Origin of the sequence: Bacteroides sp. FSHCM14E1 (genome assembly GCF_019633785.1) — a bacterium.
GTDB classification, from domain to species: Bacteria; Bacteroidota; Bacteroidia; order Bacteroidales; family Bacteroidaceae; genus Bacteroides; species Bacteroides hominis.
In genome coordinates this window covers 173,015-230,685 of sequence record NZ_JADKYL010000007.1, presented here as the reverse complement: position 1 = coordinate 230,685, position 57,671 = coordinate 173,015, and the positions used below count along the sequence as shown (strand labels likewise).

Annotated in this window: 44 protein-coding genes (2 of these 44 running past the window's edge); 33 read left to right on the top strand and 11 right to left on the bottom strand. The window is 44.6% G+C overall.

The features are described 5' to 3' along the window. The 3 genes from ISX59_RS13015 to ISX59_RS13005 form a co-directional block, all read left to right on the top strand. A protein-coding gene (locus ISX59_RS13015; protein ID WP_032541158.1) for a DUF6057 family protein crosses the window boundary here: on the top strand, positions 1 to 1,106 show its 3' portion. Its footprint begins 370 nt before the window's first position; only the last 1,106 of its 1,476 coding nucleotides appear in the window; the start codon falls outside the window, past its left edge; it ends in the stop codon at positions 1,104 to 1,106. Between the two features lie 11 nt (positions 1,107 to 1,117). Then, on the top strand, positions 1,118 to 2,554 hold the full coding sequence (locus ISX59_RS13010) for a PD40 domain-containing protein (protein WP_032541157.1): 1,437 nt from the start codon (positions 1,118 to 1,120) through the stop codon (positions 2,552 to 2,554). 106 nt (positions 2,555 to 2,660) lie between these two features. After that, a complete protein-coding gene (locus ISX59_RS13005) occupies positions 2,661 to 5,312 on the top strand; it encodes a glycoside hydrolase family 3 protein (protein WP_032541156.1) in 2,652 nt (883 codons plus the stop codon). Between the two features lie 58 nt (positions 5,313 to 5,370). Here the strand turns inward: ISX59_RS13005 and ISX59_RS13000 are convergent, their stop codons facing one another. Next, positions 5,371 to 6,267 carry an AraC family transcriptional regulator gene (locus tag ISX59_RS13000; protein ID WP_005775668.1) on the bottom strand — a complete coding sequence of 299 codons (897 nt, stop codon included), beginning with the start codon at positions 6,265 to 6,267 and terminating at the stop codon, positions 5,371 to 5,373. A 137-nt stretch (positions 6,268 to 6,404) separates the two neighbouring features. Between ISX59_RS13000 and ISX59_RS12995 the strand changes: the two genes are divergently transcribed. The 8 genes from ISX59_RS12995 to ISX59_RS12960 all read left to right on the top strand — a co-directional run bounded on the left by ISX59_RS12995 (position 6,405) and on the right by ISX59_RS12960 (position 24,405). Further along, positions 6,405 to 7,784, top strand: a complete 1,380-nt coding sequence (locus tag ISX59_RS12995) for a sugar porter family MFS transporter (RefSeq protein ID WP_005810153.1) — start codon at positions 6,405 to 6,407, stop codon at positions 7,782 to 7,784. Between the two features lie 13 nt (positions 7,785 to 7,797). Beyond that, the gene (locus ISX59_RS12990) at positions 7,798 to 11,091 is read left to right on the top strand and encodes a DUF5107 domain-containing protein (RefSeq protein ID WP_032540858.1); all 3,294 of its coding nucleotides are present in this window, start codon (positions 7,798 to 7,800) and stop codon (positions 11,089 to 11,091) included. Positions 11,092 to 11,217: 126 nt separating this feature from the next. Beyond that, a complete protein-coding gene (locus ISX59_RS12985; RefSeq protein ID WP_032540856.1) occupies positions 11,218 to 13,989 on the top strand; it encodes a glycoside hydrolase family 2 protein in 2,772 nt (923 codons plus the stop codon). A gap of 181 nt (positions 13,990 to 14,170) precedes the next feature. Further along, positions 14,171 to 16,438 carry a glycoside hydrolase family 95-like protein gene (locus ISX59_RS12980; RefSeq protein ID WP_220575963.1) on the top strand — a complete coding sequence of 756 codons (2,268 nt, stop codon included), beginning with the start codon at positions 14,171 to 14,173 and terminating at the stop codon, positions 16,436 to 16,438. 1,102 nt (positions 16,439 to 17,540) lie between these two features. Beyond that, entirely contained in the window at positions 17,541 to 18,935 is a 1,395-nt protein-coding gene (locus ISX59_RS12975; RefSeq protein WP_005775661.1) for a Gfo/Idh/MocA family protein, read from the top strand. Positions 18,936 to 19,046: 111 nt separating this feature from the next. Continuing rightward, complete coding sequence (locus ISX59_RS12970) at positions 19,047 to 19,937, top strand: YitT family protein (protein ID WP_032531179.1); 891 nt, start codon at positions 19,047 to 19,049, stop codon at positions 19,935 to 19,937. Between the two features lie 25 nt (positions 19,938 to 19,962). Further along, entirely contained in the window at positions 19,963 to 23,298 is a 3,336-nt protein-coding gene (locus ISX59_RS12965) for a glycoside hydrolase family 2 TIM barrel-domain containing protein (protein ID WP_220575962.1), read from the top strand. A gap of 21 nt (positions 23,299 to 23,319) precedes the next feature. Then, the gene (locus ISX59_RS12960) at positions 23,320 to 24,405 is read left to right on the top strand and encodes a phosphotransferase enzyme family protein (RefSeq protein ID WP_005775657.1); all 1,086 of its coding nucleotides are present in this window, start codon (positions 23,320 to 23,322) and stop codon (positions 24,403 to 24,405) included. On the opposite strand, the gene ISX59_RS12955 is transcribed toward ISX59_RS12960, so the two are convergent. The 5 genes from ISX59_RS12955 to glaB form a co-directional block, all read right to left on the bottom strand. Continuing rightward, positions 24,386 to 25,039 (bottom strand): DUF3256 family protein, encoded by a 654-nt coding sequence (locus ISX59_RS12955; protein ID WP_044300025.1) that lies wholly within the window; start codon positions 25,037 to 25,039, stop codon positions 24,386 to 24,388. The two genes, ISX59_RS12960 and ISX59_RS12955, sit on opposite strands and share 20 nt — an antisense overlap. 27 nt (positions 25,040 to 25,066) lie before the next feature. Then, positions 25,067 to 25,966, bottom strand: a complete 900-nt coding sequence (locus ISX59_RS12950) for a DMT family transporter (protein WP_005775654.1) — start codon at positions 25,964 to 25,966, stop codon at positions 25,067 to 25,069. 23 nt (positions 25,967 to 25,989) lie between these two features. After that, entirely contained in the window at positions 25,990 to 26,748 is a 759-nt protein-coding gene (gene truA / locus ISX59_RS12945; RefSeq protein ID WP_005810175.1) for a tRNA pseudouridine(38-40) synthase TruA, read from the bottom strand. An 80-nt stretch (positions 26,749 to 26,828) separates the two neighbouring features. After that, complete coding sequence (locus ISX59_RS12940) at positions 26,829 to 27,983, bottom strand: DUF4468 domain-containing protein (protein ID WP_220575961.1); 1,155 nt, start codon at positions 27,981 to 27,983, stop codon at positions 26,829 to 26,831. 31 nt (positions 27,984 to 28,014) lie between these two features. After that, on the bottom strand, positions 28,015 to 29,802 hold the full coding sequence (gene glaB / locus ISX59_RS12935; protein ID WP_220575960.1) for an alpha-1,3-galactosidase: 1,788 nt from the start codon (positions 29,800 to 29,802) through the stop codon (positions 28,015 to 28,017). Positions 29,803 to 29,955: 153 nt separating this feature from the next. Between glaB and ISX59_RS12930 the strand changes: the two genes are divergently transcribed. Both ISX59_RS12930 and ISX59_RS12925 read left to right on the top strand, forming a co-directional pair. Further along, entirely contained in the window at positions 29,956 to 30,453 is a 498-nt protein-coding gene (locus ISX59_RS12930) for a hypothetical protein (protein WP_005810180.1), read from the top strand. 23 nt (positions 30,454 to 30,476) lie between these two features. Next, positions 30,477 to 32,114, top strand: a complete 1,638-nt coding sequence (locus ISX59_RS12925) for a flotillin family protein (protein ID WP_005810181.1) — start codon at positions 30,477 to 30,479, stop codon at positions 32,112 to 32,114. Between the two features lie 75 nt (positions 32,115 to 32,189). Here the strand turns inward: ISX59_RS12925 and ISX59_RS12920 are convergent, their stop codons facing one another. Then, positions 32,190 to 32,870 carry a DUF5715 family protein gene (locus tag ISX59_RS12920; RefSeq protein ID WP_220575959.1) on the bottom strand — a complete coding sequence of 227 codons (681 nt, stop codon included), beginning with the start codon at positions 32,868 to 32,870 and terminating at the stop codon, positions 32,190 to 32,192. A 163-nt stretch (positions 32,871 to 33,033) separates the two neighbouring features. Here ISX59_RS12920 and ISX59_RS12915 point away from each other — a divergent pair, with 163 nt between their 5' ends. The 7 genes from ISX59_RS12915 (at position 33,034) to ISX59_RS12885 (ending at position 39,145) form a co-directional block, all read left to right on the top strand. After that, a complete protein-coding gene (locus tag ISX59_RS12915; protein ID WP_005810185.1) occupies positions 33,034 to 34,047 on the top strand; it encodes a PhoH family protein in 1,014 nt (337 codons plus the stop codon). 19 nt (positions 34,048 to 34,066) lie between these two features. Next, positions 34,067 to 35,008: a phosphoribosylaminoimidazolesuccinocarboxamide synthase gene (locus tag ISX59_RS12910; protein ID WP_005818517.1), complete on the top strand. Its 942-nt coding sequence runs from the start codon at positions 34,067 to 34,069 to the stop codon at positions 35,006 to 35,008. Positions 35,009 to 35,130: 122 nt separating this feature from the next. After that, on the top strand, positions 35,131 to 35,868 hold the full coding sequence (gene ubiE / locus ISX59_RS12905) for a bifunctional demethylmenaquinone methyltransferase/2-methoxy-6-polyprenyl-1,4-benzoquinol methylase UbiE (protein WP_005775644.1): 738 nt from the start codon (positions 35,131 to 35,133) through the stop codon (positions 35,866 to 35,868). A gap of 26 nt (positions 35,869 to 35,894) precedes the next feature. Further along, positions 35,895 to 36,638 (top strand): shikimate dehydrogenase, encoded by a 744-nt coding sequence (locus ISX59_RS12900; RefSeq protein ID WP_005775642.1) that lies wholly within the window; start codon positions 35,895 to 35,897, stop codon positions 36,636 to 36,638. Beyond that, entirely contained in the window at positions 36,638 to 37,588 is a 951-nt protein-coding gene (locus tag ISX59_RS12895; RefSeq protein WP_220575958.1) for an alpha/beta hydrolase, read from the top strand. Before ISX59_RS12900 ends, ISX59_RS12895 begins: the two co-directional genes overlap by 1 nt. A gap of 1 nt (position 37,589) precedes the next feature. Beyond that, entirely contained in the window at positions 37,590 to 38,513 is a 924-nt protein-coding gene (locus ISX59_RS12890; RefSeq protein ID WP_022011941.1) for a TPM domain-containing protein, read from the top strand. Positions 38,514 to 38,563: 50 nt separating this feature from the next. Then, positions 38,564 to 39,145, top strand: a complete 582-nt coding sequence (locus ISX59_RS12885; protein ID WP_005775638.1) for a LemA family protein — start codon at positions 38,564 to 38,566, stop codon at positions 39,143 to 39,145. A 334-nt stretch (positions 39,146 to 39,479) separates the two neighbouring features. Here the strand turns inward: ISX59_RS12885 and ISX59_RS12880 are convergent, their stop codons facing one another. Further along, the gene (locus tag ISX59_RS12880; protein WP_032537334.1) at positions 39,480 to 39,794 is read right to left on the bottom strand and encodes a hypothetical protein; all 315 of its coding nucleotides are present in this window, start codon (positions 39,792 to 39,794) and stop codon (positions 39,480 to 39,482) included. On the opposite strand from ISX59_RS12880, the gene ISX59_RS12875 reads away from it, so the two are divergent. From ISX59_RS12875 to ISX59_RS12825, 11 genes are all read left to right on the top strand, one after another. Beyond that, the gene (locus ISX59_RS12875) at positions 39,793 to 40,959 is read left to right on the top strand and encodes an AIR synthase-related protein (RefSeq protein ID WP_005775636.1); all 1,167 of its coding nucleotides are present in this window, start codon (positions 39,793 to 39,795) and stop codon (positions 40,957 to 40,959) included. The genes ISX59_RS12880 and ISX59_RS12875 overlap by 2 nt on opposite strands. A gap of 121 nt (positions 40,960 to 41,080) precedes the next feature. Beyond that, positions 41,081 to 42,193, top strand: a complete 1,113-nt coding sequence (gene prfA / locus ISX59_RS12870) for a peptide chain release factor 1 (RefSeq protein WP_005775635.1) — start codon at positions 41,081 to 41,083, stop codon at positions 42,191 to 42,193. Positions 42,194 to 42,241: 48 nt separating this feature from the next. Then, on the top strand, positions 42,242 to 43,066 hold the full coding sequence (gene pyrF / locus ISX59_RS12865) for an orotidine-5'-phosphate decarboxylase (RefSeq protein WP_220575957.1): 825 nt from the start codon (positions 42,242 to 42,244) through the stop codon (positions 43,064 to 43,066). Further along, on the top strand, positions 43,066 to 44,295 hold the full coding sequence (locus ISX59_RS12860; RefSeq protein ID WP_005775632.1) for an HD domain-containing protein: 1,230 nt from the start codon (positions 43,066 to 43,068) through the stop codon (positions 44,293 to 44,295). The genes pyrF and ISX59_RS12860 overlap by 1 nt, the downstream gene beginning before the upstream one ends. Before the next feature lie 82 nt (positions 44,296 to 44,377). Continuing rightward, positions 44,378 to 45,418, top strand: a complete 1,041-nt coding sequence (lpxD, locus tag ISX59_RS12855) for a UDP-3-O-(3-hydroxymyristoyl)glucosamine N-acyltransferase (RefSeq protein ID WP_005775631.1) — start codon at positions 44,378 to 44,380, stop codon at positions 45,416 to 45,418. Positions 45,419 to 45,421: 3 nt separating this feature from the next. After that, the gene (locus ISX59_RS12850) at positions 45,422 to 46,807 is read left to right on the top strand and encodes a bifunctional UDP-3-O-[3-hydroxymyristoyl] N-acetylglucosamine deacetylase/3-hydroxyacyl-ACP dehydratase (protein ID WP_044300033.1); all 1,386 of its coding nucleotides are present in this window, start codon (positions 45,422 to 45,424) and stop codon (positions 46,805 to 46,807) included. 9 nt (positions 46,808 to 46,816) lie between these two features. Further along, positions 46,817 to 47,584, top strand: coding sequence for an acyl-ACP--UDP-N-acetylglucosamine O-acyltransferase (lpxA, locus tag ISX59_RS12845; RefSeq protein WP_005775629.1), 768 nt, complete (start codon positions 46,817 to 46,819; stop codon positions 47,582 to 47,584). Between the two features lie 134 nt (positions 47,585 to 47,718). Then, positions 47,719 to 48,282, top strand: coding sequence for a hypothetical protein (locus tag ISX59_RS12840; protein WP_005775628.1), 564 nt, complete (start codon positions 47,719 to 47,721; stop codon positions 48,280 to 48,282). Between the two features lie 100 nt (positions 48,283 to 48,382). Further along, positions 48,383 to 49,297: a tRNA (adenosine(37)-N6)-dimethylallyltransferase MiaA gene (gene miaA, locus ISX59_RS12835; RefSeq protein ID WP_044300034.1), complete on the top strand. Its 915-nt coding sequence runs from the start codon at positions 48,383 to 48,385 to the stop codon at positions 49,295 to 49,297. A gap of 131 nt (positions 49,298 to 49,428) precedes the next feature. Further along, complete coding sequence (locus ISX59_RS12830; protein WP_032540845.1) at positions 49,429 to 49,755, top strand: hypothetical protein; 327 nt, start codon at positions 49,429 to 49,431, stop codon at positions 49,753 to 49,755. Further along, entirely contained in the window at positions 49,718 to 50,893 is a 1,176-nt protein-coding gene (locus ISX59_RS12825; protein ID WP_220575956.1) for a 6-bladed beta-propeller, read from the top strand. Before ISX59_RS12830 ends, ISX59_RS12825 begins: the two co-directional genes overlap by 38 nt. A gap of 91 nt (positions 50,894 to 50,984) precedes the next feature. On the opposite strand, the gene ISX59_RS12820 is transcribed toward ISX59_RS12825, so the two are convergent. The 3 genes from ISX59_RS12820 to ISX59_RS12810 all read right to left on the bottom strand — a co-directional run bounded on the left by ISX59_RS12820 (position 50,985) and on the right by ISX59_RS12810 (position 55,216). Continuing rightward, entirely contained in the window at positions 50,985 to 53,027 is a 2,043-nt protein-coding gene (locus ISX59_RS12820) for a sensor histidine kinase (RefSeq protein ID WP_220575955.1), read from the bottom strand. 225 nt (positions 53,028 to 53,252) lie between these two features. Continuing rightward, positions 53,253 to 54,815, bottom strand: coding sequence for a carboxypeptidase-like regulatory domain-containing protein (locus ISX59_RS12815; RefSeq protein WP_220575954.1), 1,563 nt, complete (start codon positions 54,813 to 54,815; stop codon positions 53,253 to 53,255). Positions 54,816 to 54,850: 35 nt separating this feature from the next. Beyond that, positions 54,851 to 55,216: a BlaI/MecI/CopY family transcriptional regulator gene (locus tag ISX59_RS12810; RefSeq protein ID WP_005775621.1), complete on the bottom strand. Its 366-nt coding sequence runs from the start codon at positions 55,214 to 55,216 to the stop codon at positions 54,851 to 54,853. A 401-nt stretch (positions 55,217 to 55,617) separates the two neighbouring features. On the opposite strand from ISX59_RS12810, the gene ISX59_RS12805 reads away from it, so the two are divergent. Beyond that, on the top strand, positions 55,618 to 56,604 hold the full coding sequence (locus tag ISX59_RS12805) for a GSCFA domain-containing protein (RefSeq protein WP_044300038.1): 987 nt from the start codon (positions 55,618 to 55,620) through the stop codon (positions 56,602 to 56,604). A gap of 29 nt (positions 56,605 to 56,633) precedes the next feature. Continuing rightward, positions 56,634 to 57,671 carry the start of a bifunctional UDP-N-acetylmuramoyl-tripeptide:D-alanyl-D-alanine ligase/alanine racemase gene (locus ISX59_RS12800; RefSeq protein ID WP_220575953.1) on the top strand. It continues 1,458 nt past the right edge of the window, so the window shows 1,038 of its 2,496 coding nt (coding positions 1–1,038); the start codon lies at positions 56,634 to 56,636; the stop codon falls past the right edge of the window.

The following is a 57,671-nucleotide window of genomic DNA, read 5'->3' as shown; positions in this document are numbered from 1 at the left end:
TCGTGGGAGTTTTCTTGGGGCTTTTGTTACTTGCCGGAATTAATATCTTCATAACCAAACAATGGAAATGTTTCATCCGCATTCCATGGATTAATGTTCATGGAAATAAAAAGAATATGGCAATTTCCACAATTTCTACAATCATATATGCCATTGCCGCATGTTATATATTCGTACAATCATATAATATGCCGGAACGCATCATGTTGATGGCTGAGAAAAGCGTAAAAGAGAGAAATTGGGAAAACACATTGACACAAACAGAAAAATATATAAATTCAGGGAGAACCAATCAACTGATCTCCTATTTTCACAACCTGGCTTTATATCACACAGGAAAGCTACCTTACCACCTATTTGATTATCCACAAAAATTAGGAGTCAAAAGTCTGTACTTCCCATGGAATAGTGACAGCCGTGAAAGCGAATATGGACATTTCATTTATGAAGACCTGGGATATATCAACGAGGCACAACGGTGGGAGTTCGAATCGATGGTTGTCTGGGGAGAGACCGCTCCGCACCTGATTAACCTGGCACGGTATAACATAGCCAATAAACGTCCCAAAGTGGCACAGAGGTTTATCAACCTGCTTAAACAATCTCTTTTCTACAAGAAAGAGGCCGAAGCATTGGAGAAATGGCTACCGACAGGAAATGTTCCCGGGTTGAAAGTATCACCCGGCAAGACCTCCAACACGCCTGTACGATTCGCGAATGTTATAAATATAGGACCGGAACTGCAATATCTGTGCGAACAAGACTCAACAAACCGGATGGCTTTCGAATATCTGATGGGTAACTTACTGTTGAGCAACAATGTCATACGTTTTGTGAATAACCTGAAGTTCATACATAATTTCGATTACCCTCAAATGCCACCCGCTTACGAAGAGGCACTCTATATCTATAAATTAGGAGTAGGCGAAGAAACTTTTTCAAAATCAGGTTTCACTGTAAGCGAACAAACCGAAAAACGATTCCAACAATATTATGGTTTATATAAAAACAGAGAAATGCAAAGGTTGAAATCCGAGTTTGGAAACACCTATTGGTACTATCTGAACTTCATCAGTCCCTATGGAGATAAAATCATTAAGAATTAATCTGCACTGATATGAAAACTACCTATATTCTTTTTATGATGGCTCTTGCCTGGATACTACAAGCCTGCACAGAGCAATGTCAAAGGCCGGACTTATATACAGATAGTATTCCCTGTATATACCCGGATTATACAGGAGTCACCTTCCCGGTTAATATTGCTCCGCCAAATTTCATTATCAAGGAAGAAGCTGATGTTTTTCAAACAGAAATTGGTGTAGAAAAAGTGACAGATATTCTATATACCAGCAAGCAACCGGAAGTGATTATCCCATCCAAAGCCTGGAAAAAACTTCTCCAAAAGGCAGCCGGAAAGGAAATCTTTATTCGAATCACCCTCCTGAAAGATGGAAAATGGACACGCTTCGCAGATATTACAGATACCGTTTCTAATGAAATGATAGATCCATACCTCGCCTACCGGCTACTCTACCCGGGATATGAACTCTGGAACGAGATGGGAATCTATCAACGAAACCTGACTAATTATGAGGAAACTCCCATAGCGGAGAATAAAGCATTTGAAAAACAATGCATAAATTGCCATACGTTCAACCGGAACTCGCCCGAAACCATGATGATACATGTACGTGGAAAATCGGGAGGAACACTGATATCAAAGAATGGAAAAGTAGAAAAAGTCAATACAAAACCGGAAGGAGCCAAGAATGGAGGAACCTATGCAGCATGGCATCCTACAGGGCGATATATTGCTTTCTCTATGAATGAGATACAACAGTTCTTCCATTCATCGGGACAAAAACCCATCGAGGTGTCAGACCTGGCCGCCGACTTGATGGTATATGACACGCAAAAGAAAACGTTCCTCACGGACTCCCTGATTTATGGGGATAAATACATGGAGACATTTCCGAACTGGACACCGGACGGGAAGACGCTATACTTCTGCCGTGGAAACGCTTATAAAGAAAAGATGCCGCTGGACAGTATTCATTATGACCTATGCCGGATTGGATTCGACCCCGAATCAGGTAAGTTCGGGAGCTTGGAGTGTGTATATAAAGCTTCGGAACAGGGGAAGAGCGTGTCTTTTCCAAGAGTTTCTCCGGATGGCAGATACCTGATGTTCACTCTATCTGATTATGGTAACTTTTCTATCTGGCATCCGGAAAGCGAGCTTTGCCTTTTAACGATAGATACCGGAGAGATACGGCTTTTAAACGAGGTGAACAGTGATGACGTGGAAAGCTTCCATACCTGGTCGTCATCCGGAAAGTGGTTCGTATTCAGCAGCAAACGACTGGACGGACTTTGGGCACGACCATTCTTCGCCAGTTTCAATCCGGAAACAGGAAAAGCGGGAAAACCGTTTTTATTGCCACAGAAAGATCCGCGTTTCTATGATACGTTTACTAAAACGTATAATTTACCGGAGCTGATTAAAGAACCGGTGCGTAACGGAAATGAACTGATAAAAGCTATACATTAATTTAACACACTTTACCCCGAAAGAGAGGGCTTTCCATTTTGCAGTAAGCCCTCTTTTTTAGAACTTTGCGACATCACTCAATAAACATTTAATTCAAAGAAAACACATGAAAAACATTTTCCTTACCTTAAGTTTGGCTATCGGATTGCTTTTACCTTGCAATCTGTATGCTCAAAGCCAGTATCCGTTCCAAAACACGACATTATCTACCGAAGAAAGAGTAAATGACCTTATCGGACGTATGACCCTTGAAGAGAAAATAGATTTGCTTGCCGGATACAACGATTTCTATCTGCACCCGTGCGAACGATTGGGAATACCGGCATTCAAACTGGCTGACGGTCCGCTGGGCGTTGCCTCCTGGGGATTGTTCGGACGTGCTACCGCATTTCCATCGGCACTTTCTCTGGCTGCCTCATGGAACAAAAATCTGGCAGAAAAGACAGGAGCCATGTATGCCCAGGAATGGCGTGCGAGAGGTATTCATTTTCTTTTAGCTCCGGGGGTAAACAACTACAGGGCTTCCAAAGGAGCCCGTAATTTCGAGTATTTCGGCGAAGATCCCTATCTGACATCCGAAATGGTAGTCCCTTTTATTAAAGCGGTACAAGACGGAGGAGTAATCGCCACCATAAAACACTTCGCAGCCAACGATCAGGAGTTTGACCGCTATACAGTCAGTACGGAAGTATCCGAACGCGCGCTGCAGGAAATTTACCTTCCACCTTTTAAAGCTGCCGTACAAAAAGCAGGTGTCAAAGCCGTCATGACGGGTTACAACTTAGTGAACGGAACACATTGTACTGAAAACAAACATCTGATCGATATTTTAAAGAAGGACTGGGGTTTCAAAGGCATGTTGATGTCAGACTGGGCATGTACCTATTCCGCTGACAATGCCGCAAACTACGGTTTGGATCTTGAAATGGGCAGCAACGACTGGTTCACCCGCAAAGAACTTCTCCCACTTATTAAAGAAGGAAAGGTTACAGAGGAAGTGATCAACGATAAAGTACGCCGTATTTACGGAGCCTGCATCTCAATGGGATTTTTTGATCGGCCTCAGCAAGACACCCATATCCCGACTTTCAACCCACAAGCCAATCAAATGGCATTGAATGCCGCCTGTGAAGGTATCATCCTGTTAAAGAACGAACAAAACACATTACCCATCCGCCAACCTAAAGTAATTGCCGTGATCGGTCCTACAGCCAATCCGGCGATTGTTTCGGACAGAATATACAATGTCAACAGCATTGTGTATGGCGGAGGTGGAAGTTCTAAAGTTCACCCCTGGTATGTCGTTTCAGCATTAGAGGGTATCTGCCAGGAATTTCCGGAAGCAACAGTATATTACACCGAAGGAATATCCAACCAGTTCAAACCCCGGTTGTTCCGTAACAGTAAGTTCCGTACCAAAGATGGTAAACCCGGACTGGAAGCCAGTTATTATGCATTGTCATCTGACAGTTCTGCTATGCTCTCCGACAAAATGATCCAGCAACAGGCAGTAGCTGCCGGAAGAACAGTAAACAGCAATCAACCGAGCAACACAGCATCCGGAAACGGTAAAGATGAAAACGGACTGATCATTCGCCGTATCGACCGCACAGTAAATTACGAATGGTGGGGATACCCTTTCAACGAGAGCAAATTGGGAAGTGACTACCGGATATGTTGGGAAGGATACGTGGATGCCGAGAAGACAGACAGCCTCCGGTTCTTTGTCGATGCACAGGGAGCGTATCGCTTGTGGATAGACGGAACATTGGCATTGGACGCTTCCCGGTCTCAATCGTTCGACGTACGCAATATTGCCGTTTCAGTACGGAAAGGAGATACCAAACACGTTCAACTGGAATTCTGTAACCAACGTAGCACCCCGGCAGAGATCCGGATGGGATATGCTTATCAAAGCGACATTGACTTTTCTGAAGCAAAGCGACTGGCCGAGAAAGCCGATCTCGTGGTGTTCTGTGCCGGATTGGACGGAAGCATCGAACTGGAGGGGCGCGACCGACCGTTCGATTTGCCTTATGGACAAGACCTGCTAATCGAGGAATTGATTAAAGTAAACCCCAAACTGATAGTAGCTATTCATGCCGGAGGCGGAGTAAACATGACCCGGTGGATCAATCAGGTACCCGCTGTAGTACATGCCCTCTATCCCGGGCAGGAGGGTGGACACGCATTAGCCCACATTCTTTCGGGCAAAGTAAATCCGTCAGCCAAACTCCCGTTCACAATCGAAAAAAAATGGGAAGATTCGCCGGCATACGGGCACTATGATGAAACCCGAAAAGAAAAGAAGGTATATTATACAGAAGGAATCTTCACCGGTTACCGGGGATACGACGAAAAAGGTATCGAACCTCTTTTCCCATTTGGATTCGGACTCTCGTATACCACTTTTGATTATACGGACCTCAATATCCGTATTACAGATAAAAAACAGAAGAAAGTCACAGTTTCGTTTACCATAACCAATACCGGGCAGCAAGACGGATACGAAATTGCCCAACTTTATGTACATGATATACAGTCTAAAGAGCCCCGTCCACAGAAAGAATTAAAAGGCTTTGACAAAGTATATCTGAAGGCAGGAGAAAGCAAACAGGTAGAGATCGAACTGGATGAAGACGCATTCCGGTATTTCAATGCCCGACAAAACCGTTGGGTATTTGAGAAAGGAGAGTTTGAAATCCTGGTAGGTGCCTCTTCCAGAGACATCAAACTGACAGGAAAGATCAAGATATAATCTTTATCAGTTGACGGGGAAAAGCGATAACCGGCTTTCCCCGTCAGCCTGATCTCTTCTATCCTTTTTTCACCTTCTTATATTCTCTGGGAGACATACCCATTATCTGGCTAAACAGCCGTGAAAAGTAATAAGCATCTTCAATACCTACCCGATAGCATACCTGATTCACTTTCATATCCGTAAAATCGAGAAACTGACAGGCTTTCTGAATCTTGATCTGATTGAAATAACTCAATGGTGCATAGCCCGTACGTTTCAAAAATAAATTAGAGAAGTACGAAGGCGAATATCCTGTATAATCTGCCAACTCGGCTAAAGTCAGCTTCTTACCCAAATTCTCCTTCATATAATGAATGGCTGCACTAACGGGATCTTCCTCACCCATCAGGCGGTGTTCTGAAAAAGCCTCCCGATACTCCCTGAGATAACGTAAAGAACCCAGATAATGATGAAATACAGAGCTGGCATACGAAAGATTCTCCAGACTGTACCCCATTTTCAGTACCCGAAATATTTCCTCAAACAATTCTGTCCGGTAACTGATTCGCGAATGCATTCCCGGCTTTATTTCCGTGAGCCGGCAAGTTCGGTGCGTACAATAGAGTGAAGCCAGTGTTCCCCCGAAGTGAATCCAATAAATTGTCCATGGTTCTTTTTCATCGGCGCCATAGGCATGAGGGAGTCCTGCCGGAAGTATGAAGTATTGATTGGGAGCTACCGGGTGCTTCTGCCCATCCAGGCTGAACCACCCCCTACCCTCCGTACAATAGATAAATACATATTGGTCAATCGGAACATCCCGTTCCCGAAAATGATTATAAGCCTTTGGATAATAGCCTATATCGGTAATATACAGTACAGAGGTCGCAGGCTCTGTCTTCATGCGTTGTACAATGGCCGGAGGCAATACCAATGCCTGTTCGCCGAGAAAACCGTCTTTTTGTTTTGCCATACTAACAGATTCATAGATTCACGTCACAAATATACATATAAAAAAGAAAGATAGTCCATCTTTTTAGCTGGTTTCTCTATTTATTTTCACCTCCAAACCCGCTTACTTTGCATTAATCATTTAAACCATTTAATAACATGAAACAGACACAAGGCTATTTACTACTAATCTGCATCGTCTCAGCTATGGGCGGGCTGTTGTTCGGCTATGATTGGGTTGTCATCGGTGGAGCTAAAATCTTCTACGAACCTTTCTTCGGAATTGAAAATTCAGCAGTTCTACGCGGCTGGGCCATGAGCAGCGCATTGATAGGCTGCCTGGTAGGGGCTTTGCTATCGGGTGTTTGGAGTGACAAGTACGGACGTAAAAAGATGCTCATCATAGCCTCCTTCCTGTTTGCGCTTTCAGCTTTAGGTACGGGAATAGTCGATAGTTTTTCCTATTTTATCTTCTATCGCATTGTAGGAGGACTGGGTATCGGCATCGCATCCAACGTTTCCCCCGTCTATATCGCAGAAGTTTCCCCTGCCCATGTACGAGGTAAATTCGTATCACTCAACCAGCTTACCATCGTATTAGGCATTTTACTGGCGCAACTGGCAAACTGGCAGATAGGAGAATACTATACACACGGTTCCGACGTACTGAGTGACACCAGTATAGAGTGGGCCTGGCGATGGATGTTCTGGGCAGAACTGATTCCGGCAGGAATCTTCTTTCTATTATCATTCGTCATCCCTGAAAGTCCCCGCTGGCTGGCTACTGTCCATCAACAGGAGAAAGCACGGAAAACACTGATGCGCATCGGAGGAGAAACCTATGCCCGGCAGACCCTGGAAGAACTGACACAAGTAACCCGGGGGCAAGACGGAAAACAAGATTACGAATGGAAAGCTGTCTTTCGCCCGGAAATGCGCAAAGTGCTGATCATCGGCATCGTCCTGGCTATATTCCAACAATGGTGTGGCATCAATGTAATCTTCAATTATGCACATGAAATCTTTTCATCGGCCGGTTATGCCGTTTCCGATGTGTTGATGAACATTGTAGTGACCGGAATCACCAATGTGATATTTACCTTCGTAGCCATCTATACAGTGGATAAATGGGGACGTCGCACCCTGATGCTTATCGGTTCTGCCGGATTGGCACTGATTTACCTGACACTGGGAACTTGCTACTTTCTGGATGTAAGCGGTCTGCCCATGCTCCTGCTGGTAGTGCTTGCCATTGCCTGCTATGCCATGTCACTCGCTCCGGTAGTCTGGGTGGTTTTATCCGAAATTTTCCCCGTGAAAATACGAGGTATGGCCATGGCCCTCTCCACCTTCTTCCTTTGGGTAGCTTGCTTTGTACTGACCTATACCTTCCCCGTTTTGAATGAAAGTATAGGTGCCGAAGGTACTTTCTGGCTGTATGGTGGCATCTGTCTGGCCGGATTCCTGTTCATACGCCGGAAGCTGCCAGAAACCAAAGGGAAAACACTGGAAGAAATAGAAAAAGAATTAATCAAATAATCCATAAAATAAGATGAAAGAGAATGTAAAAGTATGGGAGGAGGACATCCTGCTCCCTACCTATGGCATCGGACGTCCCGAAAAGAACCCGATGTTTCTGGAAAAGCGTGTCTATCAAGGCAGCAGCGGAGTAGTATACCCGTATCCGGTCATCGAGAAGATTGAAGACACTTGTGAAGAGAAAAGCTATCATGCCGTATGGTTGGAAAATGAATACCTCAAAGTCATGATTCTGCCCGAATTAGGAGGACGCATCCAGATGGCTTTCGATAAAATAAAGCAACGGCATTTTATTTATTACAACCACGTGATAAAACCGGCTTTGGTAGGACTGACCGGTCCCTGGATTTCAGGGGGCATTGAGTTCAACTGGCCTCAACACCACCGCCCCAGCACATTCCTGCCGGTAGATTACAGCATTGAACAATGCAAAGACGGAAGTGTCATTGTATGGGTAAGCGAACGGGAACGGATGTTCGGCCAGAAAGGAACAGCCGGATTCACACTCCGCCCCGGCCGGGCTGTACTCGAGATACAGGGAAAAGTTTCTAACCCGACTCCTCTGCCACAGACTTTCCTGTGGTGGGCCAATCCGGCAGTAGCAGTCAACGCAGACTATCAGTCTGTATTCCCCTCGGATGTTAACGCCGTATTCGACCATGGAAAGCGGGATGTATCCCGTTATCCTATCGCTACCGGAACCTACTACAAGATGGACTATTCCGCCGGAGTGGATATTTCAAGATATAAAAACATCCCTGTACCGACTTCCTACATGGCAATCCGGTCCGAATACAACTTTGTGGGCGGATACGAAAACGACACCCAGGCAGGTGTTCTGCATGTTGCCAATCATCACATATCTCCAGGAAAGAAACAATGGACGTGGGGAAACGGAGATTTCGGACAAGCATGGGACCGCAATCTGACGGATGCCGACGGACCGTATATAGAGCTGATGACAGGAGTCTATACGGACAATCAACCGGATTTCAGCTGGCTGCAACCCTATGAAGAGAAGACTTTTACACAATACTTCATGCCCTACCGGGAACTGGGAGTTGTGAAAAACGCCTCCTCGGAACTCCTGATGAATCTGGAGCCCGAAGGAACAGAGAGCAGGTTAAAGCTCTTTGCTACCTCTGCCCAACAGGGATTACACATCGTAGTCCGGAAAGCAGGAAACATCTGTTTTGAACAAACCTGCGACCTCTCTCCGGAACAAGTGTTCGACAGACTGGTCCCCGTCAACGACCTTAGTGAAACAGAAGTCATCATCTACGATACCAACGGACGGGAGAAGCTCAGTTGGAGGGCTGAACCGGAAACTATCAAAGAGGTTCCGGAAGCAGCCCGACCCGCCCTCGCACCGGAAGAAATTAAAACAAATGAGGAACTCTACCTAACCGGACTGCATCTGGAACAATACCGACATGCAACTTATTGTCCGACCGATTATTATTTGGAAGCACTCCGCCGTGACAATGAAGACGCCCGTTGTAACAATGCCATGGGGCTGTGGCTTATACGCAAAGGACAGTTCGCGCAAGCAGAGCCCTACCTGCGGAAAGCGATTTCCCGACTGACCGAGAAGAATCCTAATCCGTATGATGGTGAAGCTTTCTACAACCTTGGGCTTGCGCTGAAATTCCAGGGAAAAAACGATGAAGCATACAATTCATTCTATAAATCGTGCTGGAACGCGGCATGGCAGGATGCAGGCTATTATTCACTGGCTCAAATCTCCGTTTCACGCGGCAACTGGGAAGAAGCTTTCGGAGAAATTGAAAAATCCTTATTACGCAATTGGCACAACCTGCGCGGTCGCCATCTGAAAGCAATGATCCTCCGCCATCTTGAACGTCCGGAGGAAGCTCTTGCCTGGATAGAAGACTCCCTGAAAATCGACGCATTCAACTTTGGCTGCCTGTTCGAAAAATATCTGATAACCCGGGAAGAAACCGTACTGTCCCAACTCCGACACCTGATAAAACGCGGCGCACCCGACTACGAGGCATTAGTGCTCGACTATACCTCTGCAGGACGATTTGAAGAAGCACTGGCCGTTGCCGAGTTGGCTATCGGCCAACCCATCGGCGAACAGACTCTGCTGCACTATTACAAGAGTTGGTGCCTGATTCGTTTAGGAGAAACAGACAAGGCGCGAACAGCCATCAGGCTTGCTGAAAAAGAACCGGCCGACTACTGCTTTCCCAATGCCCTGGAAGCGATAGAAGCTCTTCAGTGTGTGGCCGACTTTATGGGAGAAGCCCCGAAAGCCCTCTATTATTTGGGAAATCTTTGGTATGACAAACGCCAGTATACCCCTGCCATCGCAGCTTGGGAACGTTCTTCGCGTGAGGACGAAACATTTCCTACCGTATGGCGTAACCTGGCTCTGGCCTACTTCAACAAATTGAATCGCCCGGAAGAAGCCGTCCTCTTGCTGGAAAAAGCATTCCGCCTGGATCCGACCGACGCCCGCGTACTGATGGAACTCGATCAGCTGTATAAACGGCTGAACCGCCCGCACACAGAAAGAATGGCTTTTCTGGAACAACATATGGATATCGTAATAACTCGTGACGATTTATATCTGGAATATGTCACCTTGCTGAACCAGACCGGACAATACAGGGAAGCCATCCGCCGGATCGATCAGCGAAAATTCCATCCGTGGGAAGGCGGTGAGGGAAAAGTTCCCGCACAATATCAGATAGCCCGCCTGGAACTGGCAAAGGAACTGATCGCACGTAAAGAATACGATGAGGCACTCATCCGGATAGAAGAGTGCTACGCATACCCACCACATCTGGGTGAAGGCAAACTCCCGGGAGCACAGGAGAATGACTTCAATTATTACAAAGCCTGCATCCTGCAACAACTGGGCAAACAGAAAGAGGCACACGACCTGTTCCTCAAAGCCAGCATGGGAGACAGTCAGCCAGCCGCTGCCATGTATTACAACGACCAAAAACCGGACAAGATCTTCTATCAAGGACTTGCATTCCGAAAACTGGGACAAGAGAAAGAGGCACGCAGCCGCTTCAACAAATTAATCACTTATGGAGAAGAACATCTCTTCGACATATTCCAGATGGATTATTTTGCCGTATCTTTACCCGACCTTCTGATCTGGGAAGACGATATGGATAAGAAGAACCGCATCCACTGTAACTATCTGATGGCTCTGGGACATCTGGGACTGGGAAATACGGCAAAAGCCGAACACTTCTTTGAAGTAGCCGCTTCGATGGATAACAATCATCAGGGGATACAGATTCACCGGAAATTAATGAATACATAAAAGAAATGAGGCCTCACCACAGAATACACAGATTAGTACAGAACATTTAATCTTACCAATCAAAAAGAAATAAACGATTAATCTGTGAAAATCCGTGTAATCTGTGGTGAATAAAACCATACAATCATGAAAAAACCAAATCAAAACACCCGACATCGAGCCATCCTGATCCTGACCGGATGCCTGCTCGCCATGGCCGTTATGGCACAATCGACAAAAAATGATGTCCTCGACCTGTCAGGTATGTGGCGCTTTCAACTGGACCCGATGGGATTCGGCAAGACTCCCGGCTCCGAGCTCTATCTGGACAAACTCTCGGAAACCATCATGCTGCCCGGATCGACGGACCAGGGTGGCAAAGGAATCAAAAACACCGCACGTTATGTAGACCGCCTGAGTCGAAAATTCGAGTATCAGGGGGCTGCCTGGTACCAACGGGAAGTAGTGATCCCCGAGGACTGGTCCGGCCGTGAGATTTACCTGAAGCTGGAGCGTTGTCATTGGGAAACAACTGTCTACGTAGACGATAAGGAAGTAGGTGTCATGGAGCACCTGAGTACTCCAAACACATTCGTACTGACTCCGGTGCTCAGCCCCGGCATCCATACGCTGACCATCTGCGTAAACAATACGCTCAAATATCCAATGGATCAGTGGAACCACGGAACTACCGAATATACACAAACCAACTGGAATGGAATAGTCGGTGACATTTCACTGTATGCCAAAGAAAAAGCGCACATCCGCCGGATTAATGTATATCCCGATGTGACAGCAAAAGAAGTGGAAATAGCAGTACAACCCGCCCCCCTGAAGCACGGGCAAACGGGAACGCTGGAGCTATGTATCCGGGAGAAAGGGGGCAAAGTGATAGTTCGCCAGAGCATGAGTGCAGATAGCCTGCAGGCACATGCCGGCATTCGGCAAACCCTTCCGATGGGTAAACAGGTGAAACTCTGGGATGAATTTACACCTTATTTGTATGAGCTTGAGGCCAGCTGGAACGTAGATGGCAAGACAGACACCCAAACCCGAACTTTCGGCATGCGAAATGTGGAACAAGGCAAGCATCACATCCGTCTGAACGGAAGAGACATTCACTTGCGCGGAGTGCTGGACTGCGCGGTTTTCCCTCTGACCGGCTATCCGTCGACAAACGTCGATGACTGGAAGCGTATCTTCAACACCATCAAGGAATATGGAATGAACCACGTACGTTTCCACTCCTGGTGCCCGCCGGAAGCCGCATTCGAAGCGGGCGACGAAACAGGCATGTACCTCCAGGCCGAACTCCCCATGTGGATCAAAGACGTGGGCAAATATCCTGCCCGACGCGATTTCTTCGAAAAAGAGATGTATGCCATTCTCGACGCTTATGGCAATCATCCCTCTTTCATCCTGATGTGTAACGGAAACGAAAATGAAGGTGATTTTGCCGTATTGGAAGATCTGGTGAAAAAAGCACAGGCTTATGACAACCGACGTCTTTACAGCGCCTCAACCGCCCGCACACACACTCCCTCGGATCAATATTATGTGTCGCACGTCACTTCGAAAGGATGGATCACCGTATACGAAGGGAAACCCTCGACTGACTGGGATCGTTGCAAGGAGTCGGACATCGATGTTCCGGTGATTGCCCACGAAACGGGACAGCGCTGCATGTACCCCAACTTCGAAGAAATAAAGAAATATACAGGCGTAGTCGAAGCACGCAACTTTGAAGTGTTTCGCGAACGACTTGCCAGAAACGGCATGTTGCATCAAGCCGATGATTTCTTCAAAGCAACCGGAGCACACACAGTGCTGCAATATAAAGAGGTGAACGAATCGTTGCTGCGCACTCGCAATTCCGGTGGGTTCCAATTATTGGGACTGGCCGATTTCCCAGGACAGGGCAGCGCTTTTGTCGGTATCCTCGATGCCTTTTGGGAAAGTAAAGGCCTCGTATCCCCCGAAAAGTTCAGAGAATCGTGTGCCCCTACCGTGCTTCTGGCACGCCTGCCCCAACGTACTTTCAAGACCGGAGAGAATCTGAAAGCAAAGATGGAGATTTACCATTACGGCAAGAATGCCCTGAAAGACCGGAAACTGAACTGGACATTGACAGGAGAAGATGGAACCGTGTACCGTAAGGGAAGCCTGAAAGTAAAAGAAATACAACCCGCCACGGTAGATTCGCTTGGGATCATCGAATTATCTCTGAATGGTGTGGAGAGTGCCCGCAAGCTGACACTGAAGGCTGAATTGGGAAGTTGTCGCAATGAATGGGACGTATGGGTATACCCCGAACAGCCAAAAGTTGAAGAGACTAACTTTATCTACACCCGTACCTGGAATGACAAGACCAAACAGTGGCTCGACGAAGGAAAGAGCGTACTGTTGATCCCCGAAAAGTGCCAAGGACGCAAAGCACACTTCGCCAGCCACTTCTGGAATCCGATTATGTTCAACTGGAACCCGATGATCGTAGGTACACTGATCGATAACGAGCACCCTGCTTTCCGCGATTTCCCCACGGGAAGCTATGCTGACTGGCAATGGTGGGATATCCTTAACTATTCGACAGCTCTGGAACTGGACGAACTGAAAGAAATCACTCCACTGATACAAAGCATCGACTCTTATGAAACCAACCAAAAGCTGGGAATCTCGTTTGAGGCGAATGTAGGAAAAGGAAAATTGTTCGTGCTCTGCGCCGATCCTGAAAAGAAAATCGGTGAAAGGCTTGCCATGCAGCAGTTGCTCACCTCTGTCCGGAATTACGTTTCATCCGATCGTTTCAAACCGGAAAGAAGTTTGCCTGTCTATCAGTTGGACGCACTCTTCGCTCCGGCAGCCGAAGAGAAATCCGGAAATAAAGGAAGCAAAGCGATCGAACTGTTGTTGAATAAATAATACCGACCGACAGCCGCCGGTCCGTTTATATCCGGACGAAGGTTCGCCGCATAGCCGGAGCATAGACTAAAATTTATTAAAAGAATAGCAGCCTCCCTATGGTGACTGCTATTCTCTTTGTATTCATTATAATAGCACAAGTCTGAAAGTAAATCATCGTAAACCATTCTTTTTTAATATTATGAAAATCAAACTACTATTGCTACTCTGTTGTGGTCTGTGGGGCAGTTGCAGCTCGTACGACTACTGCCCGGTCACTCCTTCGGAGAGTGACCTTGTATTCACCGGACTTGCCCGATCGTGGGACGAAGCGATGCCTCTGGGCAACGCCACCGTCGGCGCACTGGTATGGCAACGCGACTCCTCCCTGCGTCTGTCACTGGACCGGACCGATCTATGGGACTTGCGCCCAGTAGACAGCCTGTCGGGAGATAACTTCCGCTTCTCCTGGGTAAAAGAGCACATCCGCACAAAAGACTACCTGCCCGTACAGAAAAAGCTGGACTGGCCTTATGACATGAACCCTGCCCCATCCAAAATCCCCGGAGCCGCAATCGAGTTTCCATTGGAAAAGATAGGCGCTCCCACCCAAGTACGACTTTATCTGAATAATGCTCTGTGCGAAGCGAACTGGGCAGACGGCACACAGATGCAGACTTTTGTTCATGCCACCGAACCGGTCGGATGGTTTGTATTCCGTAACCTGAGAACTCCGATAGAGCCGTCTATCCTTACCCCCGTATACAATAAAACGAAACCGGACGGCAGCCTCGATCCGGTTTCGGGACAGGATCTCCACCGGCTGGGCTACCAGCAAGGAGAGACAGTCCGCGAAGGCAACCGGATCACCTATCACCAGAAAGGCTACGGAGACTTCTGGTATGACGTAGTTGTGTGTTGGAAACAGGAAGGAGAAACCCTGTACGGTACTTGGAGCGTCACCTCTTCCCTATCCGGCGAAAAAGCAGCCGAAAAAGCAGAAGCAGCCCTGCAACGTGGATTAAAACAGGATTATCAGGCACATCTGGAATATTGGGACAAGTACTGGGCACAATCATCCGTTACTCTGCCCGACTCCATTTTACAAAAACAATACCAGAACGAGATGTATAAATTCGCCTCTACCACCCGCGAACACTCCTATCCCATCTCCCTGCAAGCCGTATGGACAGCCGACAACGGAAAACTCCCTCCCTGGAAAGGGGACTATCACCACGACCTCAACACACAGCTGAGCTATTGGCCCGCCTATACGGGCAATCACCTGACGGAAGGCATGGGATACCTGAACACCTTATGGAACCAGCGGGATACATACAAGCGCTACACCCGCCAGTATTTCGGAACCGAAGGTATGAACATACCGGGCGTCTGCACCCTGACAGGAGAACCGATGGGGGGATGGATACAGTACTCCATGTCGCAGACAGTGGCTGCCTGGCTGGCACAGCACTTCTATCTGCACTGGAAATATTCGGCAGACCGCACCTTCCTCAAAGAACGTGCTTACCCCTTCCTTAAAGATGTGGCAATCTACCTGGAACAAGTCTCCGAAGTCACCCCCGAAGGAGTACGCAAACTGGAATTCAGTTCAAGTCCCGAAGTATTCGACAACTCCCTGCAAGCATGGTTCAGCGACATGACCAACTACGACCTGGCAATGATGCACTTCCTCTTTAAAGCAGCCGCCGAACTGGCTCACGAACTGAATCTGGCAGACGAGTCATCCCACTGGGCAGCTTTAGAAGCCCAATTGCCGGACTACGATGTGGATGAAGAAGGTTGCCTCACCTTTGCCAAAGGATATCCTTACAATGAATCGCACCGCCACTTCTCCCATGCCATGGCCATTCACCCGATGGGACTGATAGACTGGAGCGACGGAGAAAAGTCACAACACATCATACGGGCCACCCTGAAGCGGCTCGACGAAGTGGGGCCGGACTACTGGACAGGCTATTCGTACAGTTGGCTTGCCAACATGAAAGCCCGGGCATTCGACGGCAAAGGTGCGGCACAGGCCCTGAGAACCTTTGCTGAATGTTTCTGCCTGAAAAACACCTTCCACGCCAACGGTGACCAGACCAAAAGCGGCAAATCCCGTTTCACTTACCGCCCCTTCACGCTCGAGGGTAACTTTGCTTTCGCATCGGGCATCCAGGAGATGCTGTTGCAAAGCCATACGGGCACGATACGCATCTTCCCCGCACTGCCCGAAGAGTGGAAAGATGTATCGTTCGAAGGACTGCGTGCGATGGGTGCATTCCTTGTCTCTGCACAGATGGAAGGCGGAGAAATCACCCGTGTACGCATCTATTCGGAGAAAGGCGGCATGTTGAAAATAGCCCGCCCCGGCACACTGAAACCGGATAAAAACTATACATTGTCCGGTCCGGATATTCTCAACATAGATACTCAGGCAGGCGAATGGATTGAGTTGAAGCCCTGATACATTCTGACAAGAAGGCAGCAATGTATATTTATTATCATTTTGTATTTTCTACCCGGTGTAGCCTGCGCTATATCCGGGTAGTCTTCTTTCCGATGAATAATATCACCCTCTCCGGCGATTACATTTTTTCAGGTTATCACCCTTTCGGCTGATTTCGGATCAGGGCACTATCCCTTCCGGTCCAAACATTACATTATTTCTTGCTATGCCCCCGAACAGGAACATTCTGACACTCTAACGACGGTAGCCTGCACCGGGCTAAAAAATAAAAGGAAAGCCGAATCAGGATAACGATTGCTCTCTTCCTCCCCAATGCCGCCTCGGTTTTAATGAAACGGAGCCTTGGTTTTAAACCAACGCCGCCTTCCTTTATTAGAAACGGAGCCTTAGTTTAAAAGCCTCAATGCATATATATAGAAGAATTCACGCCATCTACGCATACTTTTGCGGTTCATATTCATTTTATATGCAGTTCTGCTCTCCGGTTCAACTATTTCACACCGATTGCAAGTCAACAAAAAACAGGATATACTATCAGAATCATACTATTCAGAACATTCTGCTTTCAAAAGTAAAAAGCGGCTTTAAGGTTTATCATTTATTAAAATATTATAAAATTAAGCTATAACACAGAGGGTCACTCCCCAATGATGTGTATTTATAGCGTATATCAAAAAGTAAATCATTGCTCGAGCAACCAAACGAAAGAAAAGAATCTCATAACAAAGAAACAGAAGAATGAATAAAAGAGTTGCAACCCACAACACACTACACGCTGCATTATATACCCCGGAAAAACATTGCACTACCGGGTTCAAACAACTTGTAAAAGATGACATTACCAGGATTTTGCAGAAAGCAAAACCAGCCTGCTGCAGAGATGGCATCTTCCATTCAACAACGGAAGTGACCGTCTCTGCAGGCTGACAGGATTTATCCTGTTATAATAACAACCGGAATATCTATGAATTAAAGATGTAACAGAGAACGTTTTAATCGTATAAAAGATAAGAGTTGTGAAAAGTATTCTTATCTTTGCACGAGAAATGAAACACTATTATTAACAACAATTTTATTAACTAATCAAATCTTATCAAACATGTTTAAACATCTAAATGCCCTGTTTATCGGACTTGCATTGTTTGCTTGCACTTCGGGTGCAGTAGCACAAACCATCAAGCCTATCGAGACTCCAGTGCCTGTACGTCCCGCCGGACAAAAAGACGTAGTCGGACTGACTGCTCCTAAACTCGACGTGGTACGTGTCGGATTCATTGGCTTGGGTATGCGTGGACCGGGTGCAGTAGAACGCTTCACTCACATCCCCGGAACACAGATCGTAGCCCTTTGCGACCTTATCCCCGAACGCGTAGCCGGTGCACAGAAAATCCTGACCAAGGCAAGCCTGCCTGAAGCAGCTTCTTACTCCGGTAGCGAAGATGCCTGGAAAAAACTTTGCGAACGTAACGATATCGACCTCGTTTACATCGCGACTGACTGGAAACATCACGCACAGATGGCTATCTACGCCATGGAACACGGCAAGCACGTTGCCATCGAAGTTCCTTCGGCAATGACCATGGACGAAATCTGGGCGCTGATCAATACCTCTGAAAAAACTCGTAAACACTGTATGCAGCTTGAAAACTGTGTATATGACTTCTTCGAACTGACTACACTGAACATGGCTCAGCAAGGCGTATTCGGTGAAGTGCTTCACACAGAAGGTGCTTACATCCACAACCTCGAAGACTTCTGGCCATACTACTGGAACAACTGGCGTATGGATTACAATCAGAATCATCGTGGCGATGTATATGCCACTCACGGTATGGGCCCGGCTTGCCAGCTGCTCGACATTCACCGTGGTGACAAAATGAACTACCTCGTATCTATGGATACAAAGGCTGTCAACGGTCCGGCATACATCAAAAAAACAACCGGCAAAGAAGTAAAAGATTTCCAGAACGGTGACCAGACTTCTACACTGATCCGTACGGAAAAAGGTAAAACGATCCTGATTCAGCACAACGTAATGACTCCGCGTCCTTACAGCCGTATGTATCAGGTAGTAGGTGCCGACGGTTATGCAAGCAAATATCCTATCGAAGAATACTGCATGCGTCCGACTCAGATCGCTTCAAACGACGTACCTAACCACGAAAAGCTGAACGCACACGGCTCTGTACCCGCTGACGTTAAAAAAGCCCTGATGGATAAATACAAACACCCGATCCACAAAGAACTGGAAGAAACAGCTAAAAAAGTAGGTGGACACGGTGGTATGGACTACATCATGGATTACCGTCTGGTTTACTGTCTGCGCAACGGTCTTCCTTTGGATATGGACGTTTATGACCTTGCAGAATGGTGCTGCATGGCCGACCTGACCAAGCTTTCTATCGAAAACAGCTCTGCACCGGTAGCTATCCCTGACTTCACTCGTGGAGCATGGAACAAGGTGAAAGGTTACAGACACGCTTTCGCAAAATAATAAAACCTCTTTTTGACACGGGTTTCACGAGTCCTCCGGCAAGTAGTTCGCTACGCAATGCCGGCCGGTTCATGAAATCCGTGTCCGATTATAAGACTACACAACCCATCCATGAAGATGAAAATATCAAAGCCCTCTAAACAGGGAGTAATCAGAGAAACGAAAGACTACTTAATGATTGCCTTGGGAATGATCCTTTACGGCATCGGTTGGACTCTCTTCCTGCTTCCTAACGACATCACCACCGGTGGAGTACCGGGCATTGCCTCTATTGTTTATTTCGCTACCGGATTTCCGGTTCAATACACTTACTTCGCCATCAATGCTGTATTGCTGATGGTATCCCTCAAAGTGCTGGGATTTCGATTCAGTCTCAAAACCATATTCGGTGTATTCACTTTAACCTTCTTCCTGTCTATCATCCAAAAATTAACGGCGAACGTAACCTTACTACACGACCAGCCGTTCATGGCTTGTGTATTGGGTGCCTCTTTTTGCGGAAGTGGCATCGGTATTGCTTTCTCGGCCAACGGAAGTACCGGAGGAACAGATATCATTGCGGCTGTTATCAACAAATACCGCGACATCACTCTGGGAAGAGTCATGCTGATCTGTGACCTGATCATCATCTCCTCCAGCTACTTCGTATTGAAAGACTGGGAAAAGGTAGTTTACGGATATGTGACTCTTTATGTTTGCAGCTTTGTGCTGGACCAGGTGGTGAACAGTGCACGACAATCCGTACAATTCTTCATTATCTCCAACAAGTACGAAGAAATAGGCAAACGCATCAACGAATATCCACACCGGGGAGTAACCGTCATCAATGCAACCGGGTTCTATACCGGCAAAGAGCAGAAGATGATGTTCGTCCTGGCCAAGAAACGGGAATCAACCATTATCTTCCGGTTGATAAAAGACTGTGATCCGACTGCTTTTGTTTCGCAAAGCGCAGTGATCGGTGTATACGGAGAAGGCTTTGATCATATAAAAGTTAAATAAATTATCATTCTAATACCCTCGAAACATGAAATTAAGACTATCTCATACCTTAAATAGCCTTATGCTGGGTGGCCTCCTGATGGCCTCCGCTTTTGCTTCGGCCGGCAATGAACCGAAGAAGCCTTACTGGCAAGACGTACAGGTAGTAGCCGTAAATAAAGAATACCCCCGTTCTTCATTTATGACCTACGAAAACCGTGCAAACGCCTTGACCGGAAAGTTCGAAAAAAGCAAATATTATCAACTTCTGAACGGAACCTGGAAGTTCTACTTTGTAGATTCATACAAGAATCTGCCGGCTAACATCACCGACCCTTCGATGAGCACAGCCGACTGGACAGATATAAAAGTACCGGGCAACTGGGAAGTACAGGGCCATGGCGTGGCTATCTATACCAATCACGGTTATGAATTCCAGCCCCGTAACCCACAACCTCCGACTCTACCGGAGGCCAATCCGGTAGGTGTGTACCGTCGCGACATCGATATCCCCACCGATTGGGACGGACGTGATATTTATCTTCACCTGGCCGGTGCCAAATCGGGTGTATACGTGTACATCAACGGGCAGAAAGTGGGTTATAGCGAAGATTCCAAAAACTCTGCGGAGTTCCTGATCAACAAATTCGTGAAACCCGGCAAAAATGTACTTACTTTAAAGATTTACCGTTGGAGTACCGGGTCTTATCTGGAATGCCAGGACTTCTGGCGTATCAGCGGCATCGAACGTGATGTTTTCCTCTATTCACAACCTAAAGCCGCGTTGAAAGACTTCCGCGTGACATCGACCCTGGACGATACATACAAAGACGGTATCTTCAAACTGGGTGCAGACCTGAGAAATAACGGTTCGGCTGCCAGCAACATGGCTCTGGTATACGAATTGCTCGATGCCAAAGGTAACGTAGTAGCCACCGGAGAAAAAACTGCTGATGTAGCTGCCGGAGAAACCCGCACAGTATCTTTCGACCAGACACTCCCGGGAGTCAAAACCTGGACTTCGGAAGCTCCTAATCTTTACAAACTGGTGATGACCGTGAAAGAAAACGGTAAAGTGAACGAAATCATTCCGTTTAACGTGGGTTTCCGCCGTATCGAAATCAAACCGATCGAGCAACTGGCGGGTAACGGAAAGCCTTATGTATGCCTCTTTATCAATGGCCAGCCGCTGAAACTGAAGGGAGTAAACATCCACGAACACAATCCGGCTACCGGTCACTATATGACCGAAGAGCTGATGCGCAAAGATTTCGAATTGATGAAACAACATAACCTGAATACGGTCCGCCTATGCCATTATCCGCAGGACCGCCGCTTCTATGAGTTATGCGACGAATACGGACTTTATGTATATGATGAAGCAAACATCGAAAGCCACGGTATGTACTACGACCTGAAAAAAGGCGGTACGTTAGGAAACAACCCCGAATGGCTGAAAGCACATATGGACCGCACGATCAACATGTTCGAACGTAACAAGAACTATCCGAGTCTGACTTTCTGGTCACTGGGTAATGAAGCCGGTAACGGTTACAACTTCTATCAGACCTACCTTTGGTTGAAGAATGCAGATAAGAACATCATGGACCGTCCGGTAAACTACGAACGTGCCCAGTGGGAATGGAACTCCGATATGTACGTTCCGCAATATCCGGGAGCACAGTGGCTCGAAGCTATGGGTAAACGCGGCAGCGACCGTCCGATAGCCCCTTCCGAATATTCACACGCAATGGGTAACTCGAACGGTAACCTCTGGGATCAATGGAAAGCAATCTATAAATATCCGAACTTGCAGGGTGGATACATCTGGGATTGGGTGGACCAGGGCATTGACGCAGTAGACGAGAACGGACGTCACTTCTGGACATACGGTGGTGACTATGGTGTAAATACGCCGAACGACGGTAACTTCTGCTGCAATGGTATCGTTAGTCCGGACCGTACACCGCATCCGGCAATGGCTGAAGTGAAGTATGTTCATCAGAACGTAGCTTTCGAACCGGTGGATCCGGCCAATGGAAAATTCCTGGTTAAGAATCGTTTCTACTTCACAAACCTGCAGAAGTATATGATCTCGTATACCATTAAAGCAAACGGAAAAACGGTGAAAGGTGGTAAAATGTCAGTCAATGTAGAGCCACAGGGAAGTAAAGAAATTACTATTCCGGTAAGCGGACTGAAATCGAAACCGGGAACCGAATACTTCATATACTTCAACGTAACTACGACTGAACCGGAGCCGTTAATTCCGGTTGGACACGAAATTGCATACGAACAGTTCCGCCTGCCGGTTGAACCGAGTGAACGTACTTTCGCTACCGGTGGTCCAACTCTGAAAGTATCGGCAGAAGGCAACGAACTGAGTGCTTCCTCTTCAAAGGTAAGCTTCGTATTTGATAAGAAAACCGGCTTGGTTTCTTCATATAAAGTAGGCGGAACCGAATACTTTAAAGATGGTTTCGGACTTCAGCCTAACTTCTGGCGTGCACCGAACGATAACGACTATGGCAACGGTAACCCCAAACGTCTGCAAGTGTGGAAACAATCGAGCAAAAACTTCAATGTAGTAGACGCCAACATAGTAATGGACGGCAAAGATGCCGTATTGACCGCCAACTATCTGCTGGCTGCCGGTAACCTTTACATTGTTACATACCGCATCCATCCTTCGGGTGTAGTAAAGGCTGATTTCACTTTCACTTCTACCGATATGGAAGCTGCCAAAACCGAAGCCTCCGAGGCAACACTGATGGCTACTTTCACTCCGGGAAGCGATGCGGCGCGCAAGGCTGCTTCTAAACTGGAAGTACCCCGTATCGGTGTACGCTTCCGTCTGCCTGCAGAAATGAACCAGGTAGAATACTTCGGACGCGGACCGGAGGAAAACTATGTGGACCGTAATGCCGGTACCCTGATCGACCTCTATAAAACAACCGCCGACAATATGTACTTCCCATACGTACGTCCGCAGGAAAACGGCCATCATACCGACACCCGTTGGCTGACCCTGAATAAAAAAGGCGGTAAGGGACTGACGATCTATGCAGACAAAACAATCGGCTTCAATGCACTGCGCAATTCGGTAGAGGATTTTGACGGAGAAGAAACCGTATCACGTCCGTATCAATGGCTGAACCGTGATGCCGGTGAACTGGTTCACGATGAAAGCAAAGCCAAAGATCAGTTGCCGAGAAAGACACATATCAACGATATCTCACCGAGAAACTTCGTTGAGGTATGTGTGGATATGAAGCAGCAGGGTGTGGCCGGATATAACAGCTGGGGTGCACGTCCCGAACCGGGCTACAACATTCCGGCAAACCAGGAATACAAATGGGGATTTACAATCGTACCAAGATAAACTAACTTAAAAATAGAAACCATGAAAGATTTACTGAACATCGTATCTAAATTCAAAGTACAAGGCACTGTAAGCGAAATCAAACCACTCGGCGCCGGACTGATTAACGACACTTATAAGGTAAACACTACCGAAACAGATGCTCCCGACTATGTGTTGCAACGTATCAACCACGCCATTTTCCAGAATGTGGAAATGCTTCAGGACAACATCGCTGCTGTAACCGGACACATCCGCAAAAAACTGACGGAAGCCGGAGAAACAGATATTGACCGCAAGGTACTGACTTTCCTCCCGACAGAAGAAGGCAAAACATACTGGTTTGACGGTGACAGCTACTGGCGTGTGATGGTATTCATCCCCCGTGCCAAAACTTATGAAACAGTAAACCCGGAATATTCATATTATGCCGGAGCTGCTTTCGGTAACTTCCAGGCAATGCTGGCTGACATCCCGACAACACTGGGTGAGACTATCCCCGATTTCCATAACATGGAATTCCGCCTGAAGCAACTTCGTGAAGCTGTAGCAGCCAATGCAGCCGGACGAGTAGCCGAAGTACAGTATTATCTGGACGAAATAGAGAAGCGTGCAGACGAAATGTGCAAGGCCGAACGCCTGTATCGTGAAGGCAAACTGCCGAAACGCGTATGCCACTGCGATACGAAAGTGAACAACATGATGTTCGACGAAGATGGCAAAGTGCTTTGTGTAATCGACCTCGATACAGTAATGCCAAGCTTTATCTTCTCTGACTACGGTGATTTCCTGCGTACAGGAGCCAATACCGGAGACGAAGACGATAAGAACCTGGATAATGTCAACTTCAACATGGAGATATTCAAAGCATTCACCAAGGGATATCTGGAAGGAGCCGGTTCATTCCTCACTCCGATCGAGATTGAGAATCTGCCTTATGCAGCAGCTCTCTTCCCTTATATGCAATGTGTACGCTTCTTGGCAGACTACATCAACGGAGACACTTACTACAAGATTAAGTATCCCGAACATAACCTGGTTCGTACAAAAGCACAATTCAAGCTATTGCAAAGCGTAGAAGAACATACTCCCGAAATGGAGGCATACATCAAAGAGTGTCTGGGATAAACTTCCCACCTTTCCAGGTGTAAACAATTGAACGGCGGAGAAACGGTTTCAGTTTTTCCGCCGTTTCTTTTTCCATATACTCCGGAGTAGTCAAAGTAAAAGTCAACGTCTCATCCTCTTTAGAAAGCTCCGCCTTCATCAAAGTCATATCGGCTTGCAGACGGGCATCGATAAAATCGTAATCAGTAGAGTCGGAAGAAGTAAAGAAATTATCTATATGAGGCTCTGAAGGCAGAAACCCATCGGCAGGAAGTTCTTTCCAATCGGTGGTATAGAAGCGGATATGACTGTCACATGCCGGAGCACAAACTGTAGAAACAGCACAGACTACTTTTACACTATCGTTCAGCGGTAACAGTTTCATCTGCCAACTGCTCGCATCAGACATTTTAAGAGATATATAATCGGGACTTAATTCCGTCATTTCCGACTTACCCCCGAAACGGTTGGTCACCTGGGCCTTCATCTTACTTTCGATGAAATCGATACAATCTGCACGGTTCACCGATGTCAGCAACGGACACAGTGAGTCAGGTATATTCACGAACACCGTTTTGGCCTCCTGCGCTTTGACAGCAAAGGAAGAAAAAATACCCAGAATAAATATCAGGAGGGTAAGAGTAGAATTTTTCATATCTGATAATCTTGTTTCTTTACGTTCTTATTTAGTTCCCAAATATAGGAATATCATTCCGATTAACACCAGAATAAGGTCAATCGCCTTGCTTTTTAAATTCTTTTCACGGAACATCATAGCACCGAAAAGGAAAGATACGATGACGCTTCCTCTCCGAACCATCGAGACAATCGAAATCATCGAATCTTCGTAACTCAATGCATAGAAGTAAACAAAGTCCGCAGCGCAGAGGAAAATGGAAATAAAGATGATGGCCCAGTCCCAGCGGAAGGGCGTGGACGACTTACGTTTGGGCCACCAGAGCAAGGCAAGGATAGGACACATGATGAACACCTGATAGACATTATACCACGACTGTACCACCATCGGAGGCAACTGCTTCATCAGATACTTATCATACAATCCGCTTACCGCACCTGCTACGGCTGCCAACACAATAAAAAGAATCCACTTGTTATGTTTAAAGTCAATCCCTTCTTTCTTCCCCGAACGGCTTAGCATAAAGAAAGAAACTACGGCCAGCAACACACCGATCCACTGATAGAGATTCAGACGCTCGCCAAAAACCAGCATGGCTCCCACAAGCACCATTACAGGGCGGGTTGCATTAATGGGACCTACAATCGTAATAGGCAAATGTTTCATCCCGAAATAGCCAAGTATCCACGAAGAAAGTACGATAAAAGACTTGATAATGATAAATTTGTGTACTTCCCACCCGACGACGGGAACATCGAACATAGTACCCTCCAGCACTCCGGGGACAAATGCCGACAACAAGATGAAAGGCAGGAATATAAGACTGGAAAAGAGCGTATTGAGAAACAAGACAGGCAGAACCGCATTGTCCTTTAACGACTTCTTTTTAAACACATCATAGAAGCCCAGCAAGGTCGCTGAAAGAAAAGCAAGGAGTAACCACATAACAGAGTTTATTTAAAAAGAACTCATTCAAATATATCTTGAGGATATTCTACATTCACCAGGAAAAGCGCATTGCCGGGAGCAGAGGTTCCGGCTTTACAACGGTCTTGTTGCTCGATTATTCTACGGAAGCCATCTACCGACAACTTACCTCTGCCTACTTCCAATAAAGTACCGACGATGGCACGCACCATGTTGCGCAGGAAACGGTCCGCCTGAATGGTAAACACCCAGGTATATTCATCCTCCTGTGTCCATTCGGCATGCATAATCTTGCAGATGTTGGTCTTTACATCCGTATGCAATTTACTGAAACTGGTAAAATCCGTATAATGAAACAAGGTCAGAGCGGCCTCATTCATCTTCTGAAAGTCGAGCGGATTGTGTATCCGGTAACGATACTGGCGATTAAAAGGATACTTTACGGTAGTGATATAATATTTATAAGTACGGGCTGTCGCATCAAACCGCGCATGTGCGTCCGGCCTTACCCGGCAAACTTTATAGACTGAAATATCCTGAGGTAAAAGACGATTCAACTTCTCGGCTACCTTATCCGTATCCAGCATCTCTCCTTCGTAATCGAAGTGGGCAACCATCAGCGAAGCATGTACCCCGGCATCTGTCCGTCCCGCCCCAATCACTTCCGTATCTCTCCGTAAAAAAGTGGCAAGTGCCTTCATCAGGCATTCCTGTATACTGATACCGTTAGGCTGAATCTGCCATCCATGATAATGGGTGCCATCATAGGCCAAATAAATAAAATATCTTTGCACGCTCATTCCGTTCACTTGGTTTTTGCGTGCAAAGATACTGCTTTAATTGAAAAGTAGGGATTGATACTTATCAATAATTAATTGCTTTACTTGATCCACACATTGATTATCTCACCGATATACATCTTGTGCAAAGGTTTATCCTTCCATTCTCCTTTCAATTCCGGACTATCAAAAGCACCGGAAGCAATCGGCTGGGAGAGCATTTTTTTGCATTCTATAATCATCCATGCTTCCGAGAAAGCTTTACTGCCCGAAGGAGTAGTGAGAGGAGTCAGTCCGGCGCCTTTCACCTTATCAGTATCACCTCCACTATGGCTTCCACAATATTTCAGAGCATCCCGATAAGCTTCCGTATAAAAGCTGATAGTATATGTGTCATTCTTTTCCATCAACTGATAAGTATAACGCGTAGGATAAATGAAACAAAACGAAACCGGTTTATTATAAAGATATCCCAATCCGCCCCAACTTGCCGTCATCATGTTATATTTTTCTTCCGTACCGGCTGTAATCAGCATCCAGTCCTCAGAAAGCATCTTAATGATATTGCCCGGGATCTTATCCGCAGAGATGCGTCTGTAGCCTGCCATGGAACCGTCCGCAGCAACCCCCGGAATTTCCCGGCTAAACTCTCCCGGAACAACTTTCGGTTCTTTGGCTATGAGGGGAACCAGCGCCTCCGTTCCTCCCAACGCCTTCGCTGCCTTTTCTGTCAGGTCATCAAACAGATCGATTGTTTTGATACGGAGTTTTCCATACTTGGCAACCACTTTTGTTTTGGCTTTATTCAGTCCCGCCTCATCTGTTATCCAGTCTTCGGCCTCCATTTCTTTATTGTCACCATGAAAATAAGAAATGTTGTACATCTCCATCTTGCAAGATCCATCCAGACAGTTCATCACCAATCGATATTTGATGGTAGCACGATCCAAAAAGAAACTGTTGGTTGCAGATAGTTGAAGATATTCTTCACCCAGACATGCAATCTGCCCTCTTTCCTTATCAAAATAGGCAACTCTGCCCTTTTGTCCTTTTGAAGGTGCAAAACGTTTCTCGGCCCACTTCAACAAGACATCATAAACTTGTTGTTTTGATAACCCGGGAGCCTGAATATGTTCTGTAAAGATGACCTTTCCATTAACAACCGGCACTGCACCAGCCAAATATTTACTATTGTCTTCCTGTGCCCAAAGGAATATAGGGAAACAGATTAAAAGGGATAATAAAATTCTCTTCATACGTTTATAAGTATTTTACAGAGTCTCGACTTCACTCTGAAATCTTCACGTTTGTCACCCGTTCAAGCAAGAAACGGTTTTTATTCCAGTGGAAAGGCTTAAATTCTGTATTGGTTTTAATCACATTGTTGCGGAATATCAACCCGTCTACTGACTTTGCATAAAGAATCGGTGCATCAAATGTATCGAATTCATTGTCCTCAATCACAATACCTCCGTCTTTACCACCATGAAAATACTTCTGTTGATCTTTCAAATTAGGTATTTCAGGATAAATAGAAATAATTGCATTGGTAAACTGGAACATGTTGGTAAGCGCATTGATAAAACGATTGCGGCGAATGGTAACATCACGACAAGCACCTGTCTCAAACCAGCCATTGCAATCGCCACACAATAAAATAGCCGTACCGGAGGTATGATCAAACAGATTGTCTTCTACCACTGTTTTTTTAGGAGTGCTGAACAGTGTACCGCGAGCACGGTTATTGCGAATCGTATTGCCGGCAAACAGCACTTCAGGAGTCCATGTCAGGTTTTCAATCCCAAAACCACTTTTTTCATTGATAGTCGGATCAATAGGATCTTTAAAAGTAATACTGAACTCACGGGCTCCCGATATTTCATTTTTATCATAAGGACGAATTGCAGTAATCTGGTTTTGATTGCCAATCAGCTCCATCGTTTCAGAACGTACAAACTGAACATCATCCCCCGGACGTCCCCATTCGAAACCCCAGGACTGATCGTGCATATAGCGTCCTATCAACGTATGATCATCTACCCGCTTGATTACTTTCAGATAAGTTCCGTGTACATTAATGGCGTCATCCATCATTCCTTCGTACAAGCCATTCTTCGAAATAATCTTTCCCTTACATCCGGAGAAGTGAGTGGCATCTGCCTGCGTTGTGAAATAACGAGGATCATTATCGCCTTTCAGACAAACCCCGAAACCATCGAGTGTAATATCTTCGCAAAGCTGTGCCAAAAGTCCCATGCCTTCGGCATAATGCACTTTAACATTAAGCAAAGAAGTATTAATGTCATGTGACATGAAAATACCGGGAGTAGGACGTCCCCATCCACGCATGGCCACTACCGTGCCAGGCACCAGACGCGCATCTTTCCATTTCGGAGAACAGATACGGCGGGGAGCCACTTCGAAAGCTCCTTTGGTAGGACAACCGATATCACTGGTGTTGTATACGACATGTTTTGTTTTACCATCGAAAGCAATTCCCCAAGAGTATCGCATTGTCCAGCCTTCACCCAGTCCTTCAAATACAGAATCCTTACTTATACGATAATCCACCCACGATGCAGGTTCAAAAGTGATTCCTTTTTCCGGATCATTCTCTATCACTTGCACCTGAGCAATATGAGGCTGTTCAAAATCAATACTGAAGTTCTTCAGTACGCAATTCTCCGAACGGAGCAAAGAAACCGGAATCATCCTTCCATAAAATACAAACTCGGAACCTTGTCCGTCAATAGTCAGGTTCTTCATATCTTCCAAGGCAATGCCCACCTTTTTGGGATTGTCCTGATCGTGATTGGATATATAATATTCGCGTACATCCGAACCGTTTTCATGGAAATTGTAGCGTCCGGCAGGAAAACGAAGTACCACTTCTTCACCATTACGGCATTCAGCTTTAATCTTAGCTATGGCCTTACGCACAACAGGTGATGCGTTTTTCTTACTATTGGCTTTCAAGCCAAACTGGGAAATGTCGTAAACACGTCCTTGTGCACAAACATCCGACACGGATAAAGAGAGCAGCAGACTCAGAGTAAAGAGTAGGATTGTCTTCATAGTTTTTTCAATTTCTGTTTAATAATTAGGGTACAAATATACATTCATTTTCCGATTCTTCCATTTTTTTGTTAGTTTACCTTTGCATATAAAAACCAAAGATGTATATTTGGGGACTATATCTATAAAATGATCCATTAAACACCTATTGCCATGAGTAGTAATATTTTCCTAACCATTGCTATTGTCACGACAGGCATTTTTGCAGTACAATTCATCCTATCCGTTTTTTTTGGTGATTTCGACGCAGATACGGACATCGACACTGATATCAGCAGTGTAGTTTCCTTTAAAGGATTGACCCACTTCGGTATCGGATTCGGCTGGTATATGTATCTGCAGCACAACACCGAAATACAGACTTACCTGACTGGATTTGTCATCGGACTGATATTTGTATTTGCCGTCTGGTTTTTATATAAGAAAGCCTACCAGCTGCAACAGACCAATCACTCGGAGAAAACAGAACAATTAGTAGGAAGAGAATGTACCATTTACTTCAAACAGAACGAAAAAAAGTATACCGTACAAGTCAGCCGGGATGGGGCCATGAGAGAAATTGATGTTATCACGGAATCAGGTAAACCCTATCAAACCGGAGATAAAGCAACGATCACCTCCTACAAGGACGGAACTTTATATATCCAATAATTAAAAACTCAAAAAAGAGAACTATGACCCAGGAAATGATGATTATGGCTGCCATACTCGTGGCGGTAATCTTAATTACATTTATCGGTATCCTTTCACGCTACCGGAAATGTAAAAGTGACGAAGTATTAGTAGTATATGGTAAAACAGGCGGAGATAAAAAGTCTGCAAAACTATATCACGGTGGTGCCGCTTTCGTATGGCCTATCGTACAGGGATACGAGTTCCTGTCGATGAAACCGATGCAGATAGACTGTAAACTGACAGGAGCACTTTCCGCCCAAAATATTCGTGTGGATGTACCGACTACCATTACAGTAGCTATCAGTACGGATCCCGAAGTCATGCAAAATGCTGCCGAACGTATGCTGGGGCTGACCATGGACGATAAGCAAAATCTGATAACAGATGTGGTTTACGGACAGATGCGTCTGGTTATTGCCGACATGACAATTGAGGAGTTGAACTCCGACCGTGATAAATTCCTCTCTAAAGTAAAAGATAACATTGATACAGAACTCCGCAAATTCGGTTTGTACCTGATGAATATTAACATCAGCGATATTCGCGATGCTGCCAATTATATCGTCAATTTAGGAAAAGAAGCGGAAAGTAAAGCTCAAAACGAGGCACAAGCCAATATTGAAGAACAGGAAAAACTGGGTGCTATCAAGATTGCCAACCAGATTAAAGAACGTGAAACCAAAGTGGCCGAAACTCGTAAAGACCAAGATATCGCCATTGCGGAAACCAAAAAGCTGCAAGAAATCTCCGTAGCCAATGCCGATAAAGACCGTATCTCCCAAGTAGCTATCGCCAATGCGGAAAAAGAATCGCAAGTGGCTAAAGCAGAAGCAGAAAAGAATATCCGGATAGAGCAGGCCAATACCGAAAAGGAAAGCCGCATTGCAGAGTTGAACTCCGACATGGAGATCAAACAAGCTGAAGCACAAAAGAAAGCTGCCATCGGACGAAACGAAGCACAAAAAGAAATCGCGTTGTCTAACTCCGAACTGGCCGTAACCCAAGCTAATGCCGACAAACAAGCCGGTGAAGCTGCGGCCAAATCGGAAGCAGCCGTACAGACAGCTAAAGAAATCGCTCAAAAAGAAGTGGAAGAGGCAAAAGCACGAAAAGTAGAATCATCTCTGAAAGCAGAAAAAATAGTACCGGCAGAAGTTGCCCGCCAAGAAGCTATTCTGCAAGCAGAAGCCGTAGCCGAAAAAATCACCCGTGAAGCAGAAGCCCGTGCCAAAGCAACACTGGCACAGGCAGAGGCAGAGGCAAAAGCGATTCAACTGAAACTCGAAGCAGAAGCAGAAGGTAAAAAACGCTCGTTACTGGCAGAAGCAGAAGGTTTCGAAGCCATGGTGAAAGCTGCCGAATCAAACCCGGCTATTGCTATTCAATACAAGATGGTAGATCAGTGGAAAGAAATAGCAGGCGAACAGGTAAAAGCCTTCGAACATATGAACTTAGGCAATATCACTGTATTCGACGGAGGTAATGGAGGCACAAGCAATTTCTTGAACACATTGGTAAAAACTGTCGCGCCAAGTTTAGGAGTATTGGACAAACTGCCTATCGGAGAAACTGTTAAAAACATTATTCACCCGGAAGAAAAAGACAAGAAGGAGGAAAAAGAAGATAAAAAACAGTAAACAACAATGGACTATAAACGATGAACAGGCTGCGCTAATTCTGCGAGTCTTTGTTCATCGTTTATAGTTTACCGTTTATCTCGTTGTTATATGAAAACATCCTTGTTTCAGTTCATACTTTATATAACATTTATCAGCCTTGCGAACATCACGCAACACTTCAGCCAACACTAACTTTAAGGTATCGGCACTTACATCCTGAAGAGGACGTCCCTCCTCATCTTCTACTTTCTTAAACCGCTTCCAGCTTACATCGAATGTTGTTCCGTAGAAATGACATGAGTTTTTTGACGCATTGCCATTCCGGCGACGTAAACGTTTTACATCATTCTCTGTCCGAAGCACAGATGTAACAATGATCTTATTCGGATTGAGTCCTTTGGCAGTCAATGAATCTAAAAAATTCGCTCCAATCGTATCGAGTAATGCACTGGCACGCGGTACTAAATAAGGAATGGAATGAGTAAGTGAATCCACTGCATAAAATTCATTATCAGTAATGTGAACCAGTTTTCCATCCATATTTTCCGCTTCTTCACGCGAGGCTAACGGAGTAATTCCCCAAGTATGGGCCGCTTTTAGCTGCACATCATTCAAATCCCCGAATGAGCGTTTATAACTTACCACTCCCCTGATGTTACGCGGTTCGTTAAGTTTAAGAGACATATCTTTCTTTTTGCAACCTGCCAGAAAAGCTGGGATAAAACATAAAAATACAGAAATAGTAAATAGATACCTGTAGTTGGATAAATCCATAATTAGCCTTTTTATAAGTTCCGAGGGCACAAATATACTGGAATTGTCTTTCTCAGGAAAGAGCATCGCAAATTAATTCGGCAAGAATCGGCAAAGTATGAGAACGATTCATTAAATTTGCAGTCCATTTCACAGCGTATGCGTGAACCTTTAAATTGATTCAATGATAGAAAAGCTGATAGTTCTTGAGGATATCGATCCAGTTATCTTTTATGGCGTAAACAACGCTAACATACAATTAATAAAAGCTTTGTATCCAAAGCTGCGCATTGTTGCCCGAGGCAATGTCATTAAAGTACTGGGCGACGAGGAAGAAATGTGCGCTTTTGAAGAAAACATCACCAAGCTTGAAAAATATTGCGCCGAATACAATTCACTGAAAGAAGAAGTCATTATCGACATTATAAAAGGGAATGCGCCGCAAGCCGAAAAAGCAGGCAATGTGATTGTATTCAGTGTCACGGGAAAACCCATTATTCCACGCAGCGAAAATCAATTGAAGCTGGTAGAAGGATTTGCCAAGAACGATATGGTATTTGCCATCGGGCCTGCAGGTTCGGGCAAGACCTATACGGCCATAGCCTTAGCGGTTCGTGCACTGAAAAACAAAGAAATAAAGAAGATTATCCTCAGCCGCCCTGCGGTAGAAGCCGGTGAAAAGTTAGGTTTTCTGCCCGGAGATATGAAAGATAAAATAGACCCGTATCTGCAACCCCTTTATGATGCTTTGCAGGACATGATTCCAGCTGCCAAACTAAAGGAATACATGGAACTGAACATCATCCAGATTGCTCCATTAGCCTTTATGCGCGGACGTACGCTAAATGATGCAGTCGTAATCCTGGACGAGGCACAGAATACTACCACGCAGCAAATTAAAATGTTCCTCACCCGTATGGGAATGAATACCAAGATGATCATCACCGGAGATATGACCCAGATAGACCTTCCGGCTTCACAAACATCGGGGTTGGTGCAGGCATTGCGCATTCTAAAAGGAGTCAAAGGAATCAGTTTTGTTGAACTGAATAAAAAAGACATAGTGCGCCATAAGCTGGTAGAACGGATTGTAGACGCTTACGAAAAGTTCGACAAAGAAAAGAAAATCGAACGGGAAAAGTTAAACGGCGAGCGGCTCACCATAAGCAAAGAACGGCAAAACGTTGGTAATTTGTAATTCATAATTATATAGAAGTATGAAAGCATTAACAAAAACAGATTTCAACTTTCCGGGACAGAAAAGCGTGTACCACGGAAAAGTACGTGATGTGTACAACATCAATGGCGAACAACTCGTAATGGTAGCTACCGACCGTATCTCGGCCTTTGATGTAGTATTACCCGAAGGCATCCCTTATAAAGGACAAATGCTGAATCAGATTGCAGCTAAATTTCTGGATGCCACAACAGACATCTGTCCGAACTGGAAAGTCGCAACCCCGGATCCAATGGTTACAGTAGGAGTGCTTTGTGAAGGTTTCCCGGTAGAAATGATCGTGCGCGGTTATCTTTGCGGAAGCGCATGGCGTGCCTACAAAAGCGGTGTACGCGAAATCTGTGGCGTAAAACTTCCTGAAGGTATGAAAGAAAACCAGAAGTTCCCCGAACCCATCGTGACTCCAACCACAAAAGCAGAAATGGGACTGCATGATGAAGACATCTCCAAAGAAGAGATTCTGGCCCAGAGATTGGCTACTCCGGAAGAATATGCTACACTTGAAAAATATACATTGGCCCTGTTCAAACGCGGAACTGAAATTGCAGCAGAACGCGGTTTGATTTTGGTAGACACCAAATATGAATTTGGTAAACACAACGGTACCATCTACCTGATGGACGAAATCCACACTCCGGACTCAAGCCGTTACTTCTATGCCGACGGTTACCAGGAACGTTTCGAAAAAGGTGAAGCCCAAAAGCAACTCTCCAAAGAATTTGTGCGTGAGTGGTTAATGGAAAACGGATTCCAGGGTAAAGAAGGACAGAAAGTTCCTGAAATGACTCCTGCCATCGTAGAAAGTATCAGCGAGCGTTATATTGAATTATTCGAAAACATCACTGGTGAGAAATTCGTTAAAGAAGATACCAGCAACATCGCTGAACGTATCGAGAAGAACGTAATGGCATTTCTAAAATAAGAAGCCCGAATCAGAAACGAATAAGATTCACCACAGGGTATACAGAGTACACAAACATGGTTTTGAAACCCAAAACCGTCCACTTTTGTAAACCCTGTGGTGAATAAAACTCTGAATGAAAAATGAACTACCCACAAGAACAAATCAAACCTTATAGCAATGACGGGAAAAAGAGCGAACAGGTAGAACAGATGTTCGACAACATTGCCCCTGCATACGACCAACTGAATCATACCCTTTCATTAGGGATTGACCGGAGTTGGCGACGCAAGGCAATCAATTGGCTCAAACCTTTCCGCCCGCAACAGATAATGGATGTGGCAACCGGTACCGGTGACTTTGCCATTCTGGCATGCCGCGAACTGCAACCCGACCAGCTGATCGGAACAGACATTTCTGAAGGAATGATGAATGTGGGACGTGAAAAAGTGAAAAAGGAAGGTCTTTCCGAAAAGATATCTTTTGCAAAGGAAGACTGTACCTCCCTCTCGTTTGCCGACAACCGTTTTGACGCTATCACTGTCGCTTTTGGTATCCGCAACTTTGAAGATTTGGATAAAGGGCTTTCCGAAATGTGCCGTGTCCTCAAACCGGGCGGGCATCTGGTAATCCTTGAGCTGACAACTCCGGATCGATTTCCGATGAAACAATTATTTTCCATTTACTCAAAAATAGTCATTCCAACCCTCGGCAAACTATTATCGAAAGACAACAGTGCTTACAGCTACCTGCCTCAAACAATCAAAGCATTTCCCCAAGGAGAGGTTATGAAAAACGTTATCTCGCAGGTTGGCTTCAGCCAGGTACAATTCCGACGGCTGACATTCGGCATCTGTACACTTTATACGGCTACGAAATAAATATTAATTTAACATCCTCCCCCTTTATGCAAAAGTATGGTTTAATTGGCTATCCACTGAAACATTCGTTTTCTATCGGCTTTTTCAATGAAAAGTTTAAGTCTGAAGGCATAGACGCCGAATATGTCAACTTTGAGATTCCTGAAATCAACGATTTTATGGAAGTGATCGAAGAAAACCCCAATCTGTGCGGACTGAACGTAACAATCCCTTATAAAGAGCAAGTCATCCCTTTCCTTGACGAGTTGGATAAAGACACTGCCCAAATAGGTGCAGTCAATGTTATTAAAATTGTTCGTGGTCCTAAAGGAAAAGTAAAACTGACAGGATATAATTCTGACATAATAGGATTCAGCCAGTCCATTCAGCCATTGTTGCAACCTTATCATAAAAAAGCATTAATCCTGGGTACAGGCGGTTCGTCCAAAGCAATCTATCATGGCCTGAAGAATCTGGGAATCGATAGTATATTCGTGTCCCGTACCCAAAAAGAAGGCATGCTGACCTACGAAGAACTGACTCCGGAAATCATGGCAGAACATACAGTGATTGTAAACTGTACACCGGTAGGTATGTATCCGAAAGTAGACTTTTGTCCTGCCATTCCCTACGAATTACTGACACCAAACCATTTATTGTACGATTTGTTATATAATCCAAACACCACTCTTTTCATGAAAAAGGGAGAGGAGCATGGGGCCGTAACCAAAAACGGTCTCGAAATGTTATTGCTGCAGGCATTTGCCGCATGGGAAATATGGAATAAATAATGAAAAAAGGAATCAAGATAAGCGTCGTTATATTATTGCTGCTGCTTACCGGATATACGATAGGCGGAAGTTTCTTCATGCTCAACTATTCGCTCCGCCCGGAAGCGAAGATACGTGCCAAGAATGCCGATTCTTATCCTTTCATGTACGAAAACTATCCGTTTTTACGTCCTTGGGTGGATAGCCTCAATCAGGCTCATGCACTTCGGGACACTTTTGTTTTAAATCCGGAAGGCATCCGCCTGCATGCTTATTACATCGCAGCCCCGCAGCCGACCAAAAAGACAGCGGTCATTGTACATGGCTATACGGACAATGCAATCCGCATGTTCATGATAGGCTATCTATACAATCGCGACCTGCAATACAATGTGCTTTTGCCCGACCTGCAACATCAGGGAGAGAGCGGTGGACCGGCCATTCAAATGGGATGGAAAGACCGTCTGGACGTAATGCAATGGATGCACATCGCCAATGAGCTTTATGGTGACAGTACTCAAATGGTTGTACATGGCATTTCAATGGGAGGGGCCACCACAATGATGGTATCCGGCGAAGTACAGCCCTACTTCGTGAAATGTTTCGTTGAAGATTGTGGTTACACCAGTGTCTGGGATGAATTCTCGCACGAACTGAAAGCAAGTTTCCACCTTCCTTCATACCCATTAATGAATACCACCAGCCTGCTGTGCCAGAAAAAATACGGATGGAACTTCGAAGAGGCTTCATCATTGAACCAGGTTAAAAAAAGCCGCCTGCCGATGTTCTTCATTCATGGGGACAAAGATACGTACGTGCCCACATGGATGGTTTATCCCCTTTATGAAGCCAAACCGGCTCCCAAGCAGCTTTGGATTGTACCGGGAGCCGCACATGCCTTATCTTATAAAGAGAATAAGGAAGAATATACCCGGAAAGTAAAAGAATTCACAGACCGCTACATTCATTGATATGAAACAGATACTCACTTATTTACTTTTCGTGTGGATATTCCTCCCACTGAAAGCACAGGAAAAGATATACACCGTAGAGAATATCCCCAAAGTACATTTGCAGAACAAGATGCAATATGTCTGTAACCCTGCCGGCATCCTGTCACAACAGGCTTGTGACGAAATGGACTCGATGCTGTATGCTCTGGAACAAAAAACAGGTATCGAGACTGTAGTTGCCGTAGTACCTTCCATCGGAGATAAAGACTGCTTTGAGTTCTCCCATCAATTGCTGAACCAATGGGGAGTGGGCAAGAAAGGAAAAGATAACGGACTGGTCATCTTACTGGTCACCGATCAGCGATGTATACAGTTCTATACCGGCTACGGACTGGAAGGTGACCTGCCGGACGCAATCTGCAAACGCATACAAACCAAGGACATGATCCCTTATCTCAAAAAGGGAGACTGGAACCGGGGAATGGTAGCAGGAGTACAAGCAGTATGCCGGCGTCTGGATGGCTCCATGATAAATGATGATAAAGATACCGGAGAAAAGGGGATATCCGCCTCCATGCTTCTCTTTGCTATTTTAGGTTTCATTGTGGTGGCCGGAGTGGTAGGTATACTGGCTGCACGGGCAAGTACCCGTTGCCCTAAATGTGGAAAACATCAACTTCAACGGAGCGGTACGAACTTAATATCGAACCGCAGCGGAGTAAAGACCGAGGATATTATTTATACTTGCCGCAATTGCGGACACACCGTAGTCCGGCGTCAACAATCATACGATGACAATTACAGGGGACGTGGCGGAAGAGGCGGAGGTCCTTTCATCGGAGGCTTCGGAGGGGGAAGTTTCGGAGGCGGCGGAGGCGGCTTCGGTGGTGGAAGCTTCGGAGGAGGTTCGGGCGGAGGCGGAGGTGCCGGCTCACGTTTCTAAGCAACCCAATCATTCTATTAGTCATTAATCAGTAATCAAAAAGAAACAATATGAAAAAGTCAGTTATTATCCTTATTGCCGTAGTGGCAGTTATCGTCATCTGGGCCATCAGTGCCTACAACGGACTGGTATCCATGGACGAGAATGTAAGCAGCCAATGGGCTAACGTAGAGACACAGTATCAACGTCGTGCCGATCTGATTCCTAACCTGGTCAACACTGTCAAGGGATATGCCTCACATGAAAAGGAAACACTTGAAGGCGTAGTGGAAGCCCGCAGCAAAGCGACTCAAATCAAAGTAGACGCTAATGACCTCACTCCGGAAAAGTTAGCCGAGTATCAGAAGGCGCAAGGAGCAGTCACTTCTGCATTGGGCAAGCTGCTTGCCATCACCGAAAACTACCCGGACCTGAAAGCCAACCAAAACTTCCTTGAATTGCAGGCACAACTGGAAGGTACGGAAAACCGCATCAACGTTGCCCGCAAAAATTTTAATGACGCTGCGCAGGCATACAATACCTCTATCCGTCGGTTCCCGAAAAGCATCTTTGCTTCCATATTCGGTTTCGAAAAACGTACTTATTTCGAAGCAGCCGAAGGCACGGAAAAGGCACCGGAAGTAAAATTCTGATAAGTCACGCAAATCCTTTTCACCAGAAAAGATTGTCGATACACAATACCCGATGAATAAAGTGGGAAATAACCCTCAACAGGGTATATTTCCCACTTTATTCATTCATATAATCTGCTCCGCAGTCACCCTCTCTCCGTCCCGCTCTCACCTCCCCCACTCTTTTCTTAAACCTTGTTCCAAAGTACTTCAAATACAAAATGATATTATTCCGTTTAAAGTACTAAAGAACTAAAAGGAAACTCGTTTCAAACAATAATTAAAGTTCATCTCAGGTGCTACGATGTATATCTTAGCGGGCAAGATACATATCTTAGCCGCCAAGATGTCTATCTTAGCAGCTAAGATAAAGAATTTCATATGAAAAAGCTCTTTTTACTAAAGGTCCGGCAAAACTTTCACCAAAACTTTTTCGTGCTTTGGGCTTTAACTTCGCAGCGAGTGTATGTAAGTCCATTTGCCTGATCTGCACTAACAACAGATTGAAGGGCGGATTGCAAAGCACTTTTGAACTTTTCATTTCAAACTTCCAAATTAAAAACGGACTCTCTCCCTGTCGTATTACTCCATCGTTATATCCGCCAATTTGTTGGCTATAAGGAAAAAAAGCAGTACTTTTGCCGTTGTATACAAAATCCAAATAACTCATGAGTAATCAACGATACATGATGCGAGGCGTCAGCGCATCAAAAGAAGATGTGCACAATGCCATCAAGAACATCGACAAAGGAATTTTTCCACAAGCATTCTGTAAAATAATCCCTGATATTCTGGGTGGAGATCCGGAGTATTGCAATATTATGCATGCTGATGGTGCAGGAACCAAATCGAGCCTGGCCTATATGTACTGGAAAGAAACAGGGGACCTCTCCGTGTGGAAAGGGATTGCCCAGGATGCACTGATCATGAACATAGACGACTTGCTTTGTGTGGGCGCAGTCGACAATATTCTGGTATCTTCAACCATCGGACGCAATAAACTTCTTATTCCCGGAGAAGTAATTTCCGCCATCATCAACGGAACAGACGAACTGTTGGCCGAACTCCGTGAAATGGGAGTAGGTGTGTATGCCACCGGTGGTGAAACAGCCGATGTGGGTGATCTCGTCCGTACCATTATCGTAGACAGTACGGTAACCTGCCGTATGAAACGGGCAGACGTTATCAACAATGCCAATATCCGCCCGGGGGATGTTATTGTAGGCCTTGCCTCACACGGACAAGCCACTTATGAAAAAGAATACAATGGCGGTATGGGCAGCAATGGGCTGACTTCTGCCCGCCATGACGTTTTTGCCAAATATCTGGCAGAGAAATATCCCGAAAGCTATGATGCAGCAGTGCCCGAAGAACTGGTTTATTCGGGCGGACTGAAGCTGACAGACGCAGTAGAAGGTTCTCCGATCGACGCGGGAAAACTCGTCCTCTCTCCCACCCGCACTTACGCACCGGTAGTGAAAAAGTTGCTCGATGCGCTACGTCCTGAAATTCACGGAATGGTACACTGCTCGGGTGGTGCACAAACCAAAGTGCTGCATTTCGTAGGCGATGTACGCGTGGTAAAAGACAACCTCTTCCCCGTGCCCCCATTGTTCAGAACCATTCAGGAACAAAGCGGAACCGATTGGGCAGAAATGTATAAGGTATTCAACATGGGCCATCGCCTTGAAGTATACCTTTCACCCGAACACGCGGCCGAAGTTATCAAGATCAGCGAATCTTTCGGTATCCCTGCACAAATCGTGGGACGCATCGAAGAAAGCGATAAGAAAGAACTGATTATCAAGAGTGAGTTCGGAGAATTCACTTATTAAAAAACGAACAAGATCCATCACAGAGGACACAGAGAGCTTGCAGAGGCACTACACGCACTTACGAAAACCTCTGTATCTTCCGTGACGGATAAAATTCGCAGCTCATTTAACTCCTAAATTTATGGCAGACAACAATAGTATATTAGAAAAACTCGACGGTCTTGTTGCCCGTTTCGAAGAGGTGTCTACCCTTATTACCGACCCGGCAGTGATTGCCGACCAGAAACGATACGTAAAATTAACCAAAGAATACAAGGATCTGGACGATTTGATGAAAGCCCGTAAAGAGTACATGCAACTGCTGGCCAACATTGAAGAAGCTAAAGACATTCTCTCAAACGAGTCGGATACCGATATGAGAGAAATGGCCAAAGAGGAAATGGACAACAGCCAGGAACGCCTTCCGGTATTGGAAGAGGAAATCAAGCTGTTGCTGGTACCGGCCGATCCTCAGGACGGTAAAAATGCCATTCTTGAAATTCGCGGAGGTACAGGTGGAGACGAAGCCGCCATCTTTGCAGGCGACCTTTTCCGGATGTACGCCAAATTTTGTGAAACAAAAGGTTGGAAGATGGAAGTATCCAGCGCCAATGAAGGTGCTGCCGGCGGATATAAGGAAATCATTTGCAGTGTTACCGGCGATAATGTATATGGCACATTAAAATACGAATCGGGTGTACACCGTGTTCAACGCGTGCCGGCAACAGAAACCCAGGGACGCGTACATACCTCGGCAGCCTCGGTAGCTGTACTTCCCGAAGCGGAAGAGTTTGATGTAGTGATCAACGAAGGTGAAATCAAATGGGATACTTTCCGTTCGGGAGGTGCCGGCGGACAAAACGTAAACAAGGTTGAATCGGGCGTCCGCTTACGTTACATCTGGAAGAATCCCAATACGGGAGTAGCAGAGGAAATCCTGATCGAATGTACTGAAACCCGCGACCAACCTAAAAATAAAGAACGTGCTTTGGCGCGCCTTCGTACGTTTATCTACGACAAGGAACATCAGAAGTATATCGACGACATCGCATCCAAACGTAAGACAATGGTTTCGACGGGCGACCGTTCGGCTAAAATCCGTACTTATAACTATCCCCAAGGACGTATAACCGACCATCGCATCAATTATACCATCTATAACCTGGCCGCCTTCATGGACGGAGATATTCAGGAATGCATCGATAAGTTGACTGTGGCCGAAAATGCTGAACGTCTGAAAGAGAGTGAATTGTAACGAGAAGGCAACTTCAATCGTAAATCGTAAATTTGTAAATAAAGAAAGATGAACAAGCAACAATTATTTGAAAACATCAAACGCAAAAAATCATTTCTTTGCGTAGGACTCGACACAGATATTAAAAAGATACCCGATCATCTGTTGGATGATCCGGATCCCATCTTCGCTTTCAATAAAGCAATCGTTGATGCAACAGCAGACTATTGCATCGCTTATAAACCTAATCTGGCTTTCTATGAGAGCATGGGCGTAAAAGGATGGATTGCTTTCGAAAAAACTGTAAATTACATCAAAGAAAATTATCCCGACCAGTTTATCATTGCTGACGCCAAACGCGGTGATATCGGCAATACATCGGCAATGTACGCCCGCACCTTCTTCGAAGAACTCGACATCGACTCTGTCACTGTAGCTCCTTATATGGGAGAGGACAGCGTTACTCCGTTCTTATCTTACGAAGGGAAATGGGTAATTCTGCTGGCTCTGACTTCAAACAAAGGCTCACACGACTTCCAACTGACGGAAGATGCCAACGGCAAACGCCTTTTCGAGAAAGTATTAAAAAAATCACAGAAATGGGCCAATGATGAACAGATGATGTACGTTGTGGGCGCTACTCAGGGACGTGCTTTCGAAGACATCCGTAAGATTGTCCCCAATCACTTCCTTCTGGTTCCGGGTATCGGCGCTCAGGGAGGTTCTCTTGAAGAAGTATGCAAATATGGCATGAACAGTACCTGTGGACTCATTGTGAATTCCTCCCGCGGAATTATTTATGTAGATAAGACCGAAAAATTTGCCGCTGCCGCCCGTGCCGCTGCCAAAGAAGTGCAAGAGCAAATGGCAGAACAGCTGAAAGCTATCTTATAATGCCTCACGAACGGAAGATAATCAACGATCCGGTATTCGGGTTCATCAACATACCAAAGGGGTTGCTGTACGACATCGTACGGCATCCCCTTTTGCAGCGTTTAAACCGCATCAAGCAAGTAGGGCTTTCATCCGTAGTCTATCCCGGTGCACAGCACACCCGGTTCCAGCACTCTCTGGGAGCTTTCCACCTGATGAGCGAAGCTATCACGCAACTGGCCTCCAAAGGGAACTTCATATTCGACAGTGAAGCCGAAGCCGTACAGGCAGCCATCCTTCTGCACGACATCGGCCACGGGCCTTTTTCGCATGTTCTTGAAGACACCATTGTCAAAGGAGTATCCCATGAAGAAATCTCCCTGATGCTGATGGAACGGATGAACAAGGAGCTGAACGGACAACTTAGTTTAGCCATTCAGATATTCAAAGACGAATATCCCAAACGCTTCTTGCACCAATTAGTCAGCGGACAACTGGATATGGACCGTCTGGATTACTTGCGCCGTGACAGTTTCTATACCGGAGTTTCGGAAGGCAATATAGGTTCGGCACGCATCATCAAAATGCTCGACGTAGCAGACGACCATCTGGTAGTGGAGTCCAAAGGAATCTATTCCATAGAAAACTTCCTTACAGCACGGCGACTGATGTACTGGCAGGTTTACCTGCACAAAACGTCAGTGGCCTATGAACGGATGCTGATCAGTGCCCTGTTACGTGCCAAGGAACTGGCTTCGCAAGGAGTGGAACTGTTTGCCTCGCCGGCGCTGAAATTCTTCCTGTACAACCACATCGACCCGGAAGTATTTTACAATAACCCTGACTGTCTGGAAAACTTCATTCAGTTGGACGATAATGATATCTGGACGGCTCTTAAAGTATGGAGCACCCATACGGATAAGGTTTTATCAACATTAAGCCTGGGTATGATTAATCGTAACATATTCAAGGTTGAGATATGCGCTGAACCTATCAGTGAAGAGCGAAAAAAAGAATTGACTTTGCAGATCAGCCAACAATTAGGCATCACTCTTTCCGAAGCAGACTATTTTGTCTCTACCCCCAGTATCGAAAAGAACATGTACGATTCGGCAGATGACAGCATTGATATTATTTACAAAGACGGAACAATAAAAAATATTGCAGAAGCATCGGACATGCTAAACATTTCATTGCTTTCTAAAAAGGTAAAGAAATACTATATCTGCTACTTGCGTTGGGATAGATAAGTATAAAATATTCATCAAAGAGTAAGGATATATAAAAAAAAAGTCCGTTATTTGCGTACTAATTAAATTTTAAAGTAAGATTATGGAGTTCTCGGCTAAGCAAATTGCAGCATTTATCCAAGGGGAAATTATAGGTGACGAAAACGCTACTGTACATACATTCGCAAAGATAGAAGAAGGAATACCGGGCGCTATCTCTTTCCTTTCTAATCCGAAATATACACCTTATATATATGAGACCGAAGCTAGCATTGTATTGGTGAACAAAGATTTTACTCCCGAACAAGAAGTAAAAGCAACATTAATCAAAGTAGACAATGCTTACGAGAGCCTTGCCAAACTGCTCAATCTATATGAGATGAGCAAACCCAAAAGAACCGGTATCGACCCACGTGCCTATGTAGCGGAAACCGCTAAAATAGGAAAAGACGTATATATAGCTCCTTTCGCCTGCATAGGCGACCATGCGGAAGTAGGAGATAATACGGTTATTCATCCGCATGCCACTGTAGGCGGTGGTGCCAAAATAGGCAGTAATTGTATCCTATATGCCAATGCAACAGTATATCATGATTGCCGGGTAGGAAACAATTGTATCCTGCACGCAGGATGTGTGATCGGAGCAGACGGCTTCGGTTTCGCTCCTACCCCGCAAGGATACGAAAAAATTCCTCAAATCGGTATCGTCATTCTTGAAGATAATGTAGAAGTCGGAGCCAATACCTGCATAGACCGCGCAACCATGGGAGCGACCGTGATTCATAGCGGAGTGAAATTAGATAATCTGATCCAGATAGCTCACAACGACGAAATAGGTTCGCATACCGTAATGGCTGCCCAAGTGGGTATCGCAGGTTCTACCAAGGTAGGCGAATGGTGTATGTTCGGCGGACAAGTAGGTATTGCCGGACATCTCAAAATAGGCAACCAAGTAAATCTGGGAGCTCAATCGGGTGTACCGGGGAATATAAAATCCGGTAGCCAACTTATCGGAACTCCTCCTATGGAGCTAAAACAATACTTCAAAGCATCCATCGCACAAAAAAGCCTTCCGGAGATGCAGATCGAATTACGCAATCTCCGCAAAGAAATAGAAGAATTAAAACAACAATTAAATAAGTAACCAATGCTGAAACAAAAAACTCTGAAAGATAGCTTTTCACTGAGAGGAAAAGGTCTTCACACTGGACTTGACCTGACTGTTACGTTTAACCCTGCCCCGGATAACCATGGCTACAAAATACAGCGCACGGATCTGGAAGGGCAACCCATTATCGATGCCGTAGCTGATAATGTAGCTGAAACGACAAGAGGAACCGTGCTGTCAAAAAATGGAGTAAAAGTAAGCACAGTTGAACATGGAATGGCAGCCCTCTATGCTTTGGGCATCGACAACTGCCTGATCCAGGTTAACGGACCGGAATTTCCGATTCTGGACGGAAGTGCACAATATTATGTACAAGAAATAGAGAGAGTAGGAACCGAGGAGCAAAATGCTGTTAAGGATTTCTATATCATTAAATCAAAAATAGAGTTTCGTGACGAGGAGACAGGTTCATCCATCATTGTATTACCCGATGAGAATTTCAGCCTGAACGTACTGGTTTCTTACGATTCGACCATCATCCCGAACCAGTTTGCAACACTGGAGGATATGAAGAAATTCAAAGAAGAGATCGCCCCCAGCCGTACCTTTGTATTTGTACGTGAAATCGAACCTCTGTTATCAGCCGGACTTATCAAAGGAGGCGATCTGGACAATGCCATCGTTATTTACGAACGCGAAATGTCGCAAGAGAACTATGATAAGTTAGCCGATATTATGGGTGTTCCCCATATGGATGCCAAACTACTGGGATATATCAACCATAAACCGTTGGTATGGCCCAACGAGTGTGCCCGCCATAAGTTACTGGACGTAATCGGAGACCTTGCTTTGATTGGTAAACCGATTAAAGGAAGAATCATCGCTACACGCCCGGGACATACCATCAATAACAAATTCGCACGTCAGATGCGTAAGGAAATCCGCCTGCATGAGATACAGGCACCGACCTATGACTGTAACCGAGCTCCGATTATGGACGTAAACCGTATCCGTGAGCTACTTCCTCATCGCTATCCGTTCCAGTTGGTGGATAAGGTGATCGAAATTGGTGCCAACTACATCGTAGGTGTTAAAAACGTAACCTCCAACGAGCCCTTCTTTCAGGGACATTTTCCTCAGGAACCGGTAATGCCCGGTGTATTGCAAATAGAAGCAATGGCCCAAATCGGCGGACTACTCGTTTTAAACTCAGTAGACGAACCGGAGCGTTATTCTACTTATTTCATGAAAATCGATGGAGTGAAGTTCCGTCAGAAAGTAGTACCGGGTGACACCCTGATCTTCCGCGTAGAGTTGTTGGCTCCTATCCGCCGGGGAATCTCGACGATGAAAGGCTATGCTTTCGTTGGCGAAAAAGTAGTCTGTGAATGCGAATTCATGGCACAAATAGTAAAAAACAAATAATTTATAAGCATGATAAGTCCCTTAGCGTATATTCATCCCGAAGCAAAAATCGGTGAAAACGTAGAGATTGCTCCGTTTGTTTACATTGATAGAAATGTAGTCATCGGAGATAACAATAAAATTATGGCTAATGCCAACATCCTGTACGGTTCACGTATCGGAAACGGAAATACAATCTTCCCGGGAGCCGTTATCGGAGCAATTCCCCAGGATTTGAAATTCAAGGGTGAAGAGAGCACAGCCGAAATAGGTGATAATAACTTGATTCGTGAAAATGTGACCATCAACCGGGGTACAGCTGCCAAAGGCAGAACCATTGTAGGCAATAATAACCTGCTGATGGAAGGTGTCCATGTAGCTCACGACGCATTGATCGGTAACGGCTGTATCATTGGTAATTCTACCAAAATGGCCGGTGAAATCGTTATTGACGATAATGCCATCATCAGTGCAAATGTATTGATGCACCAGTTTTGCCGGGTAGGCGGATACGTGATGATCCAGGGAGGTTGTCGTTTCAGCAAAGATATTCCCCCATACATCATAGCCGGTCGCGAACCCATCGCTTATAGTGGAATCAACATCATCGGACTCCGTCGTCGTGGTTTTTCAAATGAAGTTATTGAGAATATTCATAATGCATACCGCATCATTTACCAAAGCGGACTCAACACATCGGATGCCCTTGCAAAGGTTGAATCAGAAATACCCGCCAGTCCCGAAATAGAATATATCGTTGATTTTATTCGTAACTCGGACCGGGGAATCATCAGGTAAATAAATAGAAATCAATAAGAAAAAGGAGGATGCCCGGAAAGCATCCTCCTTTTTTGTGGAATAAACCCAGCCATCTTATTTGCAATCTTTCGGTTTTTTATTACTTTTACGCCATCAATAAAACAGTAACAACTATGATATACAGATTTACCATTATATCTGATGAGGTTGACGATTTCGTCAGAGAGATACAGATTGACCCGGAAGCTACTTTCTTCGATTTTCACGAAGCTATCTTGAAAGCAGCGGGTTACACGAATGACCAGATGACTTCTTTCTTTATCTGCGATGACGATTGGGAAAAAGAGAAAGAAATTACTCTGGAGGAAATGGACAATAATCCGGAAATGGACAGCTGGATAATGAAAGAAACCCGCCTCAACGAACTGATTGAAGACGAAAAACAAAAACTGCTCTATGTATTCGACTACATGACGGAACGTTGTTTCTTTATCGAATTATCCGAAATCATCACCGGAAAAGAAATAAAAGGTGCCAAATGTACCAAAAAGTCAGGTGAAGCTCCTAAGCAAACAGTAGATTTCGAAGAGATGGCTGCCGCAGGAGGCTCACTCGACTTAGATGAGAATTTCTATGGTGATCAGGACTTCGACATGGAAGATTTTGATGCAGAAGGATTTGATGTTAACGATGGTGCATCTGGTGGTGGAGGTTCATACGACGAAGATAAATTTTGAATAATATGCCCATGTGACAATACACCTGCCGACCACGTTATCATATTGCATAGCAGGCGACATATTGTCACATGGACACATTATCACATTACTAATCGTTATGACTGTCAAAACTTTAATCGTACTTATAGGGCCTACAGGCGTAGGAAAAACGGAGTTAAGCCTCCGTATAGCAGAACATTTCAAGACGAGTATCATTTCGTCTGATTCCCGGCAGTTATACGCCGAACTTAAGATAGGAACAGCAGCTCCAACCCCGGAGCAATTAAAACGGGTTCCACATTATTTTGTAGGTACTTTGCAACTCACCGATTATTACAGTGCCGCCCAATATGAGACGGAGGTAATGTCTCTCCTTGAACTTTTATTCAAACAGCATGATGTCGTTCTCCTCACAGGAGGTTCTATGATGTATGTAGATGCCATCTGTAAAGGTATTGACGATATACCGACCGTGGATACGGAAACCCGCGAACTTCTGCTACATAAATACGAAACAGAAGGACTGGATAATCTCTGTGCCGAACTGAAATTGCTGGACCCGGAATATTATAAAATTGTAGATTTAAAGAATCCCAAACGAGTCATTCACGCATTGGAAATCTGCTACATGACAGGAAAGACTTATACCTCCTTCCGCACCCAACAAAAAAAAGAACGTCCTTTTCATATTCTGAAAATAGGATTGACTCGGGATCGTACCGAACTGTATGACCGTATCAACCGCCGCGTAGACCAAATGATGGAAGAAGGCTTACTGGAAGAAGCACGTTCTGTATATACCCACCGAAATCTAAACTCTTTGAATACTGTTGGTTATAAAGAGATATTCAAATATCTGGATGGAGAATGGGAACTACCTTTTGCCATTGAAAAGATAAAGCAAAACTCACGTATCTATTCACGCAAACAAATGACTTGGTTTAAGCGGGATAAAGAAATCCAATGGTTCCATCCTGAACAAGAGATAGAAATACTATCGTATCTCCACTCTCAATTAGATACTTATAAATAGCAGATATATTCTTAAAGAATAGAGAAAAAGAAGCCGAATAAAATAAAAAAACAGCAAAGTAAGTGTTATTATAAAAAAATTAATATCTTCACCCATATAGATAATAATATTAATCTTTTAAAGTTAACACTATGCAAAAACGACTATTTTTCTTAACCGGTATCACAGCTACTGCTTTGTGCGCAATCACTATAATTGAGTTTAATCTTAAAAACCAAAAGCAGGATATAATTTTAGCCAATATTGAGGCACTGGCACAAACTGAATTTGATTATAATAATGGTGCAGCAGAAAAAATAACAGATACCACCCAAAGTCAACCAACCTACCAAGTAGCTCCAGATGGAACAAAAATTATAGAAACAGTTTTTGTTTATACGGAAACAAGTTGTTATGGCAGCGGTATAATCGCATGCGAATATGATTTTAGTGCAGACATTAGTCAAAGACCTCTTTAATATGAAAAAAAAGATATTTTTCTCTGGCTTCCTATTGATGACAATGTTCTGTGGATGTATGACCCAGAATGAAATAACAAGCTCGATTGCAAAGTTAGAAACAGTAGAAAAATCAGTGAATGACACTCTTTTTCTACAAAATCCGCAGGTCTTCTGCCTGGAAACAAAAGACAATGCATTGATAAAACGCATTAATCGGGTAATAGAGTGGAAAAACACCTATTATATTTTAGATAAATCCATGAAGCAAGTGTTGGCTTTCAATGACAAAGGCAAACATCTATTTACCATACACCGTGTAGGAGCAGGTAAAGGAGAATATGGAAGCATACTGGATATAGCCATAGACAGGCAAAATGAAAATTTAGTATTCTTAGCCGACCCGACCTCACTGATATATTATGACTTGCAAGGGAACTTCATCAGAACTACAAAACTACCAGGACACTATCATTCAATAGCTATTGATAACGGAATGATATACTTAGAAAATGCCACACTTATTAATAATCAGTTATCCACATCATCCATCACAGTAATAGCCCCGAACGATCAAAAGACTGAATTATTAAAACCACTCCGAGAAATAGCTCCTTATTGTTTTATCGGAGGACATCAACTGGGCGGAACAGCTCCTGTTGTATTTACCAGAAAGTTCGATGATACGATCTATCAACTGGAAGACGGGAAAATAAGTCCTTACTACTCCTTCAATTTTATGAATGAAAGCTTTCCGGAAGCAGCCAAAGACAAAGAATACACCTGCCGCGAACTTAATAAGTTCACATGGGACCGATATGTATATTTAATGACTAACGTGACAGACGCCCCCCAATACTTATTATTCAATACGAATCTATTCGGTATATATGTATTTGATAAAAATCAAAACAAGTTATTGAAATACAACAAGATATACAATACGGAATACCAAGCAGACTTGCACCAATATATACCGGTAGAAGGAGCCAATAACCGAGTATTCTTTACGGTTTCTCCCACGACCCTGTTCAGCCTCAAAGCTATAGTTGACAATCATCCGTCTTTCAAAAACAAAATGTCCGATAAACTATATAAATTGACAGAATCATTGGATAGTGACTCTAATCCGGTGATTTTTAGCTATCAGGTAAAATAAACCGCATCCCCAAACCCCACCGATTGAGGGTGTGTCGAAACTTTTATTCACCACACTCTCAGTCGGTGGCAGCAAAAATTCTATCTTTCTTTTATTTCTCCAGACCGTCTAAATCAATCTCTACGATCACATCCGTTCCTTTGCCCGGAACAGAACTTAGAGTCAGAACTCCTTTCAGATTTTCCACACGTTCCTTTATGATAACCAGACCAATTCCCGACTTTCCGGTTTGTTGTTCAAAGCCTTTGCCATTGTCAGCTATTGTCAGCTTTATCCTGTTTCCCTCCCGAACAAGAATAATCTTAATATGAGTGGCCTGCGCATGTTTCAATGCATTGCCTGTAGCTTCCTGTACAATTCGATAAATCTCCAATGCTACTTTCTGCGATAAATGATCGAATCCCTCCTCCGGTTCAAGCACCAAAGTCAGTTCGGTCTGTCCCGATTGATTACGCTGATAGACATAATCCTGAAGAATCTCAGACAGGGAAGCATATTTAAAGACAGGTGGCATCAAATCATGTGAAATTCCCCGCACTTCGGTTTGCAAAGCTTGTAATGTATCCAAAACCTCTTCCCGACTACTCGTCCCGTCAGCAATTTTCATTTTAATGGCCAGCAACTCGTTCGAAACATTATCATGGAGTTCTTTAGCCAGACGGTTTCGCTCTACCTCCAGGCCCTCAAGATAATACTGCACTTTACGCTGTTGTACCTCATGCACCAAGGCTTGAAATTCGCGTTCTCTCTCTTCCAGTTTTGCCTTCTGCAATTCAACCGTCAATTCCGTTTCCTGTTGTTTCAGCTTGGCAATCTGCAACATCCCCTCATGAATACGCTGACGGGAACGATAACGTATCAGCAACAGAACAATCGTAATCAGCGCCAATACAATCAAGGTAACAGAAAGAATATTAATCCACTTATTCTTTTCATTGATGGCCGTAAGTTGCTTCACCACCCTCTCTTTTTCGTCCAGACTATATTGTGCCCGTAACTTCTGAATAGTCTTACTACTATTTTTATCAAACAACCGGGTTTCATACTTCAATGAATTGCGGGCAGCCTCCAGAGCTTTATTATAAAGTTCCTGTTTTTCGTACACTTTGGCCAATAAGGTATAGAAATCAATCAAAGAATGATAATAATCCACCTCCTGCTCTTCATTCATTTTTTTCAGTTCATGCAATCCATCCTGTAGATGTTGCTCGGCCAATTCATAATCCGCCTGATAATAGGCAATCACCCCCGAAACATAGCTAAGTGACACGTTTGCATCGATCTTTTTAGGATTCATCAGTTTTTTACCCGTTTCAAAACATTGTTCCGCTTCCTTTATCTTACCGGCCTCACTATAGACAACTGCCTGATGCAAATAATTATCGGATATAACGTAGCCCACGTCATATGGATTCTCGGTTGATGTGTATACCTCAAAAGCTTCCTGATTGTATTTTGTCACAGAATCCAACAGATTCATCCGATGTTCATTTTGATATAAAGCATAAAAATACTTTGCTTTTATGGTCAATTTCAATATCTGCTGAAAAGGGAAATCCACCGGCAGATCTTTCATCGCTTCGGACAGATCATTCAACCCCTCATCATCTTGCCACATGGAATAAATAATAGAAAGATCATAATATATTTCCGTCAGAATTGCCGGCTTCACCGCATTACGATTAAAATAATCAGCAGCCTGATAATAATTTTCATGCGCTTTCTCCATTTGATTTTTATCAGAATAATAGATACCGGCAATATAATGCATCATACCGGCAATATTATTGTTTTCAAACTTCCCTTTGTTCATAAAAGCACTATCCAGATAGTTTTTAGCTTCAGCCATGTCTCCGAGCTGATTCTCAAACATCGCAACAATTGAATAAAGGCGGGTAACAACCGCTTTATCTTCCACCTCTTTGGCTTCGGGAATCAATTGCTTCAGTACGGCAATCTGATGTTCCCGCGAAAGATATGCGATATCTCCGGTCATATAATAACGTTCCATCAAAGGAATCGTTTTATCTTTCATCAGATTCATAATTGAATCATACTGTACAGTATCGTCTTGTGCATTGACGGCTACAACGTAGCAAAATAAAAATAAGAAAACAGATAGTAGTTTCTTCATAAATAAATAATAGTTAAAGTGTAATCCTCTGACATTTTCTTTTGTCACTCTGCCAACCGAAGGTTAAGCCTTGTGTTAGTCACAAAAGTACAAATAATATAGTTGGAGCAAATTAAAATCAAACATAATTTCAATAAACAGATATGCCGATGGAGCCTGCACATATCTCTTTGCAGTCCCCATCGGCATATCTGTTTAGTTGGAATTATACCAATAACAATGATTTCAGTCTTCCGGATTCAATATCACATTTACTTCCGATGACACAGCTGTTCTAACCGGTTTCATACCCAAGCACGAAATGTGAAGCATCGCACTTCTGGGAGCCGAAATAACAAAATGTCCGTAAGCGTCAGAAACGGTTCCCAAAGTAGTACCTGAAATAGATACAGATGCCCCCACTATCGGGTTATTCAAATGATCCTTGACCGTTCCTGTTACTTTTACCAGTTCATCCGAGTTCATGGTAGAAAAAGAAAGTTTATTTAAATCATTCGCATTTTCTCCTTTCAACGTAATCAAAATAACACCATGTTCGGCTTTATCTCCATAGATCCTTACCGACTCTTTATCTTTCAGCACACTGATGGACTCAATCATATCCGGATTGATCGCCTCCATTTGTTCGCCGGTTATCTCTTTTCCATCCACCATTATCAACGGTTGAGGCTGAAAATCGACCCGTCGGGTTGCAAACGGAGACAATCCATTTCTTTTCAATCCATCCGAGATAGTAACTTTACTTGAAATTGATACTGTATCCAACTGTGACACTTCAATGACCACCTTCTCCAGAGCATTCTTTTTCACCGTGTCCACTGCTACCTCGATCGTTTTTTCCGGTACTTTTTTCTCCACTATTTGCTTTAAATCATTAACTTTGACGGCAGAAATCTCTTCCATCTTACCGGAGATTTCCGGACGTGCAAATGCAGTCACAGCAATGGCGGCCAAAGGAAGTACATACAAATACTTCAATCGTGCCCAGGGATTTGATTTTTCTTTTAACATCATAGTGATACGTTTTTTAAGTTTACTGTGATTAAAGCTGTTGGCCATAGAGTAGAGCCTTGTGCCAACAGCTTTCTTTATCAGTAATAACTGATATTGCTTAGCATTGACACCCTCCCTTATCACCGTTTCATCAGCCTCGTATTCATGTATATTCTGCAGTTCCTGCTTCAACAGCCAGGAAGCCGGATTAAACCATTGAAAGAAAATACAAATGTCCGCAATCAGCAAATCGACAGAATGCCGGTTACAGATATGAGCCGTTTCATGGATTAGTATTTCTCTACCGTCTTCTTCTAAATCTTTCTTAGAAATAACAATGTATTTCATCCAGCTAAAAGGAGAAATTTTGCACTGATGAACCACTAAAGTTATTCCATTTCCCATCCTTTCTCTCTTGCCCGACCTCAATAATGCCAGCAAACGGATCAGGGAATAAAGATGACGGCACACAAAAAAAAGAATACCTGATAAATAGATTATCAAAATGATCTGAATACCCGATACAGATGCCCCTTCTGCCTGTGTCACCTCAGATGCCGGCATATCTGCCATCATCAATAACTGTTCGATAGTAAGCATTGTCTGATGCATTTCCGTCTGTTGGGTAGTAGTCAGCTGAATCAGAGGCAGCAGCAGTGACAGCAACAAAAGAGCCAACAGAGCAATTCGGTTAAACCGGTGAAACGTTTCCTTACTCAGCAGTAAACGATAAAACAGATAAAAACCCGCCAAACAAGCAGATGACTTCAGTATATAGACAAAAAAGACTCCCATATATTCATTATTTAAGATACGGTTCCAACTTCATTTTACTCATCATTTCCCTGCTCCACCTCCTGAATCAGTTTTTTGAGATCATCGAGTGAAATATCTTCTTCCTTCACCAGTGACGAAACGGCACTGAGATATGAATTATTGAAATATTTACTAATCACACTCTTCAACGTACGTTTACTGAAGTCGGACTCACTGACAACCGCATAATACTGGTAAGTATTGCCATAAGTATGGTGTGCCAGAAAACCTTTCTCTTCCAGTCCACGCACAATAGTAGACAATGTATTAAAATGTGGCTTCGGCTCATCATAGAATGCTAACATTTCTTTCACAAACAAAGGACCTTTCTCCCAGAAAAATCCCATAATTTCCTCTTCTTTTGCTGTTAATCCTTTCATAACTTTTCTTCTTTTGCATGCAAATAACGAAAAGATTTAGTTCAAAAACTAATTTTAGCAGTTAATTAAAACTAAAGGGTTACCCGATAAATGCGTAACTGAACCAGCATTTAAATGGAATTGATAATCAAAAGATTATATTTACCTGAATTTCGCTCCCGATGTAAAGCCATTTACCCGGGCATGTAAAAGCATTTACCTCAGCATGTAAAGCCATTTACCCCGGCTGGTAAACGGAACCGGCATTCAAGGTTACGGATGTCCACACTTGGAGTTAGCGTCAAGACAACGCGTTCTTCGGATAAACCAGATTTTGGCAATGCATGAGAAAAACCACACATTTGCCGGATGAACCGAAATTATCATGTACCTTTGTACCTCTATTATAGAATTACTTGATTATGAACCTGAATACTCCGGTAGAAATTCCATCTGGATTCATCCCCATTAACCATGCACAGCGACTGCTGATAATGGGTTCCTGTTTTGCAGAAAACATCGGAACCTTACTTGCTGAAAATAAGTTCCAAGTAGATATCAATCCTTTCGGTATCCTATACAACCCATTGTCCATCTCAATGGCCTTGCGTGAAATCATTCGTAAAAGACTGTATGAAGAATCCGACCTTTTCTCGTATCGTGAGTACTGGCACAGTCCAATGCATCACGGCTCTTTCTCCGCAGCCACTCCGGAAGAAGTTGTACGGAACATACGGGTCCGCCTGGAGCAAGCACACAAAGAACTGAAACAACTTGACTGGCTCATGCTGACCTTCGGCACCGCATACGTATATGAACAAAAAAAGACGGGGAAGGTAGTAGCCAATTGTCACAAATTGCCTGAAAAGGATTTCGTACGCCGTCGTCTGGAGACCGATGAGATAACAGAAGACTATATCCAGTTACTGGACGAACTGATTTCACTGAATCCAAAGATCAAAATATTGTTCACAGTCAGTCCCATCCGTCACGTACGCGACGGAATGCACGCCAATCAACTCAGCAAAAGTGTATTGCTCCTTGCCATCGACCGGCTGATGCAACGTTACCCACAAGCCACTTTTTACTTCCCTTCTTACGAAATAATATTGGACGAGCTCCGGGATTACCGTTTCTACGCAGATGACATGGTACATCCGTCGTCATTAGCCGTCAATTACCTCTGGGAACGCTTCTCGGAAACATTTTTCCATCCCGAAACGCAAGCACTGATTAAGGAGTGCGCAACCATACGGAAAGCCATTGCACATAAACCTTTCCATCCCGAGTCAGAAGAGTATAAAAGATTTTTAGGACAAATTGTGTTAAAAATAGAACGACTTAACGGAAAATACCCGTACTTAGATTTCGAAAAAGAAACAAACATGTGCCGACTGGCGCTTCGATAAATGTGCAAATATGCCAATGCTTTATTATTATGTCATATACAATTGAATCAATCGTTGAAAAAATAGGTGCACGGCGTCTGGGAAACAAGCCTGCTACCATCGACTGGCTACTGACAGACAGCCGTTCGTTATGCTTTCCGGAAGAGACCCTCTTTTTTGCCATTCCTACCAAAAGGAATAACGGCGCACGCTATATCCCTGATCTCTATGAACGGGGAGTCCGCAACTTTGTAGTAACAAGCGAGGATTTCAAGGGGCTCACCATGGATAGTGAACAGCTGAAAGTGACAATGGCTCAGGAATGCAATTTCCTTATTGTCTCCAATACTTTAAAGGCACTTCAGAAACTGTCCGAACAACATCGCGGCTCTTTCCAGATACCTGTAATCGGCATCACGGGCAGCAATGGAAAAACCATCGTCAAAGAATGGCTGCACCAACTGCTCAGTCCCGACCGGGTAATCGTACGTTCGCCACGCAGCTACAATTCACAGATCGGCGTACCGCTGTCCGTCTGGCAGATGAACGAAGAGTCCGAATTAGGTATCTTTGAAGCCGGTATTTCGGAAATGGGAGAAATGCGTCCATTACAGAATATGATCAAACCGACTATCGGTATCCTGACTAACATTGGCGGGGCACACCAGGAAAATTTCTTTTCATTGCAGGAGAAGTGCATGGAGAAACTGAGTTTGTTTAAAGACTGCGACGTCGTCATTTACAATGGTGACAACGAAATGATAAGCAATTGTGTCGGAAAGTCGATGCTGACCGCCCGTGAAATCGCATGGAGCATGAAGGACATCGAGCGTCCGCTCTACATCAGCAGGGTGGAGAAGAGAGAAGACCATACCGTCATCTCCTATCGCTATCTGGAGATGGACAATACATTCTGCATCCCCTTTATCGATGATGCTTCCATAGAGAACTCCCTGAATTGTCTGGCCGCATGCCTGTACCTGATGGTACCCGCCGACCAAATCACCGAACGTATGGCACGTCTTGAACCCGTAGCCATGCGCCTGGAAGTAAAAGACGGCAAGAACAACTGCATCCTGATCAATGAC

What these genes read in the sequence shown, in the direction of transcription:
- ISX59_RS13010 (WP_032541157.1), top strand. Translation starts at nt 1,118, where the DNA reads ATGAAAACTACCTATATTCTTTTTATGATGGCTCTTGCCTGGATACTA.
- ISX59_RS13005 (WP_032541156.1), top strand. Translation starts at nt 2,661, where the DNA reads ATGAAAAACATTTTCCTTACCTTAAGTTTGGCTATCGGATTGCTTTTA.
- ISX59_RS13000 (WP_005775668.1), bottom strand. Translation starts at nt 6,267, where the DNA reads ATGGCAAAACAAAAAGACGGTTTTCTCGGCGAACAGGCATTGGTATTG.
- ISX59_RS12995 (WP_005810153.1), top strand. Translation starts at nt 6,405, where the DNA reads ATGAAACAGACACAAGGCTATTTACTACTAATCTGCATCGTCTCAGCT.
- ISX59_RS12990 (WP_032540858.1), top strand. Translation starts at nt 7,798, where the DNA reads ATGAAAGAGAATGTAAAAGTATGGGAGGAGGACATCCTGCTCCCTACC.
- ISX59_RS12985 (WP_032540856.1), top strand. Translation starts at nt 11,218, where the DNA reads ATGAAAAAACCAAATCAAAACACCCGACATCGAGCCATCCTGATCCTG.
- ISX59_RS12980 (WP_220575963.1), top strand. Translation starts at nt 14,171, where the DNA reads ATGAAAATCAAACTACTATTGCTACTCTGTTGTGGTCTGTGGGGCAGT.
- ISX59_RS12975 (WP_005775661.1), top strand. Translation starts at nt 17,541, where the DNA reads ATGTTTAAACATCTAAATGCCCTGTTTATCGGACTTGCATTGTTTGCT.
- ISX59_RS12970 (WP_032531179.1), top strand. Translation starts at nt 19,047, where the DNA reads ATGAAGATGAAAATATCAAAGCCCTCTAAACAGGGAGTAATCAGAGAA.
- ISX59_RS12965 (WP_220575962.1), top strand. Translation starts at nt 19,963, where the DNA reads ATGAAATTAAGACTATCTCATACCTTAAATAGCCTTATGCTGGGTGGC.
- ISX59_RS12960 (WP_005775657.1), top strand. Translation starts at nt 23,320, where the DNA reads ATGAAAGATTTACTGAACATCGTATCTAAATTCAAAGTACAAGGCACT.
- ISX59_RS12955 (WP_044300025.1), bottom strand. Translation starts at nt 25,039, where the DNA reads ATGAAAAATTCTACTCTTACCCTCCTGATATTTATTCTGGGTATTTTT.
- ISX59_RS12950 (WP_005775654.1), bottom strand. Translation starts at nt 25,966, where the DNA reads ATGTGGTTACTCCTTGCTTTTCTTTCAGCGACCTTGCTGGGCTTCTAT.
- truA (WP_005810175.1), bottom strand. Translation starts at nt 26,748, where the DNA reads ATGAGCGTGCAAAGATATTTTATTTATTTGGCCTATGATGGCACCCAT.
- ISX59_RS12940 (WP_220575961.1), bottom strand. Translation starts at nt 27,983, where the DNA reads ATGAAGAGAATTTTATTATCCCTTTTAATCTGTTTCCCTATATTCCTT.
- glaB (WP_220575960.1), bottom strand. Translation starts at nt 29,802, where the DNA reads ATGAAGACAATCCTACTCTTTACTCTGAGTCTGCTGCTCTCTTTATCC.
- ISX59_RS12930 (WP_005810180.1), top strand. Translation starts at nt 29,956, where the DNA reads ATGAGTAGTAATATTTTCCTAACCATTGCTATTGTCACGACAGGCATT.
- ISX59_RS12925 (WP_005810181.1), top strand. Translation starts at nt 30,477, where the DNA reads ATGACCCAGGAAATGATGATTATGGCTGCCATACTCGTGGCGGTAATC.
- ISX59_RS12920 (WP_220575959.1), bottom strand. Translation starts at nt 32,870, where the DNA reads ATGGATTTATCCAACTACAGGTATCTATTTACTATTTCTGTATTTTTA.
- ISX59_RS12915 (WP_005810185.1), top strand. Translation starts at nt 33,034, where the DNA reads ATGATAGAAAAGCTGATAGTTCTTGAGGATATCGATCCAGTTATCTTT.
- ISX59_RS12910 (WP_005818517.1), top strand. Translation starts at nt 34,067, where the DNA reads ATGAAAGCATTAACAAAAACAGATTTCAACTTTCCGGGACAGAAAAGC.
- ubiE (WP_005775644.1), top strand. Translation starts at nt 35,131, where the DNA reads ATGAACTACCCACAAGAACAAATCAAACCTTATAGCAATGACGGGAAA.
- ISX59_RS12900 (WP_005775642.1), top strand. Translation starts at nt 35,895, where the DNA reads ATGCAAAAGTATGGTTTAATTGGCTATCCACTGAAACATTCGTTTTCT.
- ISX59_RS12895 (WP_220575958.1), top strand. Translation starts at nt 36,638, where the DNA reads ATGAAAAAAGGAATCAAGATAAGCGTCGTTATATTATTGCTGCTGCTT.
- ISX59_RS12890 (WP_022011941.1), top strand. Translation starts at nt 37,590, where the DNA reads ATGAAACAGATACTCACTTATTTACTTTTCGTGTGGATATTCCTCCCA.
- ISX59_RS12885 (WP_005775638.1), top strand. Translation starts at nt 38,564, where the DNA reads ATGAAAAAGTCAGTTATTATCCTTATTGCCGTAGTGGCAGTTATCGTC.
- ISX59_RS12875 (WP_005775636.1), top strand. Translation starts at nt 39,793, where the DNA reads ATGAGTAATCAACGATACATGATGCGAGGCGTCAGCGCATCAAAAGAA.
- ISX59_RS12880 (WP_032537334.1), bottom strand. Translation starts at nt 39,794, where the DNA reads ATGAGTTATTTGGATTTTGTATACAACGGCAAAAGTACTGCTTTTTTT.
- prfA (WP_005775635.1), top strand. Translation starts at nt 41,081, where the DNA reads ATGGCAGACAACAATAGTATATTAGAAAAACTCGACGGTCTTGTTGCC.
- pyrF (WP_220575957.1), top strand. Translation starts at nt 42,242, where the DNA reads ATGAACAAGCAACAATTATTTGAAAACATCAAACGCAAAAAATCATTT.
- ISX59_RS12860 (WP_005775632.1), top strand. Translation starts at nt 43,066, where the DNA reads ATGCCTCACGAACGGAAGATAATCAACGATCCGGTATTCGGGTTCATC.
- lpxD (WP_005775631.1), top strand. Translation starts at nt 44,378, where the DNA reads ATGGAGTTCTCGGCTAAGCAAATTGCAGCATTTATCCAAGGGGAAATT.
- ISX59_RS12850 (WP_044300033.1), top strand. Translation starts at nt 45,422, where the DNA reads ATGCTGAAACAAAAAACTCTGAAAGATAGCTTTTCACTGAGAGGAAAA.
- lpxA (WP_005775629.1), top strand. Translation starts at nt 46,817, where the DNA reads ATGATAAGTCCCTTAGCGTATATTCATCCCGAAGCAAAAATCGGTGAA.
- ISX59_RS12840 (WP_005775628.1), top strand. Translation starts at nt 47,719, where the DNA reads ATGATATACAGATTTACCATTATATCTGATGAGGTTGACGATTTCGTC.
- miaA (WP_044300034.1), top strand. Translation starts at nt 48,383, where the DNA reads ATGACTGTCAAAACTTTAATCGTACTTATAGGGCCTACAGGCGTAGGA.
- ISX59_RS12830 (WP_032540845.1), top strand. Translation starts at nt 49,429, where the DNA reads ATGCAAAAACGACTATTTTTCTTAACCGGTATCACAGCTACTGCTTTG.
- ISX59_RS12825 (WP_220575956.1), top strand. Translation starts at nt 49,718, where the DNA reads ATGATTTTAGTGCAGACATTAGTCAAAGACCTCTTTAATATGAAAAAA.
- ISX59_RS12820 (WP_220575955.1), bottom strand. Translation starts at nt 53,027, where the DNA reads ATGAAGAAACTACTATCTGTTTTCTTATTTTTATTTTGCTACGTTGTA.
- ISX59_RS12815 (WP_220575954.1), bottom strand. Translation starts at nt 54,815, where the DNA reads ATGGGAGTCTTTTTTGTCTATATACTGAAGTCATCTGCTTGTTTGGCG.
- ISX59_RS12810 (WP_005775621.1), bottom strand. Translation starts at nt 55,216, where the DNA reads ATGAAAGGATTAACAGCAAAAGAAGAGGAAATTATGGGATTTTTCTGG.
- ISX59_RS12805 (WP_044300038.1), top strand. Translation starts at nt 55,618, where the DNA reads ATGAACCTGAATACTCCGGTAGAAATTCCATCTGGATTCATCCCCATT.